The organism is Streptococcus taoyuanensis (assembly GCF_029589235.1).
In the GTDB taxonomy this organism is placed as follows: domain Bacteria; phylum Bacillota; class Bacilli; order Lactobacillales; family Streptococcaceae; genus Streptococcus; species Streptococcus taoyuanensis.
Genome location: NZ_JARQVW010000019.1, coordinates 1 through 41,905 on the forward strand (window position 1 = coordinate 1; position 41,905 = coordinate 41,905).

General features: G+C 43.9%; 20 protein-coding genes. All 20 read left to right on the forward strand.

Features of this window, described 5'->3' with window-relative positions; genetic code table 11:
- The coding region (locus P5Y91_RS09805; protein ID WP_277839369.1) for an SspB-related isopeptide-forming adhesin at positions 1 to 2,344 on the forward strand (2,344 nt) is incomplete at its 5' end.
- A gap of 544 nt (positions 2,345 to 2,888) precedes the next feature.
- Complete coding sequence (locus tag P5Y91_RS09810; RefSeq protein ID WP_070674459.1) at positions 2,889 to 3,755, forward strand: ABC transporter permease; 867 nt, start codon at positions 2,889 to 2,891, stop codon at positions 3,753 to 3,755.
- Positions 3,752 to 4,516, forward strand: a complete 765-nt coding sequence (locus tag P5Y91_RS09815) for an ABC transporter ATP-binding protein (protein WP_003012490.1) — start codon at positions 3,752 to 3,754, stop codon at positions 4,514 to 4,516. Before P5Y91_RS09810 ends, P5Y91_RS09815 begins: the two co-directional genes overlap by 4 nt.
- Positions 4,517 to 5,264: 748 nt before the next feature.
- Positions 5,265 to 5,807 carry a hypothetical protein gene (locus P5Y91_RS09820; RefSeq protein WP_049473337.1) on the forward strand — a complete coding sequence of 181 codons (543 nt, stop codon included), beginning with the start codon at positions 5,265 to 5,267 and terminating at the stop codon, positions 5,805 to 5,807.
- Positions 5,808 to 6,010: 203 nt separating this feature from the next.
- Positions 6,011 to 7,672, forward strand: coding sequence for a ribonuclease J (locus P5Y91_RS09825; RefSeq protein ID WP_277839370.1), 1,662 nt, complete (start codon positions 6,011 to 6,013; stop codon positions 7,670 to 7,672).
- Positions 7,673 to 7,742: 70 nt separating this feature from the next.
- Entirely contained in the window at positions 7,743 to 8,525 is a 783-nt protein-coding gene (locus tag P5Y91_RS09830; RefSeq protein WP_045759960.1) for an alpha/beta hydrolase, read from the forward strand.
- Between the two features lie 386 nt (positions 8,526 to 8,911).
- Entirely contained in the window at positions 8,912 to 10,369 is a 1,458-nt protein-coding gene (gene gltX / locus P5Y91_RS09835) for a glutamate--tRNA ligase (protein WP_277839371.1), read from the forward strand.
- A gap of 237 nt (positions 10,370 to 10,606) precedes the next feature.
- The gene (locus P5Y91_RS09840) at positions 10,607 to 16,621 is read left to right on the forward strand and encodes an accessory Sec-dependent serine-rich glycoprotein adhesin (RefSeq protein WP_277839372.1); all 6,015 of its coding nucleotides are present in this window, start codon (positions 10,607 to 10,609) and stop codon (positions 16,619 to 16,621) included.
- 181 nt (positions 16,622 to 16,802) lie between these two features.
- Positions 16,803 to 23,978 carry an accessory Sec-dependent serine-rich glycoprotein adhesin gene (locus tag P5Y91_RS09845; protein ID WP_277839373.1) on the forward strand — a complete coding sequence of 2,392 codons (7,176 nt, stop codon included), beginning with the start codon at positions 16,803 to 16,805 and terminating at the stop codon, positions 23,976 to 23,978.
- Positions 23,979 to 24,174: 196 nt separating this feature from the next.
- Positions 24,175 to 29,604, forward strand: a complete 5,430-nt coding sequence (locus P5Y91_RS09850) for an accessory Sec-dependent serine-rich glycoprotein adhesin (protein WP_277839374.1) — start codon at positions 24,175 to 24,177, stop codon at positions 29,602 to 29,604.
- Between the two features lie 187 nt (positions 29,605 to 29,791).
- A complete protein-coding gene (locus P5Y91_RS09855) occupies positions 29,792 to 30,796 on the forward strand; it encodes a sugar transferase (protein WP_277839375.1) in 1,005 nt (334 codons plus the stop codon).
- A 221-nt stretch (positions 30,797 to 31,017) separates the two neighbouring features.
- Positions 31,018 to 32,235, forward strand: a complete 1,218-nt coding sequence (gene secY2, locus P5Y91_RS09860; RefSeq protein ID WP_277839376.1) for an accessory Sec system protein translocase subunit SecY2 — start codon at positions 31,018 to 31,020, stop codon at positions 32,233 to 32,235.
- Positions 32,236 to 32,243: 8 nt separating this feature from the next.
- Entirely contained in the window at positions 32,244 to 33,833 is a 1,590-nt protein-coding gene (gene asp1, locus P5Y91_RS09865; RefSeq protein WP_277839377.1) for an accessory Sec system protein Asp1, read from the forward strand.
- The gene (gene asp2 / locus P5Y91_RS09870; RefSeq protein WP_277839378.1) at positions 33,826 to 35,370 is read left to right on the forward strand and encodes an accessory Sec system protein Asp2; all 1,545 of its coding nucleotides are present in this window, start codon (positions 33,826 to 33,828) and stop codon (positions 35,368 to 35,370) included. The genes asp1 and asp2 overlap by 8 nt, the downstream gene beginning before the upstream one ends.
- Entirely contained in the window at positions 35,367 to 35,837 is a 471-nt protein-coding gene (gene asp3 / locus P5Y91_RS09875; protein WP_277839379.1) for an accessory Sec system protein Asp3, read from the forward strand. Before asp2 ends, asp3 begins: the two co-directional genes overlap by 4 nt.
- A 26-nt stretch (positions 35,838 to 35,863) precedes the next feature.
- Positions 35,864 to 38,248, forward strand: coding sequence for an accessory Sec system translocase SecA2 (gene secA2, locus P5Y91_RS09880; RefSeq protein WP_080713437.1), 2,385 nt, complete (start codon positions 35,864 to 35,866; stop codon positions 38,246 to 38,248).
- An 11-nt stretch (positions 38,249 to 38,259) separates the two neighbouring features.
- Positions 38,260 to 39,774, forward strand: coding sequence for an accessory Sec system glycosyltransferase GtfA (gene gtfA, locus P5Y91_RS09885; protein WP_277839380.1), 1,515 nt, complete (start codon positions 38,260 to 38,262; stop codon positions 39,772 to 39,774).
- The gene (gtfB, locus tag P5Y91_RS09890) at positions 39,758 to 41,113 is read left to right on the forward strand and encodes an accessory Sec system glycosylation chaperone GtfB (protein WP_195189322.1); all 1,356 of its coding nucleotides are present in this window, start codon (positions 39,758 to 39,760) and stop codon (positions 41,111 to 41,113) included. The genes gtfA and gtfB overlap by 17 nt, the downstream gene beginning before the upstream one ends.
- Positions 41,097 to 41,297: an accessory Sec system protein Asp4 gene (asp4, locus tag P5Y91_RS09895; RefSeq protein ID WP_023919249.1), complete on the forward strand. Its 201-nt coding sequence runs from the start codon at positions 41,097 to 41,099 to the stop codon at positions 41,295 to 41,297. The genes gtfB and asp4 overlap by 17 nt, the downstream gene beginning before the upstream one ends.
- Position 41,298: 1 nt before the next feature.
- Positions 41,299 to 41,523 carry an accessory Sec system protein Asp5 gene (gene asp5 / locus P5Y91_RS09900; protein WP_003003038.1) on the forward strand — a complete coding sequence of 75 codons (225 nt, stop codon included), beginning with the start codon at positions 41,299 to 41,301 and terminating at the stop codon, positions 41,521 to 41,523.
- The last annotated feature ends 382 nt before the right edge of the window (positions 41,524 to 41,905 follow it).

Sequence of the window (41,905 nt, forward strand, 5' to 3'; positions counted from 1 at the left end):
AGTTAAAGGATCTGACGCAACCGTTACATACGACACTATGAAAGCGAATGTAACAGTCACAGTTTCACACGACGGAAAAGCTAAAGTTCTGATCGCGAAAGTTGGCGACATTGCGGACAAAGAATTTAACAACAAGGTGACTCCTCCAGAAACTCCAGAGTTCAACCCAGAGAAATACATCTTGAACGCTGAGAAATTCGACCTTACTGGTAAATCACTTCTTGATGATGATAAAGAATTGGCAGACAAGGTTGCGGAAACAAACGCAAATCCTTACGCTGATAAGGCTGACAATAATGAAGCAGCAAACATCAATACTAAGACTGTGAAACGTGGCGATAAGGTTGTTTACCAAGTATGGTTGGATACAACTAAGTTCACTGAAGCGCACAACATCCAATCTGTTGGTGTTACTGATGACTACGAAGAAGACAAGCTTGACATCAATGTTGCAAACATCAAAGCTTACGACTCTGTAACAGGCGAAGATGTGACTGCTAAATTTGATATCAAGGTTGAAAACGGTGTGATCTCTGCAACTTCTAAAGCGGACTTGACTAAGTCACTTGGAGACGCAGAAAATACTCCAGTGATCGACACAACTAAGTTTGCGTTTGGACGTTACTACAAGTTCGACATCCCAGCAACAGTGAAAGATACTGTTAAGGGTGGTGCGGATATTGAAAACACTGCAGCTCAAATCGTTCACCAATACGATCCAACAAGCAAGACAGTGAAGAAACCAAACAAACCAACTGAAAAACGTGTTGTGAACATCCCTGTTTCAGTAGAATTCAACTTCACGAAACGTTTGGAAGGCCGTGAGCTTAAAGCTAACGAATTCAGCTTCGTTCTTAAGGATAAAGATGGTAAGACTCTTGAAACTGTGAAGAACGATGCATCTGGTAACGTTAAGTTCTCAGCTCTTGAATTCAAGAAAGGTCAAGAAGGAACTTACAACTACACTGTAGAAGAAGTCAAAGGAACTGATACAACCGTTACTTATGACACGATGAAAGCAGTTGTGACAGTTAAAGTTTCTCATGATGGAACAGCGAAAGCTCTCCTTACTAAGGTAACGGATCCATCAGACAAAGAATTCAATAACACTGTTCGCCCACCTGAAACTCCAGAATTCAACCCAGAGAAATACATCTTGAACGAATCTAAATTCGATCTTACAGGTGTGAAACTTCTCGACGATGATAAAGAGTTGAAGGATAAGGTTGCGGACACAAATGCAAATCCTTACGTTGATAAGACTGATAACAACGAAGCTCAAAATATCAATACGAAGACACTCAAGAAAGGTGATAAAGTATACTACCAAGTATGGTTGGATACAACTAAATTCACTGAAGCACACAATATTCAATCTGTTGGTGTGACAGATAAATATGACAGTGCAAACTTGACTGTCAACGGAGCTGATATTAAGGCATACGACTCTGTAACAGGAGAAGATGTAACAGCTAAGTTTGATATCAAGGTTGAAAACGGTGTGATTACTGCAACATCTAAAGCAGACTTGACTAAGTCACTTGGAGACGCAGAAAATACACAAGTTATCGACACAACTAAGTTGGCCTTTGGACGTTACTACAAGTTTGAAATTCCTGCAGAAATTAAACAATCTGCTCAAGATGGTGTGGACATTGAAAATACAGCTTCACAAATCGTACACCAATACGATCCAACTAAGAAGACTGTAGAAAAACCAGAAAAACCAACTGAAAAACGTGTAGTCAACATTCCAGTTAAGGTTCAATTCCAATTCACTAAGAAATTGGAAGGTCGTGCATTGAAGGCTGGTGAATTCAGCTTCGTTCTTAAGGACGAAAAAGGAAATGTGATCGAAACCGTAACCAATGATGCGGCTGGTAAGATCACCTTCTCAAATCTTGAATTCAAACGTGGTGAAGAAGGAACTCATCTCTACCATGTAGAAGAAATCCGTGGCACAGATTCTAGCATCGAATACGATAAGATGGTTGCCACTGTGGGTATTATGATTAACAAAGACGGTAAAGTATTGACGGCTATTACTCAGTTGCCAGAAGATACAGAGTTTAACAACACTGTTATTCCGCCAACAACACCGCCAACAACACCACCGAATACACCACCGACAACACCGCCGACAACGCCACCAACACCACCAACACCACCAACACCACCAACAACACCGCCAACACCACCAACGCCACCAACACCTACAACTCCTCCAGCTCCAGCACTTCCTGAAACTGGTGAAGAACAATCAGCATCTGCTGCATTGTTAGGTGCTGCACTTGGTATGGTTGGCCTTGCGGGACTTGCAAAACGCAAAAAACGCGAAGACTAAAATTGAGGTGACATCAGCAAACTTGTTGATGAGGTGACAATTTTAGATCCAACAGGAAGAGGCTTTGCTCGAAAGAGCAAGGCCTCTTTGTTTGGTATTGGAAACTTAGAAAAACATGCATAAATGTGATGAAAAAGTTTCAGTAAAATTCTATATATTCATTTCATTCGGTTACTAGTTTCAGTAAAATTCCATTGACTTGAAGTAGAGAAAACAGTATACTAGTAAAGCAATTTGATCTTTCAAACTGCCGGCAACAAGGGGAATGAATCCACTTTGAATTGGGATACAGTAGGGTTTGGAGTGGTAGTACTTCACACCCTTATTGTCGTCAGTTACCCTAGTAAGACCAGACTTGTGAAACAAACACAGGTTTCTTTTTTGCATAATTATAAAAGCTTATAGAACCCTCCTGCTCCATATAATCAGGAGGGTTCCATTTTATTTTTAAAAAGCTGGTGATCCAAGAAATATTGTGAATTTCCTATAGGTTCTCTTCCATATTTATGATACAATTAAACTACTATTATCGAAGGGAGAAACTATGATTAATTCAATTGTTTCACAAGGTTTGATTTGGGCCATTTTAGGGTTAGGAATCTTTATGACGTTCCGAATTCTAGATTTTCCAGATATGACGACAGAAGGCTCCTTCCCGCTTGGAGGAGCGGTGGCGGTGACCTTGATTACTAAAGGGGTCAACCCGCTCCTTGCGACGCTGGCTGCTATTGGTGCAGGGTGTTTGGCGGGACTTGCGACGGGTCTTCTCTACACAAAAGGAAGAATCCCGACACTCTTGTCAGGGATCCTCGTGATGACATCTTGTAACTCGGTCATTCTATTTGTCATGCAGCGGGCTAATTTGGGACTTTTGGGCTATAAAAAATTACAGGAATTTCTTCCTTTTGCCAGTGGGTTCAATGAGATTCTGATTGGTTTGATTTTCGTAACGCTTGTGATCCTTGGTTTGATCTTCTTCTTGGATACACGCTTGGGTCAAGCCTATATTGCGACAGGGGACAATCCAGATATGGCCAAGAGCTTTGGGATCAACACCGACCGGATGGAATTGATGGGCTTGGTCATTTCAAATGGGATTATTGCTCTTTCTGGTGCACTGATGGCCCAGCAAGAAGGCTATGCGGATGCTTCACGTGGGATTGGTGTCATCGTTATTGGGCTTGCCAGCCTTATTATTGGAGAGGTGCTCTTTTCAAATGTCACCTTGACAGAGCGCTTGCTCAGTATTGCGATCGGATCGATCGCCTACCAATTTTTGATTTGGGCCGTGATTGCGCTTGGCATCAATACCAGCTATATTCGAATCTTCAGTGCCTTGATCTTGGCTATCTGCCTGATGATTCCAACCTTTAAGGGAAAAATCATGAAAGGAGCGAAACTCAGTAAATGACAGCAATTGTAGAATTAAAAAATGTAACCAAAGCCGTGAGCAATGGGATGAACGAAGAAAAAGTCATTCTGGATGATGTTTCCTTGGAAATTCGAGAGCATGATTTTATCACGATTTTGGGGGGCAATGGAGCTGGAAAATCAACCCTATTTAATACCATTGCTGGGACGCTTCCGGTGAGCAGTGGGAAGATTTATATTCTAGGGGAAGATGTAACCAACTATTCTCCTGAAAAGAGAGCCAAATACCTATCACGGGTCTTTCAAGATCCTAAAATGGGAACGGCACCTCGCATGACAGTAGCGGAAAACCTCTTGGTAGCGAAGTTTCGTGGAGAAAAACGTGGCTTGATCCCGCGTCACTTGGCCAGCTATAAAGAAGAGTTTCAAACAGTCCTTGCTAAGATCGGCAATGGCTTGGAAAATCATATCGACACAGCAGTTGAGTTTCTATCAGGGGGCCAACGACAAGCTTTGAGTCTGTTGATGGCGACACTGAAACGCCCAGAACTCTTGCTTTTGGATGAACACACTGCTGCCTTGGATCCCAAAACCAGTCAGGCGCTCATGACCTTGACCGATGAGTTTGTGAAACAAGACGCTCTCACTGCTCTTATGATCACCCACCACATGGAAGATGCTTTGAAATATGGAAATCGCTTGATTGTCATGAAAGACGGACATATCGTCCAAGACCTCAATCAAGAAGAAAAAGCCCAAATGACCATCGCAGACTACTATCAATTGTTTGAGAAAGACTAAGATACAAAGGGCGTAGCGGATAAAGTGAAAATAGAGAGTGGGACAGAAATCGGTAATTCGTTAGAATTCGATTTCGTCGTCCCACCTCCGCACAGTTGAGTAGGGCTGTAAAAGCTGATGAAATCAGCGTAGTAGAGCCCACTCAACTACTGCGTCTTGCTCGACAAACCAAAAGTAATTGAGAGGCTAGGACTTTTGTCCCATCCTCTTTTCTTTTCCTTAAATCATCTATAAAACCGCATAAAAATTGGAACTAGTTTCAGCTGAAATCGCTTGCAATTACTCGGGTAGGTGAGTATAATATAGTTAGAAAGATAAAGAAGGGATTGATACCAATGCCTTATCGAGTTAAAATTTAGGTTACTTCGTTTTAGGCCTGTTTTGCTGATATCTGTTCATGCTCTTATCGTAAAAGAGCAGTCATGTCGTGTGTGTCGGATCGGTTGGACGGTCGGGCAAACCTGCTTAGTTTGTCCGGAGACATAAGAAAACGTGGAAATAGTAGGTAGAAGCTTTTTGTAAAGGTTTTCAAACTTCGATGCGTCCAGTCGAAAACTAATCATTTGGATTTAGGATAGCAAAGAAAACCTCTGGTATTTTACACAAATACTATTAAATGAAATCAACATCATAAACATTGTTTTGTTAGCCAAAAGGTTAATTGCACCAAGTCAGTGAAGCAGACCAGGCCTCTAGTCCCGTAAGACTGGAGGCCATTTTTATAAAATACTCAGGAGGAGGTGAGAGTATGGGATTGTCGTATGCGCAAGAATATAGTTGTCGGGACCATTTTCGGCAAAGAGCTTTTGAGCGCTTTGGCGTAGATGATCAGCACTTGAATAAGTGGATCAACCAACACCTCTCCTCCCTCTCTCCTTATGATAGTAATGTGGTTCAACCCGCTAACACAGAAGCCTATGTAGCCAGTGATGGTGTCATCTTTGTTTGCAATATCAAAAGTCGGGAGTTCATCACTTGCTTTAAGGCGGTTAATTACCAAGAATCTAAGGAAGAAGAGGAAGCCTATACGGACATTCACGAAAACAATGTCGCTTCCTTCAAAAAAGATGTGAACCACCTAGTCAATCGCTACCGACTCAAGGAAGCCAAAGAGCTGTTTGAAAACATTGGGGAGGACTTGGATGATTTTTATCGCCTGTCCCAAGCGGTCAAGAACGGCCAATTGAGCGAGCGAAATAGTAAGCGCCTAGAGGAATTGTTAGGCAAGTTTCATGTGATCAAGGCGGCTATGCGGATCATTGAAAATAAACGGGGAGATTACCATCTTTAGGGTCTTTTCCCCCTAAAAATAGGCGCCTAGAAGCCCTCTCATCTACTTCAGATGAGAGGACTTTTTTGCTGTGGAAAGCTTTTTGAAAAAAAGAGAAAAAAATTGTATAATGGAGTAGATATGCAAGTATTTGCAAAGCTGTAATTCGACTTGGGGGACCAAGGACCGTAAGTATTAAAATAATCACACTAAAGGAGACAACAGTGAGTAGTATTAAATTAGTCACTCTTGGCGGTGTTCGAGAAAATGGGAAAAATCTCTACGTTGCCGAAGTGAACGATTCGATTTTTGTCTTGGATGCAGGTTTGAAGTATCCAGAAAATGAGCAACTTGGGGTGGATGTCGTTATCCCCAACATGGATTATCTATTTGAAAACAAGGACCGCATTGCGGGTGTTTTCTTGACCCATGGTCATGCGGATGCCATTGGGGCCTTGCCATATCTTTTGGCGGAAGCGAAAGTTCCTGTATTCGGGACAGAGTTGACCATTGAGTTGGCTAAACTCTTTGTCAAAAGCAATGACAGTGTGAAGAAATTCAACGACTTCCATGTCATCGATCAGAATTCTGAGATTGATTTTGGTGATGCCGTCGTCTCTTTCTTTCAAACAACCCACTCCATCCCTGAAAGTATCGGGATTGTGATTGGCACTCCTGAGGGCAATATCGTCTACACAGGAGACTTTAAATTTGACCAAACTGCCAGCGAGTCGTACGCGACAGACTTTGCTCGCCTAGCTGAGATTGGACGCGAAGGTGTGCTTGCCCTCTTGAGTGATTCAGCCAATGCGGATAGCAAGATTCAAGTTGCCAGTGAGCAAGAAGTGGGCGATGCTATCTTAGATACGATTGCAGACTGGGATGGTCGTGTCATCGTGGCGGCGGTAGCCAGCAACCTTTCTCGGATCCAGCAGGTCTTTGACGCTGCAGCTGAGACTGGCCGTCGGGTGGTCTTGACAGGGTTCGATGTGGAAAACATCGTCCGCACAGCTATTCGCTTGAACAAATTGTCTCTTGCCAACGAAAAACTCTTGATCAAGCCAAAAGAAATGAGCCGTTTCGAGGATCATGAATTGATCATTTTGGAAACAGGCCGGATGGGTGAGCCGATCAACGGCTTGCGCAAGATGTCGATTGGTCGTCACCGCTATGTGGAAATCAAAGATGGAGACTTGGTCTACATCGTTACAACGCCATCGATTGCCAAAGAAGCAGTGGTAGCTCGTGTAGAAAACATGGTCTACCAAGCAGGTGGCATTGTCAAATTGATCACGTCTAGCTTGCGCGTGTCTGGTCACGGAAACGCACGGGACTTGCAGTTGATGATCAACCTTCTTCGTCCTAAATACCTCTTCCCGATCCAAGGGGAATACCGCGAATTGGATGCCCATGCGCGAGTAGCGATGGAAGTCGGTATCTTGCCTGAAAACATCTTTATTCCAAAACGCGGAACGGTAATGGAGTATGAAAAAGGTGACTTCGTTCCTGCCGGTAGCGTCTCAGCAGGAGATGTCATGATCGATGGGAATGCCATTGGTGATGTGGGCAATATTGTCCTTCGTGACCGCAAGGTCTTGTCAGAAGACGGGATCTTTATCGTGGCGATCACCGTGAATCGCAAAGAGAAGAAAATTATTTCCAAAGCGCGCGTGCACACCCGTGGTTTTGTCTATGTCAAGAAGAGTCGGGATATTCTTCGTGAAAGTTGCGAATTGGTCAACCAAAGCGTTGAAGACTATTTGGCGCAAGACAGCTTTGACTGGGGTGAGTTAAAAGGTTTGGTACGCGACAACTTGTCTAAGTTCTTATTTGAACAAACCAAACGCCGTCCAGCCATCCTACCAGTCGTGATGGAAGTGAAATAATAGAAGAAATGGAAACGCTTGGCGGCCCGAGGCTTGCCGAGTGTTTTTAACAGTAGAAAGAGGAAATCAAATGGCAGTTATGCAGATTGAGTATTATTCAGAAGCCTTGAAGATGGAGTGGGGCGTGTCCGTCCTTTATCCTGATGCATCGCGCGTGGAAGATCCAGCGGATACGGATATTCCGGTCCTTTATCTCTTGCACGGGATGAATGGCAACCACCACTCTTGGTTGAAGCGGACTAATGTGGAGCGCATTTTGCGAAATACCAATCTGATCGTGGTCCTGCCTAATACCAATAATGGCTTTTACACAGATACCCAGTATGGCTACAACTACTACACGGCCATTGCGGAGGAATTGCCAGCGACTCTTTCTCGCTTCTTCCCTAATATGACCAAGAAACGGGAGAAGACCTTTATTGCTGGCCTATCCATGGGCGGCTATGGATCAATGCTCTTGGCTCTCAAGACAAATCGTTTCTCCCATGCGGCTAGTTTTTCCGGTGCTCTGAGTTTCCACGATCGGGATTTTGAAAACAATGACTTGGAACAACCAGCTTTTTGGAAGGGGATCTTTGGAGAGATTGAGGATTGGACGACCAGTCCCTACTCGCTAGAGACTGCTGCCAAGAAGTTTTCAGATAAGAAGACCAAACTCTGGATCTGGTGTGGGGAGCAGGATTTCCTTTATGAGGCCAATAATTTTGAAGTCAAGGAACTAGAAAAGTTAGGTTTGGATGTCACCTATACCCACAGCCCAGGTAAGCACGAATGGTTCTACTGGGAACGTGAGTTGGAGCACTTTTTACAAACCCTACCAATCGACTTTGAATTGGAAGAACGGTTAAAATAAGATACAAAGGGCGTAGCGGATACAGTCAAAATAGGGAGTAGGACAGAAGCGATATCATTTATAAACGCTTCGTCGTCCTACCCCCACAAGGCTGATTAGGTATTCTTCTGAGCTTAGAAAGCGACAGAAGAATCCAATCAGCTACTGTGTCTTGAATTAATTGCTATTCAGCTTGCGTTTTTTGACACAATCCGCAGCCCGTGTTCGTTTAATAAGATACCAATAGATTGGATATCAGTCAGAGCATTTGTTCTGGCTTTTTTCATATATATAGCAAGAAAGGCTAGAAAGGTCACTTATTCATTTCAGTCCTGCTTTCTTTGTGGTATAATAGGAACGATTGAAAAATGAGCTAGAAATAGCGAACAAGATAAGAGGAGAGAAATATGGCAAAAGATATTCGTGTGCGTTATGCACCAAGTCCAACAGGGCTACTACACATCGGAAATGCTCGTACAGCATTGTTTAACTACTTGTATGCGCGTCACCATGGTGGAACCTTTATCATCCGTATCGAGGATACAGACCGCAAACGTCACGTCGAAGACGGCGAACGTTCACAGCTTGAAAACCTTCGTTGGTTGGGCATGGACTGGGATGAAAGCCCAGAGACGCATGAAAACTACCGCCAGTCTGAACGTTTGGAACTCTATCAAAAATACATTGACCAACTCTTGGCCGAAGGAAAAGCCTACAAATCTTACGTCACTGAAGAAGAGTTAGCGGCTGAACGTGAACGCCAAGAAACTGCAGGTGAAACACCTCGCTACATCAACGAATACCTTGGCATGAGCGAAGAAGAAAAAGCAGCTTATATCGCAGAACGTGAAGCAGCGGGTGTGATTCCAACAGTTCGTTTGGCAGTGAATGAGTCTGGTATCTACAAGTGGCATGATATGGTCAAAGGCGATATCGAGTTTGAAGGTGGCAATATCGGTGGTGACTGGGTCATCCAGAAGAAAGATGGCTACCCAACTTACAACTTTGCCGTTGTGATCGATGACCACGACATGCAAATCTCTCACGTTATCCGTGGAGACGACCACATTGCCAACACCCCAAAACAGCTCATGGTCTATGAAGCCCTTGGTTGGGAAGCACCAGAATTCGGTCACATGACTTTGATCATCAATTCTGAAACTGGTAAGAAGTTGTCTAAACGGGACACTAACACCCTTCAATTTATCGAAGATTACCGTAAGAAGGGCTACCTTCCAGAAGCAGTCTTTAACTTCATCGCTCTTCTTGGTTGGAACCCTGGTGGGGAAGACGAAATCTTCTCTCGCGAAGAACTCATCAAGCTCTTTGATGAACATCGTCTCAGCAAGTCTCCAGCTGCTTTCGACCAGAAGAAAATGGACTGGATGAGCAATGAGTATATCAAGAATGCGGATCTTACGACTATCTTTGAAATGGCCAAGCCATTCCTCGAAGAAGCAGGTCGTTTGACAGACAAGGCTGAGAAGTTTGTAGAACTCTACAAGCCACAAATGAAGTCGGTGGACGAAATCGTTCCATTGACAGACCTTTTCTTCTCAGACTTCCCAGAGTTGACAGATGCAGAAAAAGAGGTCATGGCTGGTGAAACGGTTCCGACTGTACTTGAAGCCTTCAAAGCGAAATTGGAAGCCATGTCAGACGATGAGTTTGTGGCAGAAAATATCTTCCCACAAATCAAAGCGGTTCAAAAAGAATCTGGGATCAAAGGGAAGAATCTCTTTATGCCAATCCGTATTGCCGTTTCAGGTGAAATGCATGGTCCTGAATTGCCAGATACCATCTATTTACTTGGACGCGAAAAATCCATCCAACACATTGAAAGTATGTTGGAAAAAATCAGATAATTATCAGAAAAGTCCCTATTAAATGGGGCTTTTTGTTTTACCTCTAAAGTAAAAGCATTATAGGATTTTTTCAAAAAATTGCCCCGGTTTGACAAATTGATCCTACTGAAAACGATTTTATTACTATCTAAAACAAAAATTATAAAAAAATAGCAATAATTAAGGATAATTGCTTCCAAAAATCGACACATTAGTCTATAATGTAAGGGAAATAAAAAATGTAATAAGGAGACAGAAATGTTTTTTAAACGTTCGAACGGTGAATTCCGTGAAACAGATCGTGTGACTCGTTTCAAATTGATCAAATCAGGTAAAAACTGGTTGCGTGCTGCGACTTCTAACTTTGGTCTTTTGAAAGTCATTCGTGGTCAAGTCGAAGAGACTGTTGTAGCTGAAGTGCGTGAAGACGCAGTATCAGTGAAAGAAATGACAAGCCGTGGCTTGCTCAAAGGGATTGTAGCAGCTGGGGCTGTTTTTGGTGCAGCTACAGTAGCAAACACTGCTAAAGCTGATGAAATTGGATCAGATGTTGCAACTGCATCTGAGCTTTCAAGTGAAGCTCTTGTAGAACAAGGAAGTACAGTACTTGGTACAACTTCAACAACAGAATCTCAGTCTGAATCAACAACAGAATCAACAACTGAGTCAACAACAGAATCAGCTAGCGCTTCTGCATCTGCAAGTGCTTCAACCTCTACAAGCGTATCTGTATCTCACTCAGCTTCATTGAGCGAACAAGGTTCAGCAGAACTTTCAGCAGCTTCAAGCGAATCAACTGTAGCAGCTGGCTCTGAAGCAAGTGTAGAAAGCACTACAACAGTAGCGAAAGCTGATGATAAAGTTGTTTTGGAACAAAACACTTCAGAAGCAGCATTGTTGAACAAGATTGCAGGAGACTACTCAGCAACTGTTTCAGCTCCAGAAAAGAAAGCAGCACTTGAAGCTGCTATCGCTAAAGTTCAAACAGAATTGACAGCAAGCAACAGCTTGATCAACGCTAATGCTTCAGCTCAATCATACGCAGACCAACGCGAACGTTTGAGCAAGTCAGTAGATGACATGATGGCAACCTTGACTGCAGCAGGATTTACTGGAAACACAACAGTAAACGGCGCTCCAGCAATTTCAGCTCAGTTGGCACCAATCTCAACATCTACTTCTGGTAGTGTAGCTACTAAGCCGGTTATCTCAAATGCAAATGGTGCAACGATTGAAGATGCAGCCTTCAATGAAGCTGGTTATGCTTTGGATCCAAACACAGATCGTTTCACTTTCGGTGTATGGCAATTCCTTAAAACAAACCACGCTACTGGTGCTAAAACAAACTTTGATTACTACGCTACACTTTCAGTGGACCGTTCAGCAATCACAGGTAGCCTTTCAGCTAACCCAGATGTTTACTTGCGTATCGTTAAGAAGTCTGATGGTACAGAAGCTTACACTCGTACTATTCATGCTGGAGAAAGCAATATCTCACTTCCAAGCTACATCACCAACAACAACTCTGATGTAACCAACACTTTGACATACGCACCTGCTAACGGAACTAATCCAGGTAACGTAACCTTCTCATTGGTAAATGCGAACCTTGAGTATGAAACACTTCAAATCCGTGATACCAACTACCCAGGTAACCAAGGTGAAGACAAACAAAACGTTCAAACTTCTGTTCCTTATGCGAAAGCTGATCAAACAACTTACTATAAAGTCGTTGACAGTAGCAAGTACACAGAAGGTCAAACATACAAACCAACTGGAAATGAAACAGTTCTTGCAAGCTATACTCAAACCGGTCTTGCAGGGCAACAATTCACAGCTTCAGGAAATCGTAATATTGAGGGGTACAAACAAGTTCCAGCAACAACAGACGCAACTCAAAAAACATCTGGTATCCTTGGTAAGGGTGTTGTCGGTCAAAAACTGGTCGAACTTCAAGGTGGAGCAAACCACTACTACGTAAAACGTATCTCTGAAATCGTTGATACTGATGGCTCAACTGTAACGAAATTCTACGCTCTTGATCCATCTCAGGTTAACAACTTTGCGACATCAGATATTGGTACTGAAGATGTATCGAAGTACACACTCATCTATACAAGTAAAGTTAACAAAGCTGCTGAAGAGTGGAAAGCTGATGAGACAAAAGTTACAAAAGTAAACAGCAAAAATGGTGACTACTATATTGAAGTCAACGAAACAGCTGGAAGTAAATCACTCATTATCACTGGTTGGCAGTCTGCTACTGAGACAGATACTTATAAACAAATGGACGGAACTCTACATACTTATCCACGTCCATTCAAAGGTGCTCCAAGCACATCATTGACACCTGCCGGAGCTGGTAATAACAGTTACAATGTCATTGCTGGTAAAGTTCCAGAAATCCAAGCAGAAGGATCTGTTGCGAATGATCCAACAGCACCAAATGGTAAAGTATACTCTGATTTGAAGGGTTACTCATCATTCTCTAATAACTACTCAATTCCAACTGCGATTAAACCTTCAACTGATGTGAACTATTACTTCGTGAAGATGAATGATTCAGAGTCTGCTTCTCAATCACAATCATTCTCAAACTCTGCATCAGAATCAGAAGTTGTGTCTAACTCACAATCTGTTTCACAATCACAGGCTGTATCTAAATCACAATCACAATCAGAATCAGAAGTAGTATCTAACTCACGATCTGTATCACAATCAGAGGCTGTTTCTAAATCTCAATCTGAGTCAGAAGTGGTTTCTAAGTCGCAATCGGTATCACAATCAGAGTCAGAAGCACCATCTAAGTCACAATCTCAATCGAATACTGAATCAGCTTCACAATCTATTTCAGAGTCACTTTCTGAATCAGCATCAACATCAGCACAAGAATCTGCAAGTGCATCAGCATCTGAGTCAGCTTCTACATCAGCACAAGAATCTGCATCAGCGTCTGCATCTGAATCAGCTTCTACATCGGCTCAAGAATCTGCATCAGCATCTGAGTCAGCTTCTACATCAGCACAAGAATCTGCATCAGCGTCTGCATCTGAATCAGCTTCTACATCGGCTCAAGAATCAGCAAGTGCATCAGCATCTGAGTCAGCTTCTACATCAGCACAAGAATCTGCATCAGCGTCTGCATCTGAATCAGCTTCTACATCGGCTCAAGAATCTGCATCAGCGTCTACATCTGAGTCAGCTTCTACATCAGCTCAAGAATCTGCATCAGCGTCTGCATCTGAATCAGCTTCTACATCAGCACAAGAATCTGCAAGTGCATCAGCATCTGAGTCAGCTTCTACATCAGCACAAGAATCTGCATCAGCGTCTGCATCAGAATCAGCAAGCCAATCAGCTTCAGCATCAGAATCAGTATCAGCAAGCCAATCAGCTTCAGCATCAGCAAGCCAATCAGCTTCAGCATCAGAATCAGTATCAGCAAGCCAATCAGCTTCAGCGTCTGAATCAGTATCAGCGAGCCAATCAGCTTCAGCATCTGAATCAGTATCTGAATCAGTATCAGCAAGCCAATCAGCATCATTGAGCACATCGGCTTCAACATCACTTTCTACATCAGTATCAGCATCAGCATCTAACTCTTCATCAAATTCTGAAAGTGAAACACCTAAACAAGGTGAAGTAATCATCACTTATGTAGATACAAAAGGTAAAGTGATTAAAGATCCTCGTCAAGACACACCAAACTCACCATATGACACACCATATAACACAACTGAGGAAGGTGAAAAACCTAACACTATCAAGACTCCAGACGGTAAGACTTACAAGATCGTACCGAAAGGTGACTACCCAGTAGGTAAAGTTGATGGCGACGGACACTTGGAATCATCTGATCCAATTAAAGGTAAAGTTGATAAACCTAAGTCAACTATTACGTATGTTTACCAAGAAGTAGGTAACGTTTACGTTCACTATGTTGATACTGAAGGTAACACGATTAAAGCATCTGTGAAAGATGAAGATGAACAACCAATTGATAAGGACTACGATACAGTAGTGGACAACCGTCCACAAACAATCGAGTTCCAAGGTAAGACATACGAATTGGTACCAGCAGGTAACTACAAAGTAGGTCAAGTCGACGAACAAGGTCACTGGACAGGTGATGATGCTACAACTGGTAAAGTTGCTGAAAAAGATAAGAACGTAACATATGTCTACCAATTGAAACAACCTAAGGGTAATGTCTACGTACACTATGTTGACGTTAATGGTAACACGATCAAAGAATCTGTAACTGATGAAAAAGATCAACCAGTAGGTAAAGACTACGATACAGTCGTAGACAACCGTCCACAAACAATCGAGTTCCAAGGTAAGACATACGAATTGGTACCAGCAGGTAACTACAAAGTAGGTCAAGTCGACGAACAAGGTCACTGGACAGGTGATGATGCTACAACTGGTAAAGTTGCTGAAAAAGATAAGAACGTAACATATGTCTACCAATTGAAACAACCTAAGGGTAATGTCTACGTACACTATGTTGACGTTAATGGTAACACGATCAAAGAATCTGTAACTGATGAAAAAGATCAACCAGTAGGTAAAGACTACGATACAGTCGTAGACAACCGTCCACAAACAATCGAGTTCCAAGGTAAGACATACGAATTGGTACCAGCAGGTAACTACAAAGTAGGTCAAGTCGATGACCAAGGTCACTGGACAGGTGATGACGCTACAACTGGTAAAGTCATCGAAGGTGATAAGAATGTCACTTACGTCTACAAACTTAAGGAAGATCCAACGAAACCTAAAGAAGGCGACGTCATCATCACTTACGTAGACGAAAAAGGTAAAGAAATCCAAAAACCTCGTCAAGATACACCAAACTCACCATATGATACACCATATAACACAACTGAGGAAGGTGAAAAACCTAACACTATCAAGACTCCAGACGGTAAGACTTACAAGATCGTACCGAAAGGTGACTACCCAGTAGGTAAAGTTGATGGCGATGGACACTTGGAATCATCTGATCCAATTAAAGGTAAAGTTGATAAACCACGTTCAATCATCACTTACGTTTACAAAGAAGTGAAGGGTGACGTTTACGTTCACTATAAAGACACTGAAGGTAACACAATTAAAGATGATGTCACTGACGAAAAAGATCAACCAGTTGATAAAGACTACGATACAGTAGTAGACAACCGTCCAAAAGAAATCCAATACAATGGTAAGACATATGAATTGGTACCAGCCGGTAACTACACTGTAGGTAAAGTTGATGGACAAGGTCACCTTGAGTCATCAGATGCTACAACTGGTAAAGTGATCGAAGGACGTAAAGACGTTACTTATATCTACAAACTTAAAGAACAACCAACTCAACCTAAGGGTAGCGTATACGTACACTACAAAGATACTGAAGGTAACACAATTAAACAATCAGTAACAGATGAGTTAGACCAACCAGTAGGTAAAGACTACAATACTGTTGAAGACAACCGTCCACAGTACATTAAATTCGAAGGTAAAACTTACGAAATCGTACCAGTCGGAAACTACACAGTTGGTAAAGTAGATACTCAAGGTCACCTTGAATCAACAGACCCAACAACTGGTAAAGTGGTTGAAGGACGTAAAGACGTTACTTACATCTACAAACTTGTCGAAGAACCTGTACAACCTAAGGGTAATGTATACGTTCACTATGTAGATGAAAATGGTAACACTATCAAGACTTCAGTAGTGGATGAAAAAGACCAACCAGTAGGTAAAGACTACGATACAGTTGTGGATAACCGTCCTAAGACAATCACAACTGCAGATGGTAAAGTCTATGAATTGGTACCACAAGGTAACTACCCAGTAGGTAACGTTGACGGTGAAGGTCACTTGACAACAACAGACCCAACAACTGGTAAAGTTATCGAAGGTGATAAGAACGTTACTTATGTTTACAAACTTGTGAAGACTCCAAACGTTCCAACACCAAACACTCCAGTGCCACCAACTCCAACACCAAATACTCCAGTGCCACCAACTCCAACACCAAATACTCCGGTAGATCCAACACCTAATAAACCAATGGATCCAACACCAAACACACCGGTAGATCCAACACCTAATACACCAGTGAACCCAGTTCCTGAGCAACCAGCTCAACCAGCTCCAGCTCTTGAACAACTTCCAAATACTGGTGAAACAGGATCTGTAGCTTCAGCTCTTCTTGGAGCAGTTGCAGGGGTTGCAGGGATTGCAGCACTTGGAAGCCGCAAAAAAGAAGATGAAAAATAATCTTCTATCCTAATTTGATTCGGTCATTTCAGGTATGTGGGAAATGAAAAAGGATCCAAAAAGAGAACCTCCGGGTTCTCTTTTTGTGTGCTGTTTTTTATGTTAAAAACTAGTCTTAATTAGTTACTTTTGGGGAAAATTAGTGTATAATAACTCGATATCTTATTTTTAAGGAGCGGACATGTTTTTCAAACGTTCGAAGGGTGATTTTCGCGAAACGGAGCGAATCACGCGTTATAAATTAATCAAATCAGGAAAGAATTGGGTACGGGCATCTGTCTCGCGGTTAGGGCTATTTCGTGTCATGCGAGGTGGTGTGGATGAAAAGATCGTGGTTCAATACGAAGCATCATCACACTCTATGCCTGCGGATCTGGTCAAAGGGATGGTTGTGCTAGGGGCTCTGGCTGGGGCGACAACGGTTGCCAATCCAGTATTTGCTGAGGAAAATGAAATGAATGCGACTGTTGGGTCTGAAATCAGCCCATCGACCGGTGTGGTTGGACAAGATAGCTTTGTCTTGGGAACGACGTCTACCACAGACTCTGTGTCAGCGAATCACTCCATGAGTGAATCCATCTCATTTTCAGAGTCAGCTAGTGAAAGCGTCTCTCTATCTCAATCGGTATCTTTGAGTGAATCTCATGTTATCAGTGCTTCAGCGAGTCCGTCCACTTCAGAAATTGCTAGTAGCACTTTCTCAGAGAATGATACTATTCATGTAGCTACTTCTGAAACGAGTGAGAAAGTAGCAGAGGCTCAAAACAATCGCTCGGAAGACCAGGTGAAGCGTCTGCAAGTTTTGGCTTTGGATTTATACACCTATCGTGCGCAGGCTTTGGAAATCCCTGGGACGGAATCTGCTATTGAAAGTGGAGATCTGGCTTTAGAAGCTATTCGTACTGGTTTGTCCAATCCCGCAATTCAAATCGATGCTGTAGAAAGTCAAGCAAAGAGTGCTCGCAATCGCTTGGCCAATGCGGTGCTTCGTGCGACATCTGGCCAACGGGATCCACGTAACGGGAATCGTATAGATGCTGATACCAGTCTCCGTGCACCCCAGTATAATTTAGGGCCAGCCAACAATGCCTTGATTTCTGTTTATAACTCTGATTACATTAATCAGGCTTATAATGTTGTGGAAACCATTCCTACACGAAATAGTATTAAGAGCATTGGCTACGCTTCTGGTAGTGATCGTGTGAATGGCATCAATGTGCCTCAGACGTCGGCCTTGAAAAATAGTGCAGTGGCCTTTAATATCATGGGAACTGTTGGGCAGACAGAGGTCGTAACGCCTGGGAAAATTTATAATGTTTCTTTTGTAGTGACCAATACGGCTAGGCAGTCAGTGACACGAACGCTACGCATTCAGGTTTTGCCGCAAAATGATGGCATTCGTAATCCGATTACGGCTGTGACGACAGCGACTTTTGTCAATGATACTACTAACTTGGCCCAGGCTGAAAAAGAGAAGATTTGGGAAGCGTTTAAGACTGCTAACCCCAATATTGCCACTTCAAAGGACTTTAAATCTTATTCCGTTTCATCATCTGGTGTGGTGACCATTACCTATAAAGATAACACTACAAATGATGTGACGGCTCCAGTGAAGCGACTTGCAGCACCAACTGTTGAAACGAGATTATTGGATAAGGCTTACACACAGACACCTGTAACGGTGACAGGAGCTGAGCCAGGTTCTACAGTCGTTCTATACAATAATGACGACGAAGTGGGAACAGCTGTGGCAGATGCTTCGGGTCAAGCGATTGTGACGCCGACTGTTAAGTTACAAACGGGTGGTGTAACAGCCAAAGCTCGCATCATGTATGGTGATTATGCGGTGTATTCAGATGCCAGTAATTCCGTGGCTGTAACTGACGGAACGCGTCCTGAAGTGACGGCTAAGTTGACCGTCAATGGTGTGGAACCGAAATCAACCCCTCTTGAAGGTGGTGGGAAGAATTATATTATTTACGCTGGTGATGATGCGGTTGTGACCTTTACAGCTACTGATGACAGTGGCAAGTTGAAAGAAATGAAAGTCGTTGCACGAGCGGATCTGAACGACAATGCTTTGAACGGGAATTTCTTTGGTAGTAGCCAGTACGGAACTGGTAATATTGCTCCTATCACGGGCGATATTACGGCTACCAGTGCGAACCCTGCAACCATCACAACGACCATTCATTTGAAGGATGATCTTTACCATACCTACCGAAATACATGGCAACGCAACGTAGCGGCTATTGACAATGCCTCCAATATGAACCGTCCAAATGGTTTGGGTGAGATTCGGATTACTCAGGGGCGTCTCGCTGATCGTACACCAGGTGTGGCGCCGACAAGCACTATTCAGGTGACGAGTCTAACTGCATTGACAGATGCAGATAAGAGCAAGGTGATTGCTGCTGTATCGGCTGTTAATCCAGAGGTGGCCAACCGGATTAAGTCCTATACGGTTAATAGTGATGGTACAGTCACCATTACTTATAAAGATAGTACGACCAATGTCGTAGCGGTGAAACTGTCAGATAGCGATCACAGTCAGTCTGTATCAAGCAGTCAGAGTGCATCTACGAAGACTTCGCAATCGATCAGTCAGTCTTTAAGTGCGAAGCAATCTCAGAGCGTATCGGCTCAGCAGAGCGTTTCATTGAGCCAGTCACTGAGCTCGGTTCGCTCACAAAGTTTGTCAGCTTCATTAAGCCAATCAGCTTCTGCAAGTGTCTCAGCTCAAGCTAGTTTATCTCGCAGTCAATCGTTGAGCAAGGAGGTTTCTCAATCTCAATCCGCTTCAACGAGTCAATCTGTATCGACAAGAAAATCTGAATCTGTGAAGGTTTCGGAATCAGCGTCTGCAAGTGTCAGTGCCTTGCAGTCTGCTTCGGTATCGGCGAGTGTATCCAAGGTGGTTAGCCAGTCTGTCTCAAGTTCGACATCTGCTTCAACGAGCGCCTCTGTTTCAGTGAGTCAGTCAGCATCAGCATCGCTTTCACAGTCGGTATCAGAGTCACTAAGTCAATCGACTCGCGAGTCGGCTTCAAAATCCGTAAGCCAATCGCAATCTGAGTCTGCATCAGTATCTTTGAGTGAGTCCGCTAGAAAATCAGCATCGTTGAGCACTTCCGTATTAGAGAGTCAATCAGCCTCAACTTCGGTGTCGGTTTCTACCTCTGAATCGGTGTCGACTTCCGAATCAGTATCTGCATCTGAGTCTGTTTCTGTATCTGAATCAGTTTCAACGTCTGAATCAGTGTCGACATCAGAGTCTGAATCAACATCCGAGTCATTGTCCGCGTCCGAGTCTGCATCTACATCAGAATCAGCTTCTGCGTCTGAGTCAGTTTCAACGTCCGAATCAATCTCGACATCAGAGTCGGTTTCAGCATCTGAGTCGATTTCTGTATCAGAATCAGTGTCTACTTCTGAATCGGTGTCAACATCAGAATCAGTGTCAGCGTCTGAGTCGGTATCAGCGTCTGAATCAGTTTCAACGTCTGAATCGGTCTCAACGTCTGAGTCAGTTTCAACGTCTAAATCAGTGTCTGCTTCTGAATCAGTCTCGACATCAGAGTCAGCATCTACATCAGAATCTGTATCAACGTCTGAGTCAGCATCTGCGTCCGAGTCAGTCTCAACGTCTGAATCGGTTTCTGTATCAGAATCAGTGTCTACCTCAGAATCAGTTTCAGCGTCTGAGTCGGTTTCAGCATCTGAGTCAGCGTCAACTTCTGAATCAGTGTCTACGTCTGAATCGGAATCGACATCAGAATCAGTTTCTGCATCTGAGTCAGCGTCAACTTCTGAATCAGTCTCGACATCAGAGTCAGCATCTACATCAGAATCTGTATCAACGTCTGAGTCAGCATCTGCGTCCGAGTCAGTCTCAACGTCTGAATCGGTTTCTGTATCAGAATCAGTGTCTACCTCAGAATCAGTTTCAGCGTCTGAGTCGGTTTCAGCATCTGAGTCAGCGTCAACTTCTGAATCAGTGTCTACGTCTGAATCGGAATCGACATCAGAATCAGTTTCTGCATCTGAGTCAGCGTCAACTTCTGAATCAGTCTCGACATCAGAGTCAGCATCTACATCAGAATCTGTATCAACGTCTGAGTCAGCATCTGCGTCCGAGTCAGTCTCAACGTCTGAATCGGTTTCTGTATCAGAATCAGTGTCTACCTCAGAATCAGTTTCAGCGTCTGAGTCGGTTTCAGCATCTGAGTCAGCGTCAACTTCTGAATCAGTGTCTACGTCTGAATCGGAATCGACATCAGAATCAGTTTCTGCATCTGAGTCAGCGTCAACTTCTGAATCAGTGTCTACGTCTGAATCGGAATCGACATCAGAATCTGAATCAATATCCGAATCAGTCTCAACCTCTGAGTCAGTGTCAGCGTCTGAGTCGGTATCAGCGTCTGAGTCAGTCTCAGCGTCTGAATCGGTCTCAACGTCAGAGTCAGTATCTACGTCAGAATTAGTGTCTACGTCCGAATCGGTTTCTGTATCTGAATCAGCGTCAGCCTCTGAGTCAGTATCGACGTCCGAATCAGCGTCAGCCTCTGAGTCAGTATCAACGTCCGAATCAGTGTCAGCGTCTGAGTCGGTATCAGCGTCTGAATCAGTTTCTACGTCAGAATCCGTTTCGACTTCCGAATCATTGTCAACATCAGAATCTGAATCAATATCCGAATCAGTCTCAACCTCTGAGTCAGTGTCAGCGTCTGAGTCGGTATCAGCGTCTGAGTCAGTCTCAGCGTCTGAATCGGTCTCAACGTCTGAGTCAGTATCTACGTCAGAATCAGTGTCTACGTCCGAATCGGTTTCTGTATCTGAATCAGCGTCAGCCTCTGAGTCAGTATCGACGTCCGAATCAGCGTCAGCGTCTGAGTCAGTATCTACGTCAGAATCAGTCTCAGTGTCCGAATCAGTGTCAGCGTCTGAGTCAGTGTCTACGTCAGAATCCGTTTCGACTTCCGAATCATTGTCAACATCAGAATCTGAATCAATATCCGAATCAGTCTCAACCTCTGAGTCAGTGTCAGCGTCTGAGTCGGTATCAGCGTCTGAGTCAGTCTCAGCGTCTGAATCAGTGTCAGCGTCTGAGTCAGTATCAACGTCCGAATCAGTCTCAGCGTCCGAATCAGTATCAGCGTCTGAATCAGTGTCAGCCTCTGAGTCAGTATCAACGTCCGAATCAGTGTCAGCGTCTGAGTCAGTGTCTACGTCCGAATCAGCGTCAGCCTCTGAGTCAGTATCAACGTCCGAATCAGCGTCAGCCTCTGAGTCAGTATCAACGTCCGAATCAGTGTCAGCGTCTGAGTCAGTGTCTACGTCAGAATCAGTCTCGACATCCGAGTTAGCATCTACATCAGAATCTGTATCAATGTCTGAATCGGTGTCGACTTCCGAGTCTGTTTCTGTATCGGAATCAGTATCAGCATCCGAGTCCGTTTCGACTTCTGAATCATTCTCGACATCCGAGTCAGCATCTACCTCAGAATCAGTTTCAGCATCTGAGTCGGTATCAGCGTCTGAGTCGGTATCAGCATCTGAATCAGTGTCAACGTCCGAGTCAGTGTCAACATCAGAATCAGTGTCTACTTCTGAATCTGCATCTACATCAGAATCGGCATCAACATCGGAGTCAGCGTCAGCCTCTGAATCAGTCTCAACCTCAGAATCGGCATCAACATCCGAGTCAGTATCAGCGTCAGAATCGGCATCAGAATCAGCCTCTGCGTCCGAATCAGTCTCTGCATCGGAGTCAGCATCAACGTCCGAATCTGTATCGACATCTGAATCAGTGTCAGCGTCTGAGTCAGTTTCAACCTCAGAATCAGCATCAACCTCTGAATCTGTATCGACCTCAGAATCAGTGTCAACGTCCGAATCGGTTTCTGTATCTGAATCAGCGTCAACTTCTGAATCAGCGTCAACTTCTGAATCGGTGTCAGCGTCCGAATCAGCATCTGCTTCAGAATCAGTCTCAACATCAGAATCAGTCTCAACCTCTGAATCAGTTTCAGCATCCGAGTCAGCATCAACGTCTGAATCGGTGTCAACATCCGAATCGGTTTCTGTATCTGAATCAGTATCATCATCTGAGTCTGTCTCAACGTCTGAGTCGGTGTCAACATCCGAATCGGTTTCAGCCTCTGAATCAGTTTCTGCATCCGAGTCTGTCTCAACCTCTGAATCAGTTTCGGCGTCTGAGTCAGTGTCAACATCAGAATCATTCTCAGTCTCTGAATCAGCCTCTGCGTCCGAGTCAGCGTCAACATCCGAATCAGTGTCTACGTCTGAATCGGTGTCAACATCCGAATCAGTTTCTGCATCCGAATCAGTATCAACATCCGAATCAGTGTCTACCTCTGAATCGGCATCTGTATCCGAATCAGTGTTTACGTCTGAATCGGTGTCAACATCCGAATCAGTTTCTGCATCAGAATCAGTATCAACATCCGAATCAGTATCAACATCCGAATCAGTGTCAGCGTCTGAATCGGCATCAACGTCTGAGTCGGTTTCAACTTCAGAATCAGTTTCGACATCCGAGTCTGAATCAACATCCGAATCATTGTCAGCCTCAGAGTCAGTTTCAACATCTGAATCAGTATCGGCGTCTGAGTCAGTTTCAACCTCTGAGTCAGCATCAACGTCTGAATCATTGTCTACGTCCGAATCGGTTTCTGTATCTGAATCAGCATCAACCTCTGAATCAGTGTCTGCATCAGAGTCGGTTTCAACCTCAGGATCTGTTTCGACGTCCGAATCAGTCTCAACCTCAGAATCAGCCTCTGCGTCCGATTCAGCGTCAACATCAGAATCAGCATCAACGTCAGAGTCAGTTTCAACCTCAGAGTCAGTATCAGCGTCGGAATCAGTATCAACGTCTGTGTCAGCGTCTACCTCAGAATCAGTCTCAACATCTGAATCAATCTCGACCTCCGAATCATTGTCAGCATCGTTGAGCAGTTCAGTATCAGAAAGCCAGTCAGTCTCTACTTCGCTTTCAGTTTCGACATCAGTCTCTGCATCTGAGTCAGCATCATTGAGTACCTCTGTCCCTGAATCAACTTCAACATCAGTAAGTACTTCAGTTTCAGTGAGTCAATCACAATCAGGATCAACATCTGGTAGCGGTTCATACTCTAATTCAATGAGCCAATCAATTTCTCATTCAGAGTCATTGTCTGCATCAGAATCAGCAAGTGGATCACAAAAACACAGCCAATCTGTGGCCCTTCCAAATACTGGCGAAACAGGATCTGTAACATCAGCCCTTCTTGGGGTTGTTACAGGGTTAGCTGGAATTGCTGGACTTACCCGACGTAAAAAGAAGGGGAACTGATCTAGTAGGAAAAATCATTTTTTCGAGTGAATCTCATAGGAGATTCACTTTTTTACTAGTAGAATGAATTATTTTTTATGTGTTACAAAAAAATTTGAAAATTAAACGATAATATATAAGTTTTTTGTAGCAAATTACTTGAATCTACGTAGTATTCCTGTATAATGAATAATGACTACAATGTAAGGGGAATATCATGCAATTTAAGCGTTCAAAAGGAAACTTTCGTGAAACAGATCGTGTCGTACGCTTCAAATTAATTAAATCAGGAAAAAATTGGCTTCGGGCATCAACGGCTGCTCTAGGCCTCTTTCGCGTGGTGCGTGGGCAAGTGGAGGAGACCATCATTGCCAACGTACAGCAAGATCAAATAGAAAGTCAAAAGCATAACCAAGCCTTCTTAAAAGGTTTGATTACGGTAGGGACTGTATTTGGTGGTGCTGTACTTGCTACGACTGCTAAGGCGGAGGATGCAACATCACTTGCACCAACGGTTTCCGAGACAAAAGAGGAAACCTTGGCAGAAGTGGATAGTGTGGTCTTAGCGAAAACCTCAAGCCAGCCTTCAGAATCCATCTCTGTTTCAGAATCAACTAGTTTTTCTACATCTGAGAGTGCGTCTGCTTCGATCAGTGAATCCACCTCTTTGTCCTTGAGCGAAGTTGGATCAACTGCATTATCAACGGCAATTAGCGAGTCTGCTCAAGCTCTAGAGTCAGAGGTAGTTGTTGAAGAGCCGACTAGTTTAGAAGAAGCTACTGTTTTAGAACAAAATACCTCTGAAGCTGAATTGCTTCAAGAAATTGCAGGGAATTACGCATCTAAAATGACGGACACCGATCGCCGAGCAGTGGTCGAAGCGGTCATTAACAAAGTGCAGGCCGAAGTGACTGCAAGCAATAACTTGATCCACACCAATGCCAGCGCTCAAGCTTATGCTGACCAGCGCGATCGCTTGGAGAAAGCTGTCGATGAGATGATGACGACCTTGACAGCTGCAGGTTTTGTGGGAAATACAAATGTAGATGGGAAACCTGCGATCTCTGCTCAGTTGGCTCCCATTGCTGAGGTGGCTAAGAGTAGTAGCAAAGATCTAGAGATTACACCAAACATGGATGATCGCAACGGTGCTAGTGTTGAAGATGCCCCTCTAACAGCTACAGATGTTGCCAAAGATCCTCATATCGATAAGCGCTATGTTAACCAAACACCTGAAGAAATTGCTGCTTATAAGAAGGATACGGATGCGACTCGCTATACCTTTGGGATTTGGGATTTTGTTAATAAAACAGGAGAATCACTCGGCTATTATGCGACCTTGTCTGTCAATCGTACCGATACCGATCCGAATACCCATGTGGGAAATGATGTATATTTCCGTATTGTAAAAAAATCAGATGGTTCTGAGATTTTCTCTCAAACCTTCTCTGCAAATGTCATTGGGGGCACGCAGTTCCAACTACCTAACGAAGTGTTGATTAAGAAAGCTCCTTTGGGGAATATGTTTGCCTATAGTAAGGCTGATGATGGGAAACCTGGGAATGTTTATCTAGGTACCTACGCTAGTCCTGAGACAAGTTTCCTTGTACGTGATGTATATGATGTAATGAACCCTTCGAAACAAGGGGAACTATTGACTTCGAGAGCTGAAATCAAGGTTCCATCTATGTGGGGGCACCAGTCGACTTTCTACAAAGTGGTAGATCCAGCAGGCAAATGGGTCGATGGAGAATACACGCCAACTGGGAAGGAAGAAGTCTTAGCAGAGTATACCCAATACGGGATTGAAGGTCAGCATTATACGGCCTCCAATGCTCGTGATATTGCAGGATATGTCAAGGTTCCGGTAGTGAACTCGGCTCAAAAAGCAACAACTGGGATCTTTGACAATAGTACGGTTGGCACACGCCGAGTGGAATTATATGGAAATGCGCGTGAGCATTTTATAAGAAGTGAAGTTGTTACAACCAGTCAAAACGGTGACTACATCCTTCGTTACTACGTTCTGGATCCTTCCAAAGTCTATAACGTTTCGAATCTCGATGTCGGGAATGAGGCGGTATTTGATAAGTATACCCTTGTTTATGAAAAAGAGTTTAAACAAGATGTTTCAGATGCCCTTTCTGATTTAGGTGGAACGAATAAAGTTGAAAGTAAGAACAAAGATTATTTCTTGAATGTTACGCCAAAACGGGTGGATGATCGTCATTTTGAGTTAGAGATTACCGGATGGTTTTCGGCTAAGGAAACTGTCACCTATACTGATGAAAATACAGGGAAAGAATACACGGTTCCAAAACCATTCACAGAGCTTCCAAAATCAGCTTTTCTCGGTAACAATCAGACTATGATTGTTGGGAAAGATGCGACACCTCAAGGAGCAGAAGGCTTTTCTAACTTTAAACAAACCATTCAAAAAATGGTTGTTTCAAATCCACTGACGAGCGTGAACTATTATTATCGGAGAATGACGTCGTCAGAATCTGCATCGCAGTCTCAAAGTTTCTCAGCTTCAACGTCAGCATCTCTAGTTTCAGATTCAATTTCATTGTCTCAATCTGTATCGGCTAGCGAGTCCGTTTCCTTGTCACAAGCATCTAGCTCCGCCAGTCAATCAGATTCGTTGATTCAGGCATCAGTCTCAGCCAGCCAGTCTGAATCACTGGTTCAAGCGTCAGTTTCTGCGAGCCAGTCGGAGTCGTTGGTTCAGGCATCAGTCTCCGCAAGTCAATCAGAATCCTTGGTTCAATCCTCGGTTTCCGCAAGTCAGTCAGACTCGTTGATTCAGGCATCAGTCTCAGCTAGTCAATCAGAGTCGCTGGTTAAAGAATCAGTATCCGTCAGTCAATCAGACTCGTTGGTTCAGGCATCAGTTTCAGCCAGCCAGTCGGAGTCGTTGGTTCAATCGTCCGTTTCTGCTAGTCAATCCGATTCCTTGATTCAAGAATCTGTATCAGCTAGTCAATCCGATTCCTTGGTTCAAGAATCCGTATCTGCCAGTCAGTCTGAATCGTTGCTTCAGGAATCGGTTTCCGCAAGTCAGTCAGAGTCCTTGATTAAAGAATCTGTATCCGCCAGTCAATCAGACTCGCTGGTTCAGGCATCTGTATCGGCCAGCCATTCAGAGTCGCTGATTAAAGAATCGGTTTCTGCCAGTCAGTCAGAGTCCTTGATTAAGGAGTCAGTATCTGCCAGTCAATCAGATTCGCTGGTCCAAGCGTCAGTTTCTGCGAGCCAGTCTGAGTCTCTGGTTAAAGAATCAGTATCGGCGAGTCAATCCGACTCGTTGGTTCAAGCCTCAGTTTCTGCAAGTCAGTCAGATTCCTTGGTTCAGGAATCCTTATCGGCCAGCCAGTCTGATTCCTTGGTTCAAGAATCAGTTTCTTCAAGCCAATCAGAGTCGCTGGTTCAAGAGTCGATTTCAGCGAGTCAATCAGAGTCATTGATTAAAGAATCTGTATCGGCAAGTCAATCCGACTCACAATCAAAAGCAGCATCAGCATCTAAGAGTGAGTCTGAAAAAGCCTCTAAATCTGTTTCGTTGAGTCAGTCGGTATCCTTATCTAATTTAGCATCTGGATCAATTTCTGTATCTCAATCGCAGTCGACATCAGCGGTTGGATCGGAGGAAGTGGTTTCTCAACTGATTTCCTTGTCACAATCTATTTCGATGAGCAAAAAGCTGTCAGAATCCGTTTCGTTGAGTCAGTCAGATTCCTTGGTTCAGGAATCCGTATCGGCTAGTCAATCAGACTCATTGGTACAAGCCTCCGTTTCTGCAAGCCAATCCGACTCGTTGGTTCAGGCATCTGTATCGTCTAGCCAATCCGATTCGTTGCTCAAAGAATCCGTATCAGCTAGTCAATCTGATTCCTTGGTTCAATCGTCGGTTTCCGCAAGTCAGTCCGAGTCATTGGTTCAGGAATCCGTATCTGTCAGTCAGTCAGACTCGCTGATTCAAGAATCAGTTTCCGCGAGTCAATCCGATTCGCTAGTTCAAGAGTCAGTTTCCGCGAGTCAATCTGAGTCCTTGATTCAAGCATCAGTTTCCGAAAGTCAATCGCAATCTACTTCTGATATCGAATCTAAGTCTCAAATTACAGAATCTATGTCCTTTTCTCGTTCTGATTCAATGAGTCAGTCGGAATCGCAAGTATCGACTGATTTGCAATCAACATCATTGAGTCAATCAGAATCGTTGGTGCGAGAGTCAGTTTCTGCGAGTGAATCGGAATCATTGGTTCAGGAGTCTGTATCGGCCAGTCAATCAGAGTCGCAGGTTCAAGCCTCAGTATCTGCTAGCCAATCGGATTCGTTGGTTCAAGCATCTGTATTGACCAGCCAATCAGAATCGTTAGTTCAAGAGTCGATTTCAGCTAGTCAATCAGACTCGTTAGTACAAGAATCCGTTTCGGCAATTCAATCCGACTCCTTGGCCCAAGCATCCGTTTCGGCAAGTGAATCAGAATCGCTAATCCAAGAGTCGATCTCAACTAGTCAATCCGAGTCTTTGGTTCAAGCGTCCGTTTCTACTAGTCAGTCCGAATCGTTGATTCAGGACTCCGTTTCATCGAGTCAATCCGATTCGCTAGTTCAAGGGTCGATTTCAGCCAGTCAATCAGAGTCGCTGGTACAAGAATCAGTTTCTGCCAGCCAATCAGACTCGTTGGCTCAAGTATCGGTATCGGCAAGCCAATCAGAATCCTTGGTTCAGGAATCCGTTTCAGCTAGTCAATCAGAGTCGCAGGTTCAAGCTTCAGTATCGGCTAGCCAATCCGAGTCATTGGTTCAGGAATCTGTATCTGCCAGTCAGTCAGACTCGCTGATTCAAGCATCCGTTTCGGCAAGTGAATCAAATTCATTGGCTCAAGAATCTATCTCTGCCAGTCAATCCGACTCCTTGGCCCAAGCATCCGTTTCGGCAATTCAATCCGACTCCTTAGTACAAGCGTCAGTTTCAGCAAGTCAGTCAGAGACATTGATTAAAGAGTCAGTTTCTTCAAGTCAATCTGAATCGTTGGTTCAAGAATCAGTCTCTGCAAGTCAATCAGATTCATTAGTTCAAGCTTCTGCTTCGACAAGCGAATCAGTTTCAACTTCTCATGTTGTAGCTGCATCGCAGGTTTCAGAGTCTGGATCGTTCTCTCGATCCGTTTCTGAGAGTCTATCTGCTTCACAATGGACATCCTATTCAGAATCTCTAGCGTCAACATCTGTTTCAAAATCAGACTCCTATAGCCAATCAACTTCGCTCCTTTCAGCAAGTGAATCGGCTTCAACGTCCATGCCAGTATCTGAATTTCCTTTGACGAGTGTTTCAGATTCTATAAGCGCATCATCGACAGAGAGTCAATCCTTATCGCAGGAAATTTCTGAATGGATCAGTGTGTCTTATGCGTCAAGTTTCTCTGCTGTGACAAGTTCTTCGGAGTCTGTCGTGTCTTCGTTTGGCACCTCTTACTCAGAATCTCCATCAGACACAAGCTCGCTAACTGCAACGCATTCTTCCGGACCTGCTCTTCCAGAGACAGGTGCCCATCCTTCATCTAATATTCTTGCTACAGGAGCTTCCATTCTTCTGTCTGGATTAGCCCTTTTAGGAATTCGGAAAAAAGATGGCAAATAAAACCTTAAAAGACCGGAATGAACCGGTCTTTTATTGATCTAGAATGTCTAAGAAGTTGGGAAATATGTTATAATGAATGAGGAAGTTTTCGTTGAGGGATATGAAAAAGGTTACTTTGTGAAAAGCTCTGTTTGCCTTCATATCTTCAGGAAATATGGGATTAAAAAAGAAGAGTCAGAGGAAAGAGATGAAAATCCATTTTACAAATTTATTTGGTCAATCTTCGAAAAGTGTTGCCCTGATGGCACAAAACGATATTATGAATGTCGTTCGTGAACTTGGGGTTAATGAACTAGGGATCTACTTTTATGATCATAGCAATGAGCCGGCTAGCGAATTGAATTCGCGGATGGATGGGATTTTAGCAGGCGTTGCTTTTGGGGATATCGTCTTCGTTCAATCTCCTTCTTGGAATGGAATTGAGTGGGACCGCCGTTTGGTTGATAAGTTAAAACTCCTTCAAACCAAGCTGGTCATGTTTATCCATGATGTTCCACCACTCATGTTTGAGAGCAATTATTACCTAATGCCTAACTATATCGACATGTACAATCAGAGTGATCTGGTCGTTGTTCCATCAGAACAGATGTACCATCATCTGGTGTCAGAAGGGCTTACAGTTAAAAAATATGTGGTCCAAAAGTTGTGGGATTTGACCCACAGTTTGGATCTCTATAACCCGCAATTTGAGAAAAAACTGATCTTCTCAGGAAATCCTTCGCGTTTCCCTCATATCATCGACTGGAAATATGATACACCCCTTCATGTCTATACCGAACCAGTTGAAGGAGTTGATTATTCCAAGGTCCATATGGAAGGCTGGCGGACCAAGCAAGAGTTGCTTTTGGAGCTTTCTAAGGGTGGTTTTGGGCTTGTCTGGGGAAATTCAGAGAATCCTGAGGATGAGCGAGATTACTACAAAGAAAATATTTCCTACAAATTATCAACTTATCTATCCGCAGGTCTTCCGGTAGTCGTGCCAGACTATTTGTCAAATGCAGACTATATTCGAGAAAAAGGGCTTGGTTTTGTAGCATCTAGTCTTGAAGAAGCCAATCGTTTGGTTCAAGACTGCACAGAGGAAGCGTATGCCCAAATGGTCCAAAAAGCTCACTATACTTCTTATTTGATCCGCAATGGCTATTTCACAAAGAAATTATTCGTCGATACCATCATGGCCTTGGGTGAATAACATTCAATGAACAATCCTTTAGATAAACATCTGAAGGATTTTTTGTTGAATACGGTACCAAATGGGAAATTTGAAATATTATCAAATATTAGTGACAAATGAGTTTGGAAAAGTCGCAAATTATGGTAAAATAAGTTGAGATAAAATGCTCTAAAGGCACATATTTAAAGGCTATTCCCCAGGTGGAAGAGTCAAAATGAGTAAGAGAAAGTTTAAAAGAAATGTTAAAACGATCTGAAGTAGGAAAGAGATTTTGTTGGACGATATTTTTCGTCTTTATTTATGTTTTAGGAAGTAAAATTTCCTTGCCTTTTGTTGACTTATCAAAGGCCTTGAGACTCAATGAGGGAACGACAACCGGTTTACAGCTCTCAAGTGCTGTGATGGGGGGGAACCTCCGCGGAATGTCAATCTTTTCGATCGGTCTATCCCCGTGGATGTCTTCCATGATTTTGTGGCGGATGTTTACCGTTTCAAAACGCTTTAACCTCGAAAAAACCAGTTCGGAAATTGTGGAGCGGCGAAAGATGTACGTGACCTTGGCACTCGCCATTGTCCAGTCCTTGGCAGTGGCCATGTATCTCCCCTTGAAGACAGGGTTGAACTCCGGACTTGTCATTGCGGTCAATACCATGATTATGGTAGCTGGAGCCTTCTTTCTAGTTTGGCTCTCAGATCTAAATGCCGCTTTGGGGCTTGGAAGTTCTGTGGTGATCATGATGGCTGGGATGGTTATGTATCTTCCAGAAGACGTGATGCAGACCCTTTCAAGTGTCAATAATATACCAGAGATCGCTTATGTTCTGGGCGTGATTTTTATCTTGATTTTTGTCTATGTGGCAGTCTTGGTGGAATATTCCAAGTACCAGATTCCTGTCAATAAATTAGGAATCCACAACAATTTGAAAAGTTATACTTTTTTGGATATCAAGCTCAACCCAGCAGGAGGGATGCCCTTCATGTATGCCATGACCTTGGTGTCCATTCCTCAGTACGCGCTGCTGTTGATCTTGTCTATGGATTCCAATGCCAAGTGGGCCGCTCATTTAGCCAAACACTTGGTGATGGGAGATCCGATTTGGATTCTTCTTTACATTCTGATGATCGCCCTTCTCTCTTTTGCTTTCGCCTTTGTAAATGTGAACGGAGAAGAAATTGCAGATAAGATGATGAAGGCGTCCGAGTATATCGATCATGTCTATCCTGGAGCAGATACACGTCGCTATATCAATAAAATTGTGCTACGCTTGACGGTTTTTGGGACCTTGTATCTGATCCTCTTTACGGCGCTTCCTTTTTCCCTCTTGTTATGGGATAAAGATCTTTTGCGCTTGACCATGATTCCAGGAACCTTCCTCATGTTTGTCGGGATGATTTACAATATCCGAGAAGAAATTCGTGCTCTTCGTGTCAATCAACGTTATACAAGAATATTCTAGGAGTAACCATGTATTATTTTGTACCAGCCTGGTATGGAACGGACCGCATCTGGCAGCAAACAGCTACCCCTTGGTACTGGATGCGAGAATCCATTGAATTTGATGATACCATTAATCAAGTTCGTATTTTTCAAGAAGCAGAAATGGATCGGATCTTATTGTTGCCTCAATATAGTCCGCAACTGCGCTATTTTTTACACCGCCAAGATTTGTTAGAGACAGATGTGCTCTCAATTTTTGATCGTATCCAAAAGGTTCCGTCTAGTTTGGCGATGCACCCAGTTCAGCTTCGGGACATCGAATGGCCGAGTGAGACCACTTTTTCCTACACTCCCTTTTTGGTAATGGCATTTCGAAAGGGTCAACGCCTAGCAAAAATTGATATGGGAGTGGATGGAAACCTTCTCTCTTTGACCCGTTATAAGAATGACGAGATCAGCTACATCGAGTACTTAGATGATCGTGGCTTTATCTCTAGCCGAATCTACTACAATGAGGGGAAACCTTATTTCCAAGAGTATCTGAGTTTTGATGGACAATGGGTTTTGAGAGAGATGTTGATCGAAGAGAACCACTCCGTCATGGTCAATGAAGCTTTCTTTCATGCCTTCAAAAAAGAAAGCTATGCCAATATGGGAGACGTTGTCGCTGAAAAAATGAAGGAGCAGCTAGCAACCTTGGTTCCAGGACGAGACCAGTTGGTTTTGGCAGCTCATCCAGCAAATTTGGCCTTTTTACAAGATACGGCAAGTGGCGTCAAGAAAGTCTTGTCTTTCTATGGGGATCGTCAGCCCTTGTCTGCCGAAAACTTTGCCCTCTATTTTGATATGATTGATGCCCAGCTCTTGATTACAGATAGTGAAAAAACCAAAGAAGCGATTGGGGTCTTTTCTCCTAGCTTGGCTCAAAAGACACACCGGATTACCTCTTTTGACTCCCGCCTTCGTTTGGGTTCTAGTCAGGAGCGCAAGGAATCAAAGATTTACTTTTATGTCAATGAAGCCGAGCTTCCAAGTAAGAGCCAGCTCAAGAAGGTTCTGGAAATTTTAGCGCAACATCCCTTATTCGAAGTTGTTTTTGCATTTTACAATGGATCACCGGAGCGGGTGAAGGAATTAGAAGGGCAACTCGAGGAATTGATCGCTAGCGAGCAGGACTTGCATCTGGTTCAATCACCAGCCCAAATGGAAGGGCTTGGGGAAAACCAGATCATCGATGAAGAGTCTGTACAAGACGCACCGGACTATCGCTTTGTAGTTAAGAATTTTTCAAATGAAAATGACATTATTCAAGAATTGGAAAAAACCCGCTTGATTGTAGATTTAAGCGAGGAACCCAACCTCTACACGCAGATTGCAGGGATCTCTGCTGGGATTCCTCAGGTTAACCGCGTCCAGACAGAATATGTCGATCATTTGAAAAACGGCTATGTCTTATCAAAGGGAGACAAGGAATTAGAAAAGGCAATCACGCACTTCTTATTGGAATTGAAGCCTTGGAATGAAGCCTTGGTCTACTCAATCGAAAAAATTCAAGAATACACCGGTCAACGCTTGATCGAGAAATGGGAAGGATGGATGAAAGAACGTCATGGATAAAAAACTACAGATACCCCATATTCTCCAAATCGGCTCAAGTAGCTGGCAGGATCAAATGGAACTTCCTGCTGGACTTGGCTGGCACTTTTTTCAAGTAACGGATCTTCCATCGCTCAAAGACTATATGGAAGAAGTGGAAATCTCTAAATTTAAAGCCTTGATCCTAGAGAATCCAGAAGATTTGTTGGCTTTAGGAGAAGACCTGACTTATTTTCAGCCTTATACCGTTTTTTATGATGAAAGCCGTAAGCTAGAGGCACCTTCTGACGAATTGGCCCACCTCTTAAGACTCAAGCAAGCAAGACCCTGGGATTTCTCAAACAAGCATCAATTTCTCTATGTCTTAGAGCGCTTTTTATACGACAATCAATATGGAGATGCCTTTACGGTTCGTGACCTGCGAGTGAGACCTGATTTTGCTGGTCAGCAAACAGTCTTGGGGCAACATTTCCTCAAGCTTGACGGAGCATACGGGGAAGAGTTTACGCCGATTGTCCAGTGGGTTTACAATTATGTGTATGACGCTAGCCGCCCCATCAATTTTTGGTTGGAATACGAAAAAGATCCTAGCTGTCAGCTACAACTGCGGATTCAATTTTACCGCTTTGGAGCTTTGGGTGATTGGGTCAAAGATTCGGTCTTTTCAGAAGAAGAGATGGAGCAACCACTAGAATTGGACGGAGCAGAACCTTATTACTTAGCCTTTTCGCTGGAAGCAAGAGGAGAGGGGACGCTTACGATCGGAGCCTTACATAAGCGCTTGTCACATGGTCCTTTAGGAGAGATGACCGTAGGAGCTAAGACGCTACGGGACCACAAACGCCAAGAAATTTTTGCTTATTTCCATCCTGGCGATATGAAGCCGCCTTTAAACATATACTTCTCTGGGTATCGCCCGGCCGAAGGTTTTGAAGGGTTTGGGATGTTGCGTGCGATGGGGAGTCCCTTTATTCTCTTTTCTGACCCAAGACTGGAAGGTGGATCCTTCTATATGGGCTCAGAAGAATTGGAAAATCAAGTCACTGCCTTTATTGATCAGCACTTGGACTTGCTCGGCTTTGAGCCAAAAGATATGAATTTCTCTGGCTTGTCCATGGGGACCTTTGGCGCCCTTTACTATGGTGCTCTTTATTCTCCTCATGCGATCTTGGTTGGAAAACCCATTGTCAACCTGGGGGATGTCGCTGCCAATCTGAAATTTAAACGTCCAGATGAGTTTGGAACGTCTCTAGATATGATGCAGTTGATCATCGGCCAAGTATCACAAGAAGGGATCGGCCAGCTCAATCAACGTTTCTGGGACCGGTTTGAAAAAGCGGACTTTAAGGATACCATTCTAGCCCTTGCCTATATGCGAGATGATGACTACGACCAGCAGGCCTATCCAGATATTTTAGAGGCCTTGTATGAATTACCGGTTCGTATTATCAGTACCAGCCGCGCCGGTCGACACAATGATGCGAGTGGTCCAATCATTGAGTGGTTTGTGACCCAGTACAAAGAAATCATGGAAAGAGACTTTGGAAGAAACCAATGATAAAAATAAAAGAAAATGAAAGCAGACGAATCTACTGGGGCGATACCGTTCTAGCAGATTATCTTTGGGGGTCGACCATTCAAGCGACGGCCCAAGGAAGCGTTCAGTTTCAGAACCCCCTCATGCCATCTGGTCAAGTGCTGAAAACTTGGCATTCGCAGACAAATTTTGGCGCAACTCGTCAAATTCCTAGTCTGCCCCTGCTCAAAAGAGAGCAAGATTATGAATTGGTTATCACGATGGAAGCGACTCCGGCTCATACCGTTATGGTAGAAATCATCTTCAAAGATCGCTTTGGAGAGGTCGTTGGCCGTCGCGTAACCCCAGAAGGTCGCTTGCCGTTTACCTATCCAGATCAAGCATACGCCTATGAAGTGCGATTGCTCAGTGCAGGTTTGCAAGAGTTTACCTTCCACTATTTCACGATTCAACCAATATCGTCTGAGGGAGCAGAAGTTCTCGAATAGACGAACATCACTGCAAAAAAAAGAGGATTACATTGGATTACGTTAAATTAAGAAACATCAAAAAAATCTTAAAAGAAGTCAATAGCTGGAAGGATGACATGGCCCGCTTGACGGATCGACAACTACAGGAGAAGACTGTGGAATTTCGGGAACGTCTAGCAGAGGGTGAGACCTTGGATGATCTCTTACCGGAAGCATTTGCGGTTGCGCGGGAAGCCGATAAACGGGTCTTGGGCATGTTTCCTTATGACGTGCAAGTCATGGGAGGAATTGTCCTCCACCAAGGCAATGTCGCTGAAATGAATACCGGTGAAGGAAAGACCTTGACGGCAACTATGCCAGTTTATCTCAATGCCTTAGAGGGCAAAGGGGTCATGGTTATTACGACCAATACCTATCTGGCAACTCGGGATGCAGAAGAGATGGGACAGGTCTACCGATTTTTGGGCTTGACTGTCGGCGTTCCCTTGAAACAATCAGAAGACGAAGAATTAGATCCAGAAGTCAAACGGGAGATTTACCGGTCAGATGTCATTTATACGACCAATACCAGTCTAGGCTTTGACTATTTAACAGAGAACTTGACGGCTTCGGCAGATGGCCAGTTTTTAGCTGACTTCAATTACGCCATTGTCGATGAGATTGATTCGGTGCTTCTAGATAGTGCCCAGACTCCCTTGATTATTTCTGGTTCTCCTCGGGTTCAGTCCAACCTTTATGGGATTATTGATACCCTGATCCAAACCTTCAAAGAAGGGGAAGACTTCAAGTTTGATGAAGAAAAGAAACGAGTTTGGTTGACTCGAAAAGGAGCTCATGCAGCAGAAGCCTTTCTAGCCATTCCCAACCTCTATGATCCCCAATACCGTGACTTGGTCCGCCATATCAGCCTAGCCCTGCAGGCCAATAAAAACTTTATTAAGGATAAGGATTATGTCATTCATCCCAATGTTGAAGGGCAACCGGAGATTGTCTTACTAGACCAGGCGACGGGTCGCTTGATGGAAATGACGCGCTTGCAAGGAGGACTCCACCAGGCGATTGAAGCTAAAGAGGGTCTCAAGCTGACCCAAGAAACACGGGCCATGGCTTCTATTACTTACCAAAACCTCTTTAAGATGTTTCGGAAGTTGGGTGGCATGACCGGGACTGGGAAGGTCGCTGAGGCAGAGTTTCTTGATACCTATGCCATGTCAGTGATCAAGATCCCAACCAATCGCAAGAAGATCCGCAAGGATTTGCCGGATGAAATCTATCAGACCTTGCCGGAAAAAATCGTGGCTTCCTTGGATTATGTGAAGAAGGTCCACGAAAAGGGCAATCCGATTCTGGTCTTTGCCGGATCGGTTGAAATGTCGATTCTTTATTCGAACCTTCTTTTGCGGGAAGGAATTCCACACAATCTTCTCAATGCCAACAATGCTCCTCGAGAGGCCCAGATCATTAAGGAATCAGGTCGAAAAGGAGCTGTGACGGTTGCGACCTCAATGGCCGGTCGGGGAACCGATATCAAGTTGGGACCAGGAGTCGCTGAGTTAGGTGGCTTGGTGGTTGTTGGGACTGAGCGGATGATGAACCAGCGGATTGACCTTCAAATTCGGGGACGTTCAGGTCGCCAAGGAGATCCCGGTTTGACCAAGTTCTTCGTCTCTTTGGAAGACGATTTGATGAAAAACTGGGGGCCAGACTGGATCCAGGATACCTATCAAGACTATGATGTGGATGAGCGGATTGGTTCAGCCAAAGCTCTGACCAAGCGCAAGTATAGAAACTTGGTGGAACGAGCTCAAAATGCTAGTGAAAGTTCTGGTCAGGCCAGTCGTCGGATGACGCTGGAATTTGCGGAAAGCATGAACATTCAGCGTGCCATCGTCTACGAAGAGCGCGACCGCTTGATCAAACAAGAAGGACGCCTGGATGATATCGTTGAAAAAGTGCTTCGTTCCGTCTTTTCAAGTGTAGCCCATAAAAAAGAATACAAGGAACCGGTAGCTTTTTATCGCTATATGTTAGACAATGTTAGTTACCAAGTGGATCCAGAAAAGGCCCACCAAACCTTCCGTAGCAAGAAAACCAAAGAGAATTTCTTATGGGAGATTGCTAAAAGCGAGTTAGAAGCTAAGTATGAGATCTTAGGCACCGATGAGGTGATCGCCCAATTCCAGCGCATGGCCATCCTAAAAGCTATCGATGAAAACTGGGTAGAGCAGGTAGACTATCTGCAACAATTGCGCATGGCGCTCTCCGGTCAGTACACCAGTCAGAAAAACCCTTTGGTAGAATTTTTCCAAGAAGCCTACCAATCCTTTGAACGAATGAAAGAGGCGGCCAAAGAACAAATGGTCCGCAATCTCTTACTAAGTCGAGTAGAAATCAATAAAAAAGGGGAAATTGTCTTGCATTTCCCATAAAAGAGGACATTATGACAGTATACAATATCAACCTTGGAATCGGTTGGGCCAGCAGTGGTGTTGAGTATGCCCAGGCCTACCGTGCCCAGTTGTTACGCAATATCCATCAACCAGCTAAATTTGTTTTTATGGATATGATTCTAGCCGATAATATCCAGCATTTGACAGAAAATATCGGTTTTAAAAATGATGAAATTATCTGGCTCTACAGCCATTTTACAGATATTAAGATTGCACCAACCACCTATACCATCGATCAGGTCTTAGCAGGATTTGCCGGAAAACCGACGCGTGAAGAGGTCGATGGCAAGATCAAGCGCTTCTTTTATGAGGACCAGGACAACTTTTTGACCTGCTACCTGCGCGCAGAAAACAGTCCCTATGTCGAACGTTGCGAGTACGTGTCTAGAGGAATCTTGGTGAGAAAGGATTATTTCTCCTATACCCGCTATTGTACAGAGTACTTTATTCCCAAGAACAATCAAGCCAACTTGATTGAGCGCCGCTTTTACAATGAAGACGGGACGGTTGCCTATAGCATGCAGATGGCAGATGGCCGAGAGGTCTATCGTTTCCCTGATCGCTATCTGGTTGGTCGCCAAGAATTGATCCGCTACTTCATGCAGACCCTTCAATTGACCAAACAAGATCTAGTGATTTTGGATCGGGAAACCAATATCGGTCAGCCTATCTTTGAAGAAGCACAAAAGGCCCGCCTAGGTGTGGTCGTCCATGCCGAGCACTTCAGTGCCAATAATGTCGATGATCAGTATATCCTGTGGAATAACTACTACGAGTATCAATTTACCAATGCAGATAAGGTAGACTTCTTTATTGTTGCGACTGACCGCCAAAAAGAAATCTTGGCCGAGCAGTTTGCCAAATACACCAACCATCAGCCGGCTATCTATACCATTCCAGTTGGGAGTCTTGCAAGCTTACCACAAAACGAAAATCGCACCCCATTTTCTATGATTACTGCCTCTCGTTTGGCGACAGAAAAGCATATTGACTGGTTGGTGCGAGCAGTGGTTCGCGCCAAAAAAGAATTGCCAGAGCTGTCCTTTGACATCTATGGAAAAGGTGGAGAAGAAGGCAAGTTGCGTTCTCTAATTGATGAATTGGGGGCAGCAGACTATATCCATCTCAAAGGGCATGCCAATCTAGAGGAAATTTACAAGAATTATGAGGTTTACCTGTCCGCGTCGACCAGTGAAGGCTTTGGGTTGACCTTGATGGAGGCGATCGGTTCTGGTCTTCCGATTATCGGTTTTGACGTTCCTTATGGCAACCAGACCTTTGTCACAGAAGGTAAAAATGGCTATCTCATTCCGCCTTCAGCAGATCAAGTGGTCGACCAGATTGCTTCTGCCTTTGCGGAAAAAATGATCCAGCTATACAAAAAAGATGATCTAGCCAGCATGCGTCAAGCATCTTATGCGCGTGCAGAAGACTTTTTGACCAGCCGAGTAGAAGAAGCTTGGGAACAATTGATAGAAGAGGTGACACATGCTGAACGTATTTGATAGTTATTCTCGTGAAAGCCAAGACCTGCTCCACTCCATGAAAGAGTCTGGCTTTGACCATCCGACCGTTGTTTTGGAGCCAAACGGTTTCTTACCAGACGGTGTCGAATCTCCCTTTATCTATTTCTTAGGACAAGCAAAAGGGGAGAAGCGCGGTCGCTACTTTAATGAAGTTCCAGTGCCTGATTTCTGGGAAGTTTCTGGGGATAATAGTTCGGGAAAAGTGACCTACTATGGTCAAGAAAAGGCTCGAATTGTGTACCACGCTGCTTCCTACAAACGCATCGTCGAGCGCTTAGAGTGGTTAGATGACAAGGGACAAGTGGTCATGATTGAGCACTACGACCAATACGGTCGTAAGATTGCCGTAACGACTTGTGGCGATCAGGGACAGTATTTGGTGACTACTTATTTTGAAGGGGATACCGAGCGCTTGACAGAAAATCACCAAACAGGGGATTTGATCTTGACCTTGGACCATCAACCCATGCGAATTTTCAAGAATCGCTTAGATTACTTTGTCTTTTATCTAGAGTATCGTGGTTTTGATCTAGATGGTTTGGTCTACAATACGCTGGCTACCTCCTTTAGCATTAGTCTCCAGCTGGGCAATAAAGGCATCAAAGGACGCGACGTCCTGGTGTGGCAAGAGCCTCTTCACGACAGCCTTCCGGGCAACATGCAGTTGATTCTAAAGAGCCCAGAAATCCGGACCAAGAAGATCTTGATTCCGCAAAACGCGACCTATCATCGTGCTTTGCAGTTGACCTCGCAAGATCAGCATAGCTATTTTGGTCCCCTTGGCTACCTGTATGATTTCAAGGTGAAAGACGATATCCGTAAAGACGCCTTTGTCTTGACCAATTCGGATCAGATCGAAGCCTTGACCTACCTAGTAGAGAACTTGCCAAATGTGACCTTCCGTGTAGCAGCTTTGACGGAGATGTCTGCGAGCCTCTTGTCTATGGTCCGCTACCCAAATGTGGTCTTGTACCAAAATATCAGTCAAGAGCGGATCAAAGAGTTGCTTAAGGTCTCTAGTATTTATCTGGATATCAACCACTATGCAGAGGTACAAGGCATTGTTCGCAAGGCCTTCGAACACCAGCAAGTCATCCTTGCCTTTAGCCATACCCTGCATGACCGTCACTTCCTCGCACAAGCCAATATCTTTGATCAAGGAAAAGAAGCAGATATGGTGTCCCGTATCCAGAAAATCTACCAATCTGTGGATAACTACAGAGAAGCCATTGCGCAACAAATTGCCCAATCAAGTAGCGTTGAGCCAGCTGTTTTCAAAGCTCGCTTGCAAGAAGGGATAGGTGGATACAGTGAGTGATCGTAAGAAAGATTTATTTTACAAAGAAGTAGAAGGACGGATGGAGTCTCTCAAACGCCGTCCTGCCGAAAAAGAAAAGACGACACGTTCTGAAAAGATCAATGTTACTTTTAATGTGATCATTGGTTTGGTGATTCTGCTGGGAGTTATTTTTACCCTCTTCAGAGTGTTAGGAGGATCCTAAGATGGAAATGGTATTTGCAATCGGGATCTCGATCTTATCCCTCGCTCTTGTGGTTCTGATCACCCTGCAGCCTCGCCAACAACAATCGCTCTCAACAGATGCGACCAGTAACCTAGGAAAACCAAGTTACTGGCGGTCCCACCGTGGACTCAAGCTAGCGACCCTTGTTGTTAGTATTGTCTTTCTCGTATCCTTATTTCTTTATATGATGGTCGTACAGGCCTAATTTCTAATAGAATGGATAAAAAGAAGTTGGTATTCTCCAACTTCTTTTAGAATGTAATCTATCTGTTTCTTACCTAATGCAACCTAAATGATACTTAAAAAATTAAAGAGATATCAACTATTAGGCTTACTTAGACATCTATTGAAACTTTCCTTAGGTGAGTACGGACGTCAGCGAACTTCGAGGAAGTTCCATGACTTAGTTTTGGACCTAAGGTTCCAAAACTCCCGAGTGCTAGAAACAAGAATGTTTCTAGCACTTATCTCACGGCGGAAAGTTTCTAAGATGACTTTATCTACAATTTGAAGAGGCTGGGACAAAAGTCCTAGCCTCTCAATTATTTTTGGATTGTCGAGCAAGACGCAGTGGTTGAGTGGGCTCT

Excerpts from the sequence above, each read along its gene's own strand:
- P5Y91_RS09810 (WP_070674459.1), top strand. The coding sequence starts at position 2,889 with ATGATTAATTCAATTGTTTCACAAGGTTTGATTTGGGCCATTTTAGGG.
- P5Y91_RS09815 (WP_003012490.1), top strand. The coding sequence starts at position 3,752 with ATGACAGCAATTGTAGAATTAAAAAATGTAACCAAAGCCGTGAGCAAT.
- P5Y91_RS09820 (WP_049473337.1), top strand. The coding sequence starts at position 5,265 with ATGGGATTGTCGTATGCGCAAGAATATAGTTGTCGGGACCATTTTCGG.
- P5Y91_RS09830 (WP_045759960.1), top strand. The coding sequence starts at position 7,743 with ATGGCAGTTATGCAGATTGAGTATTATTCAGAAGCCTTGAAGATGGAG.
- gltX (WP_277839371.1), top strand. The coding sequence starts at position 8,912 with ATGGCAAAAGATATTCGTGTGCGTTATGCACCAAGTCCAACAGGGCTA.
- P5Y91_RS09840 (WP_277839372.1), top strand. The coding sequence starts at position 10,607 with ATGTTTTTTAAACGTTCGAACGGTGAATTCCGTGAAACAGATCGTGTG.
- P5Y91_RS09845 (WP_277839373.1), top strand. The coding sequence starts at position 16,803 with ATGTTTTTCAAACGTTCGAAGGGTGATTTTCGCGAAACGGAGCGAATC.
- P5Y91_RS09850 (WP_277839374.1), top strand. The coding sequence starts at position 24,175 with ATGCAATTTAAGCGTTCAAAAGGAAACTTTCGTGAAACAGATCGTGTC.
- P5Y91_RS09855 (WP_277839375.1), top strand. The coding sequence starts at position 29,792 with ATGAAAATCCATTTTACAAATTTATTTGGTCAATCTTCGAAAAGTGTT.
- secY2 (WP_277839376.1), top strand. The coding sequence starts at position 31,018 with ATGTTAAAACGATCTGAAGTAGGAAAGAGATTTTGTTGGACGATATTT.
- asp1 (WP_277839377.1), top strand. The coding sequence starts at position 32,244 with ATGTATTATTTTGTACCAGCCTGGTATGGAACGGACCGCATCTGGCAG.
- asp2 (WP_277839378.1), top strand. The coding sequence starts at position 33,826 with ATGGATAAAAAACTACAGATACCCCATATTCTCCAAATCGGCTCAAGT.
- asp3 (WP_277839379.1), top strand. The coding sequence starts at position 35,367 with ATGATAAAAATAAAAGAAAATGAAAGCAGACGAATCTACTGGGGCGAT.
- gtfA (WP_277839380.1), top strand. The coding sequence starts at position 38,260 with ATGACAGTATACAATATCAACCTTGGAATCGGTTGGGCCAGCAGTGGT.
- gtfB (WP_195189322.1), top strand. The coding sequence starts at position 39,758 with ATGCTGAACGTATTTGATAGTTATTCTCGTGAAAGCCAAGACCTGCTC.
- asp5 (WP_003003038.1), top strand. The coding sequence starts at position 41,299 with ATGGAAATGGTATTTGCAATCGGGATCTCGATCTTATCCCTCGCTCTT.